Origin of the sequence: Sinisalibacter aestuarii, from assembly GCF_027923545.1 — a bacterium.
Taxonomy (GTDB): domain Bacteria; phylum Pseudomonadota; class Alphaproteobacteria; order Rhodobacterales; family Rhodobacteraceae; genus Sinisalibacter; species Sinisalibacter aestuarii.
On the sequence record NZ_BROH01000002.1, the window covers coordinates 167653 to 222741 of the forward strand.

Below are 55089 nucleotides of genomic sequence, written 5' to 3' on the forward strand. Positions count from 1 at the left end.
AGCCCCGATGTCACGCTCACCGATTTCGCCCTCGCGCTCGTCGCGGCAGGGTTTGCGCTGGCGCTGCTGGGCGGCGGCGGGCTTTCCGGCCTCTACGCGCTGCTCTTCGCCGCCCTCGCCGTTGCCGCGCTGGCGGGTGGTATCTGGCACGGCTGGTTTGCCGGGCAGCAGACCGGGCCGGGTGGCGCGCTTTGGCTGACGGTGATGCTCTCGGTCGGCCTGGCCAACCTTGCGCTCTGGCGGCTCACCGGAGCGCTTTTGCAAACGCCGCTGCCGGGCTGGATCGGCTGGGGCCAACTGGTGCTGTTCGCGGCGCTGGCGCTGTTCGTCTCGCGTAGCTTCCTGCTCACCTCCGCCTTCACCCTGCCGCCCACGCTCGCCCTGCTCTGGGCCTTCGCCGCCGATCTCGCCGCTCCCGGCCACATGCCTGGCGCGGCCGGGCTGGCGGTGGCGCTGGCCGGGGCGGGGCTGCAGGCCGCCCGGATCGGGCTGCCGGCGCTGCGGCTGAGCCATAACGGGCTTTACCACATCGTTCAGGCGATCGCCTTCACGCTGGTCTTTCTCGGCGCCAACGCCAACCCGGTTTCTTTCTAAGAAACCGGGGCGAAATCTTTGAAAGATTTCGCCTCACCGGCAGGCCAGCGCCGCGTCGATATCAGCCAGGCTGTCCAGCGGCCCCAAAGTCTTGCGCTCAAGCCTGCCTTCGGTGAGCCGCACCGCCACCACCTCGCGCCAGTCGCCCGAGGCCAGCACCATCTCCGGCCCCTGCCCGCAATCGCGCTGCCCGCCTGCAATGAAGTCCCAGCCGATCTTGTGATTGCTCACCCCCTCCAGCGCCGCCACTTCGGTGAGCCTGCCATCGGCAAGCCGCCAGACGCGCAGGGTCTTCGCCAGATGCGGGCGGTCGACATAGGCCAGTTCCACCGCCCCGTCGCCATCGAGATCGCCTGCGGCGACGGGCGCGAGCCAGCGGTGAGGCTGGCCGATGAAGGGCGTGGCGGCATACAGCCCCTGCGGCCCGTACAGCGCCAGCCGCGCCCCGCGCGACAGATCGCTTTCCACAACCATGGCAAGGGTTTGCCCCCGGTCGCCGCGGATGAGACGGGGGGAGATATCCTCGAACACGCGGGTTTCGGGCAGGCGGATCACCCGGCGCTCGCCCGTATCAAGGGTGAAGGCCAGCGCCCCCCATTCCACCGCGTCGCCAAGAATGCCGTGATCGTAGCGCGCGGTGGGTTCGGCGAAGGCGGCGCCGGTCAGCCCGGCGAGCGGGTGCCCGTCATAGGATTGCGCATGAGCCGGCAGGAGGCCGGCGCACAGGATGAGAAGGGTCAGAATGTACCGCATGGCCTGCCGGTTCCGGTCGGAGCAGCCTACCGCCCCGGCGCGGCCCCGATGCACACAAGCGCGTGAGGTCAGATCTGCTTTTCGGGCATGGTGACGACGAGCCCGTCAAGCGCGTCCGTCACCTTGAGCTGGCAGGTCAGCCGCGAGCGCACCGGATCGGGGTCCCAGGCAAAATCGAGCATGTCGGCTTCCATCGCCTCGCGCGGCGGCAGCTTTTCGATCCACTCTTCGGCAACGTAGACATGGCAGGTCGAGCAGGCGCAGGCACCGCCGCAATCGGCCTCGATCCCCGGGATGCCGTTATCGCGCGCACCTTCCATGACCGTGAGCCCGTTGGGCACGTCCACCACATGTTCGGTCCCGTCGTACTCGATATAGGTGATCCTGGCCATGCCCCGTCTCCTGTCTGCGTTCGGGTGGGTTTCTAGCGAAGGCAGGTAAGCGCCGCCACCCCGTTTTTCCACCCGAAATGTCGCAGCGTTGCGCCCTGCCGCCGAGCCGTGCGGCGGCCTCTAGGCGGCGCGGGCGAATTCGGCTATGGTCAGGTCAACGCGGTCAAAAAGAACCGAACGAGCAGATGAACACGCATTTCGCATTTCGCCACGGCCTGAGCGCCGGGCTGTTGCTTGCGGCCGGGATCGGCCTTGCGGGCTGCATGTCGGCGCCCGGCGCCGAGACCACCCGCGCCGATCCGGGCGGCGAAGTGGTGATCACCGATTTCACCCTCGGCCCGCCCGGCGCCCGCCCGGGTGCCTGCTACGGCAAGGACGTGACCCCGGCGGTGATCGAGCAGGTGACCGAGCAAATCCTCGTCACACCGCCCGAGATCGGCCCTGAAGGCAACGTGATCACGCCGGCGAAATATGAAGAAAAGGTCAGCCACCAGGTGGTGACGGGCCGCGAGGAAATCTATTTCGAAACCCCCTGCCCGCCGCGCTGGACGCCCGATTTCATCGCCTCGGTGCAACGCGCGCTGAAAACGCGCGGCCTTTTTCCCGGCCCAGTGACCGGCAATCTCGACGACGGCACGCGCCAGGCGATCCGCAGCTACCAACTGCGCAAGGGGCTGAATTCGGCGATCCTGTCGACGGAAAGCGCCCGCGAGCTTGGGCTGGTCGAGATCGACCTCGACGGCTGAGCCGCACGGCACGCCACAGAAACACGAAGCCGTCCGGCATCCGCTATCCCGGAATGCCGAACGGCCAGGTGAAACCTTGCGCCGAGACCGCTCAGAACATCATAGTGATCTGGGTAGCGATCCAATGAGTGACGGGGTCAGCCTGCATGATCCAGGCGCCCATCCGCTCGAATACCGTGCCCTCTTCGAGCGCGCCAACGCGGCTCGCATAGGTGCCCGGACCGAGATAGAAAAGAAGAAATCCCTTAAAAACAAGAAACATCGCGAGAATGATCGCCACGCCGCGCGGGTTGAACCGCCGCCGCATCGGCTTTGCATCCACGGGAACGAGCAAACCGTCCCGCTCGACAAGCCGCACATAACCCACCGAAAGGCGCTTATGCCGCTGGTCAATCTCTCGCAGACGTCGCTGAAAGTCCTGAAAATTGGCCTCAGACATCGTACCGGCTCCAACTTGCGCCCACCCAGTTGTGACAAGATTGGGCCCAATTGTGGCAAAATCGTGGCAAACCCTTGGAAACAAACTGTTTCTGCCACATTTCACCCGGCAGGGCCGGCCTGTTTGCGGTCCAGCACCAGCGTCGTCCACTCGCCGTATTCGCTGCGCGAGGCAAGCGCGAAGCCACATTCGGCATAGCGTTTGATCACCTCGTCGGCCTGCGGATTGAGGATGCCCGACAGGATCGCCTGCCCGCCCGGCGCGATATGGCTTGCCATATCCGGCGCCAGCGCCAGAAGCGGCCCCTTGAGGATATTGGCAAAGACCAGATCGAAGGGCGCGGCGGCGTGCAGCGCCTCGTGATCGAACCCGGCCGCCTCGATGACATGGACGCTGCCCGAAAGCCCGTTGGCCTCGACATTGGCGCGCGCCACATCCACCGCCACTTCGTCGATATCCGACGCCAGAACCGGCGCGGGCCAGACCTTGGCCGCCGCCATCGCCAGCACTGCCGTGCCGCAGCCGATATCGGCCACGTTCCTTTTGACCATGCCCCGGTTCAGCATCTCATCCAGCGCCGTAAGGCAGCCCAGCGTGGTGCCGTGATGGCCGGTGCCGAAGGCCATCGCCGCTTCGATCTTCAGCGCCACCTTGCCCGGCGGCACCTTGTCGGCGTCATGCGCGCCGTGAACGAAGAAGCGGCCCGCCTCGACCGGCGCAAGCTCGCGCTTCACATGAGCGACCCAGTCGACCTCGGGCAGCTCCGACACGCTGAAATCCTTCGCGCCATGCGCCTTGGCCAGCAGCGCCAGCACGATCTCGTCGGGCGCTTCGGTGAAATAGCCGCCCACTTCCCACAGGCCCGAGCCGTCTTCGAGCTCGAACACGCCCACGCCGGTCGGTTCCGGCGCCATCGCCTCCAGCGCATCGCCCAGCGCCTGCGCGGCGGCCTGACCTTCAAGGGTGGTAAGCGCGGTGAATGTGGGCATGGGCATCTCCTTGGTGATGCTCCGGCCTAGCCGTGCAGGATCGGCCGGTCAAGGAAGCTGGGGCAGCCCCCGGCTCAGGCCCCGGTCCCGATCGGGCAGGACAGGCCGGTGCCGCCAAGGCCGCAATAGCCGTTCGGGTTCTTCGACAGATATTGCTGGTGGTAGTCTTCGGCCCAATAGAACGGCCCCGCCTCGGCGATCTCGGTGGTGATCGCCCCGTAACCCGCCGCCCGCAGCCGGGGCGCGAAGGCATCGCGCGAGGCAAGCGCCGCGTCGCGCTGCGCGGGTGTCGTCCAGTAGATCGCCGAGCGGTATTGCGTGCCCCGGTCATTGCCCTGCCGCATCCCCTGCGTCGGGTCATGGCCCTCCCAGAACGCCTGCAGGAGCGCGTCATAGGACATGACCTTGGGATCGAAGGCGAGCCAGACCACCTCGGTATGGCCGGTGCGCCCGGTGCAGACCTCCTCGTAGGTCGGGTGCGGGGTGTATCCGCCGGCATAGCCCGCCAGCGTCATCCACACGCCCGGAAGCTGCCAGAACAGACGCTCGACGCCCCAGAAGCAGCCCATCGCAAACACCGCCGCCTCGTGGCCCGGCGGCACATCAAGGCTCAGGGGCCGGCCATAGACGTGATGGGTGCCGGCGGTGGGAATGGGCGTGTTGCGCCCCGGCAATGCCTCGCCGGGCGCGACCATCTCGATGGGTTTGGACATACCGAACATAGGCGTCTCCTCCGGACCGAATATAAGGCGGCCCTACTCGGCCGGCGAGGGCGCGTAGCCCGCGAACACCGTTTCGTTACCCTTCTCGGGGTGGCGCGGGATCATCAGCGCCAGCATCAGCGACCCCAGCGCAAGCAGCGAGGCAAGGCCGAAGACCGCGCCGGGCGAGGTCACCCAGAGATAGCCCAGCAGCGCGGGCAGGAAGACCGCGGCGATATGGTTGATGGTGAAGGCCACCGCCGCGGTCGGCGCGATATCGGGGATATCGGCGATCTTCTGGAAATAGGTCTTGATCGCGAAAGCGAGCGAAAAGAACAGATGGTCGACCACGTAAAGCGTCGCCGCCAGCGCCACACCCCAGCTGAAATAGTAGATCCCGCCATAGAGCAGAAACACGATGGTCAGCCCGACATATTCGAAGGCCAGCGCATTGCGCTCGCCCCATTTGCCCACGGCGCGGCCCATCAGCGGCGCGAAGATCATGTTGGCGAGGAAGTTGATGATGAACAGCGCCGTCACCTCATGCACCTCGAAGCCGAAGCGCTCGACCATCATGAAGGCAGCAAAAACGGTGAAGATCTGCCGCCGGGCGCCGGACATGAATTGCAGCGCATAGTAAAGCCAGTAGCGGCGGCGCAGCACGAAGGTTTTCAGCTGCGGCTCGGGGCTTTCGAAGCGCGGCCAGGCAAGCCAGGCGAAGACCGCCACCGCAAAGGTGAAGCCGCCCGAGGCGAGATAGACGAAATTGTAGGAGAGATCGAAGGTCTTCCAGGTGACCACCAGAAGCCCGTAGGCCACCAGCGATGCCCCGGAGCCGACGGCCACGAGCCAGCCCAGCACCTGCGGCGCGCGCCCGCGCTCGATCCATTGAAGCTGGAGCGACTGGTTGACCGTCTCGTAATAGTGAAAGCCGATCGACGAGAGCATGGTGATCGTCAGGATGCCGCCGAGCGAGGGAAACCACGCCGTCACCGCCGTTGCCGCGCCCAGAAGCGCGAGGTTGAACAGCAGCAGCCCCTGTTCGCGGAAGAACATGATCAGCAGGATCACTCCGATGGCGAGAAAGCCGGGAAATTCGCGCACCGAATGCAGCCAGCCGATCTCGACCCCGGTGAAGCCCGCAACCTCGATGACGAAATTGTTGAGCAGCGCCGACCAGGTCGAAAAGGCGATGGGCATCGCGGCGGCCACAACCATCAGCAGCACCACCGGCTGACGCCAGCGCGGGAGGGCTTTCGCCTCGTCGAGAGTGTAGGTCCTGTTCGCCATGGGCCATTCCATACGCCCGGCCCGCGCCCTTGGCGAGCGGAAACACGCCCGTGAGCGCAGAGAGGAACCGTGTTAGGATCGCTCCACCGCATGAGGAGGATCGCATGGCCAGTGACAAGATCGAGGTGGAAAACGTCAATTCACCGGGCAAGACAACGCGGGTCGACGCCGCCAAATACGCTGCGATGCGCGCGGCGATGCTCGCCGTCATGCCGACGGGCGCACCGGGCCTGACCGCCGCCGAGATCAAGGACCGGGCCAAACCCCGCCTGCCCGAAGATCTCTTCCCCGGCGGCGCGACCAGCGGCTGGTGGCTGAAATGCGTGCAGCTCGATCTTGAGGCCAAGGGCGTGATCCAGCGCCACGCCACCAAGCCACTGACATTCTCGCAGGTTCAGTAAAAGCTCTGCGGGTCGATATCGACGGAGAGCCGCGTGTCGCCCTTGGGGGTGAACTGGCCGACCCATTGGCGCAGCGCCGGTTGCAGCGCCACGGCGCGGTCGGCCTTGACCAGAAGGCGCACGCGGTGGCGGCCACGGATGCGGGCAATCGGTGCCGGCGCGGGACCATAAAGCTGCGCCCCGACCGCGCGCAGGGGCTGGTCGGCGCGCGCCAATGCATTGCCGAGATCGAAGGCGGCTTCGGCGGAAGAGGCGGAAATGACGATCCCCGCCATCCGGCCATAGGGCGGCACCCCGGCGGCCTGGCGCTCCGCCGCCTCGGCGCGCCAGAAGCCTTCCTCGTCGCCCGACAGGATCGCGCGGATCACCGGGTGGTCGGGCTGGAAGGTCTGCAAGAGCGCCAGCCCCGGCTTGTCGGCCCGCCCGGCCCGCCCTGCCACCTGACGGATGAGCTGAAAGGTCTTTTCCGCCGCGCGCAAATCGGAGCCTTGCAGGCCCAGATCAGCGTCGATCACCCCCACCAGCGTCAGCAGCGGAAAGTTGTGCCCCTTCGCCACCATCTGCGTGCCGATGATGATGTCGGCCCCGCCCTGCGCGATCAGCTCGATCTGCGCCTTGAGCGCGCGCGCCGAGCCGAACAGATCGGACGACAGCACCGCCACCCGCGCCTCGGGGAAGCGCTCGCCCACCTCCTCGGCCAGCCGCTCCACCCCCGGCCCCACCGGCGCCAGCTTGCCCTCGGCTTCGCAGGAGGGGCAGACCTCGGGCATCGGCTTGGTCTCGCCGCATTGGTGGCAGACGAGGCGCTTGAGGAAGCGGTGCTCGACCATGCGGGCATCGCAATGATCGCAGGCGATCTGGTGGCCGCAGGCGCGGCAGATGGTGACGGGCGCATAGCCGCGCCGGTTGAGGAACAGGAGCGATTGCTCGCCCTTCTCCATCCGGTCGCGGATATGGGCTTCGAGCGTGGGCGAGATCCAGCGGTTGCCCGGCAGGTCTTCGGCGCGCATGTCGATCGCACGCATCTCTGGCAGGACGGCCTCGCCGAAGCGCGAGGTGAGGTCGAGCCTTGCATATTTCCCGGCCTCGGCGTTGGCCCAGCTTTCCAGCGACGGCGTGGCGGAGGCGAGCACCACGCGGGCGGCATTCACCGAAGCGCGCATCACCGCCATGTCGCGCGCCGAGTAGAGCACGCCGTCTTCCTGCTTGTAGGACTGGTCGTGTTCCTCATCGACCACGATCAGCCCGAGATCGCGGAACGGCAAATAAAGCGCCGAGCGCGCCCCCACCACCAGCGGCGCCTCGCCCTCGCCTACCATGCGCCAGAGCCGGCGGCGCTCGGTCATGGTCACGCCGGAATGCCACTCGGCGGGGCGCGCGCCAAACCGCGCCTCGACGCGCTTGAGAAACTCCGCCGTCAGCGCGATCTCGGGCAAGAGCACCAGCGCCTGCCGGCCCTTGCGCAGCGTCTCGGCCACGGCTTCCATATAGACTTCCGTCTTGCCCGAGCCGGTGACGCCGCGCAGCAGCGTGGTGCCGTAATCGCCCGAGCGCACCCCCGCCACCAGCGCCTCGGCTGCCGCGCGCTGATCCTCGGTCAGCGGCTTGCCCGGCGCGTCCGGGTCGAGCCGGGGATAGGGCAGATCGCGCGGGCTTTCCTCCTCGCGCACAGCGCCGAGCTTGACGAGGCCCTTGACCACCGAGGTGGTCACCCCCGCCATCTCGGCCAGCTCGCCCAGCGTGAAGGCCAGCCCGCCATAATCGCGCAGCACCTCGATCACCCGGACGCGGGCTTCGGTCATCCGCTCCGCCTGGCCGGAGCCGAGCCGGTAGACCTTGCGCATCGAGGGCGGATCGGTCAGCCCCGGCGCGCGGGTGGCGAGGCGCAGCATCTGGTGCATCGGCGTGAGGGTGTAGTCGCCCACCCTGGCGAGAAACTCTGCCATCTCCGTGCGCATCGGCGCCACGTCGAGCACCCGCGAAACGGCGCGCAGCTTGGAGGCGTCGAACCCCGCCTCGCCCGGCCCCCAGACCACGCCCATCACCTTGCGCGGGCCCAGCGGCACCTCGACGAAAGCGCCCTGCCAGCAGCCGCCCTCGGGCGCGCGGTAGGTCAGCAGCCGGTCCAGCGGCTGGGTGGTGAGCACCGCCACGCGCTGGCCGGGGTCGAAGAATACGGGGCCGGTGCTCATGCCGCGGCCCCGCACGGTTCATTTCTAATGAACCGGACCGATTTCTTACCAAGACATCGGTTGCCGCCCGCCCGCACCTCACCCGATTTTGCCTTTCTGCCGCGCATCGCTTCCTGTAGGAAGCGGGCGACGATTGACCACAGCATTGCACGAGGACCCGCGATGAAATTCTTTGCCGATACCGCCGATGTGGACGCGATCCGCGAACTCAACGAGCTTGGGCTTGTCGACGGGGTGACCACCAACCCCTCGCTGGTCAAGAAGTCCGGCCGCGACATCATCGAAGTCACCAGGGAAATCTGCTCCTTCATCGACGGCCCGGTTTCGGCCGAAGTGATCGCCACCGAGGCCGAGGCGATGATCGCCGAGGGCCGCAAGCTGGCCGGGATCGCGCCGAACATCGCGGTGAAAGTGCCGCTCACCCTCGACGGGCTCAAGGCCTGCAAGGTGCTCACCGATGAAGGCAAGATGGTGAATGTCACGCTCTGCTTCTCCGCTAACCAGGCATTGCTCGCGGCGAAAGCCGGGGCCACCTTCATCTCGCCCTTCATCGGCCGGCTCGACGATATGGGCATCGACGGCATGGACCTTATCGCCGAGATTCGCCAGATCTACGACAATTACGGCTTTGAGACGCAAATCCTCGCCGCCTCGATCCGCAGCGTCAACCACGCCAAGGCCGCCGCCCTGATCGGCGCCGACGTGATGACCGCGCCGCCCTCGGTGATCACGGCCATGGCCGGCCACCCGCTGACCGACAAGGGCCTCGCCGCCTTCCTCAAGGATGCCGCCGAGGCGGGGCTGAAGATCCTCTGACCCGGCTCAGAAGGTCAGCGTGAAGGCATCGGTGACGATCGCATCAAGCGGCTGGTCGGTGGGCTCCAGCGGCAGCCCGTCGGCCTCCTGCGCGGCGTAAGCAAAGCCGATGGCCAGCGTCGGGCGCAAGGCGCGCAGCCGTTCCAGCGTCCGGTCATAGAAGCCGCCGCCATAGCCCAGCCGCCCGCCCGTGCGGTCGAAGGCCACCAGCGGCACGATCAGCACATCGGGCGCGATCTCCTCGCCCTCCACCGGCACAGCGGCACCGAAGGGGCCCGGCGCCATCCGGCAGCCGGGCCGCCAGCGGCGAAACAGGAGCGGCTGCGCCCTGGCCTCGATCACCGGCACGCAGACCGGACCATGCGCCGCCATTTCCGCCATCACCGGCAGCGGGTTGATCTCGGTGCGGATCGGCACGAAGCCCGAGATCGCCCGGCCCCGTTGCGGGGCCAGAAGCTCAAGCAGCCGCGCCTGCGCCGCGCCGTCGAGCCCGCGCCCATGCGCCTCGGCACGCCGGGCATAGGCGGCCTTGCGGGCCGCGGCTTTGACCTCGGCCAGATTCATATCAGCACCGCCGCCGCGAGACCGAGGAAAGCGAAAAAGCCCACCACATCGGTGACCGTCGTCACGAAGGCGCCGGAGGCCAGCGCCGGGTCGATCCCGAGCTTGTCGAGCAGCACCGGCACGGCGACGCCCGCAAGCCCCGCCACCACGAGGTTCACCACCATCGCGAGCGCGATCACCACGCCCAGCATCGGGGCCGAGAACCAGACCCAGCCGACCAGCCCCATCACCACGGCGAAGACCAGGCCATTGACCAGCCCCACCATCACCTCGCGCCGGACAACCCGCCAGACGTTGGCGGAGGTGAGGTCTTTGGTGGCCAGCGCGCGCACCGCGACGGTGAGCGTCTGGGTGCCGGCATTGCCGCCCATCGAGGCAACGATGGGCATCAGCACGGCCAGCGCCACCATGCCGGCAATCACGTTTTCGAACTGGGCGATCACCAGCGAGGCGAGAATGGCCGTCACCAGGTTCACCGCGAGCCACGGCACCCGGCGGCGGGTGGTTTCGATCACCCGGTCGGAGATCGCGCTTTCCTCGCCCACGCCGGCGAGGCGCAGGATGTCTTCCTCATGCTCCTCATCGAGAATCGCCATCGCGTCGTCGATGGTGATCACCCCCACCAGCCTGTCATCGGCATCCACCACCGGCGCCGAGATCAGGTGGTACTGGTTGAAGGCATAGGCCACATCGCCTTCGTCCTGCAGCACCGGGATGGTGCGAAAGCTGTCCTCGGTGATCTGCGCGAGCTTGACCGAGCGGGGCGACGACATGATCCGCCCGAGCGTGACATAGCCGGTGGGCCGCAGACGCGGGTCGATCAGGATGACGTGGTAGAACTGGTCCGGCAAACCGTCCTGCGCGCGCATGTAGTCGATCGCCTCGCCCACGTTCCAGTGTTCGGGGGCCACCACCATCTCGCGCTGCATCAGGCGGCCAGCGGTCTCTTCCGGATAGGTCAGCGATTGCTCGACGGCGACCCGGTCGACATCTTCCAGCACATCGAGGATCGCCGCCTGCTGATCCTCCTCCATGTCTTCGATCAGGTCGACGACATCGTCGGTATCCAGTTCGCGCACGGCGTCCGACAGCACCTCCGGGTGCAGCGCCGCGATCACCTCTTCGCGAATGCCCTCATCGAGTTCGGTGAGAATCTCGCCATCGAATTCCCGGCCATAGAGGCGGACGAGATCCACCCGGGTATCGTCATCGACCTGTTCGAGAAGGTCGGCGATATCGGCGGCGTGCAGGGGTTCGAGCAGCTCGGTCAGCCGCTCCGCGTCACCGTCGTCGAGCGCGGCGAGGACCGGGCGGATCATGTCCCGGTCAAGCTCGTAGTCGCCTTCCTCCGGCGCGCTGTCGACGATCTGGTCTTCGGCCATGCATGCTCCCCGTTTCGGGCCGGACCATAGGCGAAGTGCCCCCCGAGGAACAGGGGGGAATAGGCGTGGACGCGGGCCTTTTCCCATCCTAGTCTCAGGGGCTGCAACGGGGGAACGAGATGCATATCCTGCTCGGTCAGACACTCAGCTTCACCGCCGATCCGTTCAGGGTGCCGGTCGGGGAAGCTCTGCGCCACGAAAGCCGCGGCGCGGTGGCCATCGAGGCGGGCCGGATCGTGGCCGTTGGCCCGGCCGACGAGATCCGCGCCGCCCACCCGCAAGCGCCGGTCACCGATCATGGCCGGGCGCTGATCTCGCCCGGTTTCATCGACGCCCATGTGCATTACCCGCAAACGGCGATCATCGCCTCCTGGGGCAAGCGGCTGATCGACTGGCTGAACAGCTACACCTTCCCCGAAGAGGCGCGCTTTGGCGATCCAGCCCATGCCGCCGGGATCGCCGCGCTCTATTTCGACCTCACGCTCGCCAGCGGCACCACCACCACGGTGAGCTACGCCACGATCCACCCCGAAAGCGTGGACGCCTATTTTACCGAAGCGCAGCGGCGCGGGCTGCGGGCGCTGGCGGGCAAGACCTGCATGGACGAGAACGCCCCCGACAACCTGTCCGACACCGCGCAATCGGCCTATGACGATTCGAAGCGGCTGCTGGAAAAGTGGCATGGGGCCGACCGGCTTTCCTACGTCATCACCCCGCGCTTCGCCCCCACCTCCTCGCGCGAGCAACTCGCCGCGCTCGGCAGCCTCTGGGGCGAACATCCCGACGTGCTGATGCAGACCCATCTGAGCGAGCAGCACGAGGAAATCGCCTGGGTGCACGAGCTGTTTCCCGAGGCGCAGGATTACGTCGACGTCTACGACCGGTTCGGCCTGCTGCGCGAGGGCGCGCTGATGGGGCATGCCATCCACCTCTCGCCGCGAGAGCGGGCGCGGCTCAGGGAGGCGGGCGCGAGCCTGATCCATTGCCCGACCTCGAACACCTTCATCGGCTCGGGGCTGTTCGACATGAACGGGCTGATGAACGAGGGCCAGCGCATCGGGCTGGCGACGGATACCGGCGGCGGCTCATCATTTTCGATGCTGCGCACGATGGCGGCGGCCTATGAGGTGGCGCAATTGCGCGGCACGCCGCTGCATCCGGCGCAACTGTGGTGGCTGGCCACGGCGGGCTCGGCCCATGCGCTGCATCTGGGCGACCGGATCGGCACGCTCGCGCCGGGCTACGAGGCCGACCTGGCGGTGATCGACCTTGCCTCTTCCCCGGCCATTACCCAGCGCGCGGCCCGCGCCGAAACGCTGTGGGAAGAGGTTTTCCCCACGATCATGATGGGCGACGACCGCGCGGTGGCGGCGACCTATGTGGCGGGCCGGCGGGTCTGAGCCGCCAGGGCCACATGCCGGCCTGCCCCTCACTTTCCACACCCGACTGCCTTTACCATTTGGCAAGACAGAACCGGCGCGGCCCGGCGAAGCCAAAGCCAAAGCCAATATGTTGAAATAACTTAGCTTTATCGCAACACCAGGATTCTAGAATCCTAGAATCCTGGTGTTTGAGTGCCGGCCTTAGCACCCCCGAAACCACCCGCCATCCACCGCTGCACGCATCGCTGTGAAGCGGCTGTCGCCATCATCGGGACCGGCCGGGCCTGCCGAGAGAGCCGGCGCCGGCCCGCGCCGGTCACCCCATCAGCGCCCGGGCCAGCCGGTTTTGCTGTTCGATCGCGCGCGGCAGGTCGATGGTGGCCATCCGGCCCTCGGCCACCACCCGGCGCCCCTCGACGAAGAGATCGCGCACCCGTGTCGGCCCGGCAAGCAGCAGCGCCGCCTTGTCCCAGCTTCCGGCGCTCTCCACGCCGGACACGTCCCACAGCGCGATATCCGCCCGCTTGCCCGGCGCGATCTGGCCCAGATCGTCGCGGCCCAGCACCTCGGCCCCACCGCGAGTGGCGATCCGGAGCGCCTCGCGCGCGCTCATCTTGTCGGCCCCGCCCGCGACGCGCTGGAGCAGCATCGCCTGGCGCGCTTCGGCCATGAGGTTGCCGGCATCGTTCGAGGCGGAGCCGTCCACCCCCAGCCCCACCTTCACGCCCGCATCGCGCATCTGGCGCACCGGAGCGATGCCCGAACCGAGACGGCAATTGGAACAGGGGCAATGGGCCACGCCGGTATGGCTGCGGGCGAAAAGGTCGATCTCGGCGGCGTCGAGCTTCACCGCATGGGCATGCCAGACATCGGGGCCGGTCCAGCCCAGCTCCTCGGCATATTGCCCCGGCCGCATGCCGAACTGCGCCTCGGAATAGGCGATATCCTCGTCGTTCTCGGCGAGGTGGGTGTGCAGCATCACGCCCTTGTCGCGCGCCAGTAGGGCCGAGTCGCGCATCAGCTCGCGGCTCACCGAGAAGGGTGAACACGGCGCCAGCCCGACGCGGACCATCGCGCCTTCGGACGGGTCGTGAAACGCATCCACCACCCGGATCGAATCCTTGAGAATATCGGCCTCGCGCTCCACCAGATTGTCGGGCGGCAGGCCGCCCGCGCTCTCGCCGATGCTCATCGAGCCGCGCGTCGGGTGAAAGCGCAGGCCCACCTCCGCCGCCGCGTCAATCGTATCGTCGAGCCGCGACCCGTTGGGGAAGAGGTAGAGGTGATCGGAGCTCATCGTGCAGCCCGACAGCGCCAGCTCGCTCAGCCCCACCAGCGCCGAGACGCGCATTTCCTCCGGGCCGAACCGCGCCCAGATCGGGTAGAGCGTTTGCAGCCATCCGAACAAGAGCGCATCCTGCCCGCCGGGCACGGCGCGGGTCAGCGTCTGGTAAAGGTGGTGGTGGGTGTTCACCAGGCCGGGGGTCACCACGCAACCGGCGGCGTTCAGCACCTCGCCGGTTGTGGCAAGCCCCTGCCCCACCGCCGCGATCACGCCATCGCGGATCAGCACGTCGGCACCAGACAGTTCGGTCATTGTGTCGTCCATCGTCAGGACGGTTTCGGCATTGCGGATCAGGGTTTCCATCGCGCGTCTCCTTCCGGCCCGTTTCGGAGACATGCTCGCCGGCTGCCAGAAAGGGCAAAGGACACAGCCGGCCCGGCCTGTCTAGCAAGGCGGGGCGTGCGGCGGCAAGCCTGTCCGATATCCCGGTTCCGCTCCGGCGCTTGCGTCGTGCGCCGCGCCTATTCCGCCCGCGAAAGCACCGCGAGGGCGGCGGCGTGGATCTGCGGGTTGGCCGCCGCCAGCACCCGCCCGCCATCCTTGGCCGGGCCGCCGCGCCAGTCGGTGACGATCCCGCCCGCCGCCTCGATCACCGCCATCGGCCCCTGAATGTCATAGGCCTGCAACCCGGCTTCGACCACGAGGTCCACCTGCCCGGCGGCAACCAGCGCATAGGCGTAGCAATCGAGCCCGTAACGGGTAAGCCGAACCCGGCCCGCGAGATCGTGGAAGGCGGCGCGCTCGGCGTCGCTGCCCACTTCCGGGAAGGTGGTGAACAGGATCGCCTCGTCAAGCCCGCGCGGGGGGCGCGTGGCGAGTGTGCTGCGCCCGCGCGGCCCCTCGCTCCAGGCCTCGCCAAAGCCGCCAACGAAGCGCTCGCCGATGAAGGGCTGGTCGATCACGCCGAGCACCGGCCCCTCTTCCCCGCCGACCGCGATCAGCACGCCCCAGGTGGGCGTGCCGGACAGGAAGGCGCGGGTGCCGTCCACCGGGTCGAGCACCCAGGTCAGACCGCTGCTGCCCGGCTGGTGGCCGTATTCTTCGCCAAGGATCGCGTCGTCTGGCCGCTGCGCGGCCAGCACCGCGCGCATGGCCTGCTCGGCTTCGCGGTCGGCGGCGGTGACCGGGTCGAAGCCCGCGGCATCCTTGTTGTCGGCCGCCAGCCCGTCGGCGCGGAAATGCGCAAGCGTCGGGCCCCGCGCGGCATCAGCCAGCGCGAGGGCGGTGTCGATCAGGTCAGACTTGGTTTGGAGGTCGATCTCGGTCATGGCACCGCCGGGGCTGCATCCCCCCGGCGGTAGCCCGTGGGCCTCAGCCCGTCAAGCCGCGTCGGACAGCACCCGGGCCAGTTCAAACAGCCGGCGGCGCTGGTTTTCGGGGATGGCATAGTAGGAGCGCACCAGTTCCAGCGCTTCCTTGTCGGCGAGGATATCGCTCGGCAGGGTGGTTTCGCTGGCCTCGGCGCCGCCGCCTTCAAGCCCCTCGAAAAAGAAGTCGATCGGCACCTGCAGCGCTTCGGAGATGTCCCACAGGCGAGACGCGCTCACCCGGTTCATGCCCGTTTCGTATTTCTGAATCTGCTGGAACTTGATCCCGACACGCTCGGCGAGTTGTTGCTGAGTCATCCCGACCATCCACCGGCGATGGCGAATTCGCTTGCCTACGTGAACATCCACAGGGTGTTTCATGCAGTACTCTCCTTACGCGATATTCCAATACAATCCAAAGACCACGGCGTGTGCCCACACCACAACCTGTCTTTTTGGTCAGAAATTGACGCGATTGGGCTGGTCTTACTTTTGTTATTTTATTTCAATTAGTTACTGGCAAATCTGCAGGGCAGAGTCAAAATCGTTACCGGATCAAGATACCCGCTAAACGTGTTTGATGCAAGGATTTGCAATTTGCAAAAATATCGACCATACGCAGCGGATTACAATTTATACGTGTATTTCATCAAAATATACGATTGGCGAATCCAACCCTGTCAACGGAAATTCCACCCTCGCCCCCCGTGCCGACCCCGGCTATGGTCGCGCGGAGGAGACCGAGATGAAAGCTTACCAGATCCGCGCAGAGGGCGCAGCACCCCGGTTGGACGAGGTCTATCCGCCCCGGCCCGGGCCGGGCGAGGTGCTGGTCGGGATCGCCGCGGCGGGGCTGAATTTCGCCGATCTGCTGATGGTCAAAGGGCAATACCAGAAAAAGCCCGCCCTGCCCTTCACGCTCGGGATGGAGGCCGCTGGCACCGTTATCGCGCTCGGGCCGGAGACCGAGGGGCCGCCCCCCGGCACGCGGGTGGTGGCCGTGGGCGGCCATGGCGGGCTGGCCGAAATGGGTGTGTTCCCCGCCGCAGGCTGCACGCCGATCCCCGATGCAATGCCCTTCGACCACGCCGCCGGCTTTCCCATCGCCTATGGCACCAGTCATATCGGCCTCGCCCGGCGGGCGCGGCTGAAACCGGGCGAAACCCTGCTCGTGCTCGGTGCGGCGGGCGGCGTCGGCCTGACCGCCGTCGAGATCGGCAAGCTCATGGGCGCGCGGGTGATCGCCTGCGCGCGCGGCGCCGACAAGCTCGCCATCTGCAAGGCCGCCGGCGCCGATCACCTGATCGACAGCGACAGCCAGGACATCCGCGAGGCGGTGAAGGCGCTCGGCGGGGCCGATGTGGTCTACGATCCGGTCGGCGGCGACCAGTTCACCGCCGCGATGCGGGCCACCAAACCGGAGGGGCGCATCCTGGTCGTCGGCTTCGCCTCGGGCGAGGTGCCGCAGATTCCCGCCAATCACCTGCTGGTCAAGAATATCGACGTGATCGGCTATTGGTGGGGCGGCTATACCGGCTTCAATCCCGCCGCGATCCGCGAGAGCATGGGCCAGCTCCTCGCCTGGTACGAGGCGGGCCAGCTCTCGCCGCATGTCAGCCACCGCCTGCCGCTGGAGCGCGCCGGCGAGGCTTACGACCTGCTGCGCTCGCGCGCATCGACCGGCAAGGTGGTGGTGACGATCGGCGCTCAGCCGGAATAGGCCTGCCGCAGCTTCGCCACCAAAGCCTGCTCGGCCTGCCCGCGCAACGTGTCGGCAACGTAGATATTGACCCCCATCGTGCCGAGATCGGGCAGCGCGCCGCCATGGTCGATCTGCTCCAGCGTGGCCGGCACCGTGCCCTCCAGCAGCGCGTGGACGGCAAGATCGGCGGCGCAGCTCACCTCGATGGTGCGGCTCATCTCCGAGGTCACCGCGACCTCCCATTCGATCGCCGACGCATCCAGCGCCGCCTCGACATCGCGCCGGAAGATGTTGCGGGTCTCGAAGGCCAGCCGCAACGGGCGCTGGCGCCAGGCCTGCCCGCCGGGCGCGCCGACCCAGACCAGCGGGCGCGAACTCAGCCTGCGCCCGCCCGCATCCACCTCGTTCTCGGTGGTCAGGATCACATCGCAATCGCCACGGGCGAACATCTCCTTGAGCCGCCGCGTGTAGGACGAGACCAGCGTGACCTTCATCCGCGGGAATTCGGCGTGGAACCGTTGCAGCACCGGCGGCAGCGCCGGATAGACCACATCGTTGGGCACCCCGAGCACAACCTCGCCTTCGAAGGCCGCAGAGGTGAAGCGATGCCAGACCTCGTCATTCAGCGCCAGCATCCGGCGGGCATAGCCGAGAAGCTGCTCGCCATCCGCCGTCAGCACCACGCCCCGCCCCGCGCGGTCGAACAGGGCGCGGCCCAGCGCCTCTTCCAGCCGCTTGATCTGCATCGACACCGCCGATTGCGTGAGGTGCAGAAGCCCGGCCGCACGGGTGACGCCCCCCACCTCGGCGACGGTGGCGAAGGCCCGCAGGGCTGTCAGATCAAGGTTGTGCGCCATATCAAGATTCGTGATGTGTTAGCTAATAATCATTCATTTTTATCATGGCGCATCTCTCCCTACATAGCAACCGGGAGGGGCGCCAACGCACACACCTCCAACCAATGAGGCCAGGAGTTCGCCATGCATACGATGACCGCCACGCATCACATCCGCCACCGCAATGCCCGCCGGTGGCTCAGCCCGCTCACCTGGATCAAGACGGCCGTCAAGACCCATCGGCAGCGCCTGCGCCTGGAAGATCTCGACGCGCATATGCTTGAAGACATCGGCATCGACCGCGCCACCGCCAGACGCGAGGCCCGCCGTCCGTTCTGGGATCTGCCGCGCTGACAGGCGTCCGGCGCCGTTCACACAAACGTGTCCACCGCAGGTTTCGCCAAGCAACGCCTTGAAATGAACACCTCTCTGGCCGATATTTGCATCTGAAACGGTGCCGCTTCCGGCCCGTTACGCAATTTGGCTTTCAGGAGGCTGACACAGATGGCTGATTTGAAGACGATGCGGACGGCCGCAGGCGCCCGCACCGCCCAGATCGACGAGGGGCTTCGCGCCCATATGAACAAGGTCTACGGCACCATGTCCGTGGGCCTGCTGATGACTGCGCTGGTGGCCTGGGCCTTCGGCTCGTCGCCGGCGCTGATGTCGATCCTCTACAACCTCGACACCGGCTCGCCGAACATCCTCGGCTGGATCGTCATGTTCCTGCCGCTGATCATGGTTTTCGCCTTCGGCGCAGCGATCAACCGGCTCTCCGCCGCCGGCGCGCAGCTTTATTTCTACGTCTACGCGGCCATCATGGGCCTGTCGCTGTCGTGGATTTTCATGGCCTTCACCGGCATTTCCATCGCCCAGACCTTCCTGGTCACCGCGATCGCCTTTGCCGGGCTGAGCCTTTACGGTTACACCACCAAGCGCGATATCTCGGGCTGGGGCGCGTTCCTGATCATGGGCCTGATCGGCATCATCGTCGCCTCGATCGTCAACATCTTCCTCGGCAGCCCGGCGCTGCACTTCGCGATCTCGGTGATCGGCGTGCTGATCTTCGCGGGCCTCACCGCCTATGACACGCAGAAGCTGAAGAACGACTATATCCAGCACGCCCATGCGATGGACGGCGAATGGCTGGCCAAGTCGGCGATCCTCGGCGCGCTGAACCTGTATCTGGATTTCGTGAACCTGTTCATGTTCCTGCTCCAGTTCCTCGGCAATCGCGAGTAACCGGGCGCGCAAACACGGTGCGGGGCCGGTCCTTTGGGCCGGCCCTTTTCGTATCATGGCCTTTGACACCGCCCTCAAGCTCGCTCTCGCCCCCCTGCTCGTTGCGCAGGGTGTTGGCGTGCGGCGGCGCGCGTTGGTGCTGCCCGAGCCCAGCGGCCCCCGCAGCGGCGAATTGGGCGACGGCCCGCCGTTGAGCCTGCTGATCCTCGGCGACAGCTCGGCCGCCGGTGTCGGTGCGCCAACGCAAGGCGAGGCGCTTGCCGGCCAGCTCACCGCCCGCCTTGCTTCCCATCACCGGGTGCGCTGGCGGCTGGTGGCACGCAGTGGCGACACCACTGCCAACGCCCTGGCCCGGCTGCAGAACATTCCTGCCGAACCCTTCGACCTCGCCGTCATTGCGCTTGGCGTGAATGACGTGACCCACAGCGTGCCGCTCGCCCGCTGGCTCGCCCGGCAGGCCGAGCTGCGCGCCCGCCTCACCGAGCGCTTCGCGGTGCGCCATATTATCCAGTCCGGCCTGCCGCCCATGGGCGCCTTCCCGGCCCTGCCGCAGCCGCTGCGCGCGGTGATGGGCCTCACCGCGAGGCGTTTCGATGCGGCGCTGGCGGGCACACTGGCAGACCTGCCCGACGCCGCGCATCTGCGCTTCAACCTGCCGCTGACCCGCGATCTGATGGCGCCGGACGGATTTCACCCTTCGCCCGCCGGTTATGCGCTCTGGGCCGAGACCCTCGCCCCCGCGCTCCGTGCCGCCGCCCTGGCCGGCTGACCGGCACCGTTGCGCCGTGGTTTTTTCCCCCACCTGCCCAGTTACCGCCGCATTCCCGCGCTAATCTACCTGAAGATGAACAACAGGAGTGCACATGCAACACGTGATCTCATCCCTCGTTGAACGCCCGATTCTCACGCTTGGGTTGGGCGCGTTCCTGTCCGGGGTGGCCCTGTTTTACCTTGTCATGCAGCGCACCCGGAAAAATCGGATCGAACGCGCCCGCCGCGGCGAAGCCTGAGCAGGCGGGAATCGCACACGCAAAAAGGCCGCGCCCGGGAGCGCGGCCTTTTTCAATCCGGTGATCCGGTCAGGCAGATTACTTGATCTTGCCTTCCTTGTACTCGACATGCTTGCGCGCAACCGGGTCGTACTTCCGCACAACCATTTTCTCGGTCATGGTGCGGGCATTCTTCTTGGTCACGTAGAAGTGGCCGGTATCCGCGGTCGAGTTCAGGCGGATCTTGATGGTGGTCGGCTTCGCCATGGTCTCAGCTCCTCATCGGGCATGGGGCGCCCGGTCATATCCTTGAAGCCCGCCTTTTACCGCCCCGGGGGCGCGAGTCAACCGCAAACTCGGGGTTTTGGGCTATACTGGCCCCGTCACGCGACAGGAAAGGATATCCCATGCATCTCGGCGCATTTTCCGTCAGCCTCGCCGTCTCCGACATCGCCGCATCGCGCACGTTTTACGAGGCGCTCGGCTTCACCGAGGCCGGCGGCGACCAGAGCCAGGGCTGGCTCGTGCTGCGCAGCGGCAACACCACGATCGGACTGTTCCAGGGCATGTTCGAGAAGAACCTGCTCACCTTCAATCCCGGCTGGGGCCCACAGGCCACGCCGCTGGAGGGCGGCTTCGAGGACGTGCGCGCCATACAGGCGAAGCTGAAGGACGCAGGCATTGCACTGATCGAAGAAACCGACCCTGAAGGCACAGGCCCCGGCTACATCACGCTGGAAGACCCGGACGGAAACCCGATCCTGATCGACCAGCATGTCTGAGGCGATATGCGCGGACGGCCTGTAAGCCGGATTCTGTCCCGGGGTTGCCCCCATGGATGGCCATTCCTCTGCGCGGCGGGTTGCCCCGACGCTCTAGCTGCCGACCCGGATCCCGGACCAAGGCGGCCCGCGCGGGATCCCTATTTGGCATTGCTCCCGGTGGGGCTTGCCGTGCCGGTGCTGTTGCCAGCCCCGCGGTGGGCTCTTACCCCACCGTTTCACCTTTACCCAGGCAGCGCTTGCGCGCGTTGGGCAGTTTGTTCTCTGTGGCGCTTTCCCTGGGGTTGCCCCCGCCGGGCGTTACCCGGCACCGTTGCCTTGTGGAGTCCGGACTTTCCTCGAAGCTCACGCTCCGCGGCCATCCGGCCATCCGCGCCCGGCTGATCTAGGTGGCGGGGCCGCTCCGGTCAAGCGCAAGACCGGCGGCGAGCGCCATATCGTCGGGATTGAGCGGGCCCTGCGCGAAGGGGCGAAAGCGCGCGCGTGCCGCTTCGAGCACCGGCGCAAGCCCGGCATCGGCGGGATAGCCGAAGGCGGAGAGATCGGCGAGAAAGCGCGATGGATCGGGCGGCGCGGGCGTGCCCGGATCGGGCCAGACCGAAAGATTGCCCAGCGCCAGCCGCCGCCAGTCGAAGCGGCGGCCCGGATCGCCCTTGCGCGCGGGGGCCATATCCTGATGCCCGATCACGCCTTCGGGTGGAATAGCCCAGCGCCGCAGAATGTTCGAAAGCAGCAATTCCAACCGGCGCATCTGCGGTTCGGAAAAGGGAAAAAGGCCGGAATTATCCAACTCGATCCCGATTGACTGCGAGTTCACATCGCCCTGCCCGGCCCAGCTTCCGGCCCCTGCATGCCAGGCGCGCATCTCCTCGTCGACAAGCTGCCAGAGCCGCCCGTCACGGCCGATGAGATAATGCGCCGAAACCTCGTGCTCCGGGGCGCAAAGCCGCTCCAGCGCCTCTTCGGCGCCCGGCATGGCGGTGTAATGGATCACCACCAGTTCGGGCGTCAGCCCATCGCGGCGCGGCCCGAAATTCGGGCTTGGGCAGGCGATGATCCCGTCCGTCATCAGCCTTCGCCGGGGGTCTCGATCACCTCGTAGGTGGTCACCTCTTCCGGCGCGCCTTCGCGCGCGGCGCGGAACGGGCGCGGATCCCAATAGCAGGCAAAGCCGTCGCCGTCCGGGTCCATCCCGTAGCGGTCGCGCTGCGGCCCGCCGGAATCGAGAAACACCTCCTGCGCCCTGTCGTCGCCGCCATATTTGGCGCAGGCGCTCTCGAAGCGCGACTGGGCGGCAAAGCCCGACCGGTCATAAAGCTGCTGGCCCGGCACGTTGGTGGTGGCCAGCGCATAGGCGACGACCGACACGCCGGTGCCATCGGGGCGCTCCGGCAGCTCGGTCGGCTCGATGACCACGTATTGCGCGCGGTTCTCCGCGATCCTGTCGGCATCGCTCTGGATCGTCTCGCGCGCGCTCACCGCGGCGAAGTTCTGTTCGTCGGATATTGCCTCGGCACTCGCCACCGCGCCTTCTTCGACGGCAACCTCCGGTTGGGCCGCCGCATTCGTCGCCGCATCCGAAGCCATCGCCGACATCGGCGCGCCATCCGCCGGCACCGCCAGCCCGAGCGCGGCGGTGGTTTCGGCGGCAATCGCGGCGCCTTCGGTGCCGCCGTCGAGCGGCTGCGCCGTCACCGCGCTGGCAGGCGGCAAGGAAGATGCGCCGCCCATCGCCGCCGCATTCGGCGCGGAATTCGGCATCTCGGCGCTACAGGCCGCGAGGGCCAGGACGGACAGGGTGGTGAAGGTCGCGAACCGCATGTGTAATCCCCGGTTTGACGCCTGTCAGGGCGTTGTCGCGGGGCTTTACCACCATTTCTCCGGCTTGGAAACAAACCCGGCGGCCCGCTCCAGCGCGTAGGCGGTATTCAGCAGATCGCCCTCTTCCCACGGTTTGCCGATCAGTTGAAGCCCCAGCGGCAGCCCCTTGGCGTCGAGCCCGGCGGGCACCGAGATGCCCGGCAGCCCCGCGAGGTTCACCGTCACCGTGAAGACATCGTTGAGATACATCTGCACCGGATCGGCATCCGCCATCTCGCCCAGCCCGAAGGCGGCGGAGGGGGTGGCGGGGGTGAGGATCGCATCCACGCCCTGATCGAAGGCCTCTTCGAAATCGCGCTTGATCAGGGCGCGCACCTTGCGGGCACGGTTGTAATAGGCATCGTAGAAGCCCGCCGAAAGCACATAGGTGCCCACCATCACCCGGCGCTGCACCTCGGCGCCGAAGCCCTCGGCGCGGGTCTTTTCATACATTTCGGTAATGCCGTCGCCCGCCGCCAGCTTCGCCCGGCGGCCATAGCGCACGCCATCGTAGCGCGCGAGGTTCGACGAGGCTTCCGCCGGCGCGATCACGTAATAGGCGGGCAGCGCGTATTTGGTATGCGGCAGGGTGATGTCGATCACCTTGGCGCCCGCATCGGCGAGCATCGCCTTGCCGTCTTCCCAGAGCTTCTCGATCTCGGCGGGCATCCCGTCGAGCCGGTATTCCTTCGGGATGCCGATCACCTTGCCCTTGATATCGCCGGTCAGCGCGGCCTCGAAATCCGGCACGGCGAGATCGCGCGAGGTCGAGTCTTTCGGGTCATGCCCGGCCATGGCGGTGAGCATGATCGCGGCGTCGCGCACATCCTTCGTCATCGGCCCGGCCTGATCGAGCGACGAGGCGAAGGCAACGATGCCCCAGCGCGACACCCGGCCATAGGTGGGCTTCAGCCCGGTGATGCCGGTGAAGGCGGCGGGCTGGCGGATCGAGCCGCCGGTATCGGTGCCGGTGGCGGCAAGGCAAAGATCGGCGGAGACAGCGCTGGCCGAGCCGCCCGAGGAGCCGCCCGGCGTCAGCGCGGTGTCTTCATTGCCGCGCCGCCACGGGTTCACCGCATTGCCATAGACGGAGGTTTCGTTCGAGCTTCCCATGGCGAATTCGTCCATGTTGAGCTTGCCGAGCATGATCGCCCCGGCATCGAACAGGTTTTGCGTGACGGTCGATTCATATTCCGGCCTGAAGCCTTCGAGAATCCGGCTCGCGGCCTGGCTCGGCACGCCCCTGGTGCAGAACAGATCCTTGATGCCGAGCGGAATGCCCGTCATCGCCGCCGCCTCGCCCGCCTTGATCCGCGCATCGGCGGCCCTGGCCTGCTCCAGCGCGATTTCGGGCGTCTTGTGCACGAAGGCGCCAAGCGCATCGGCCGCCTCGATCTCGGTCAGGCAGGCTTCGGTGATCTCCACCGCCGTGGTTTCGCCCCTGGCCAGCGCATCGCGGGCCGCGCCGATGGTCAGCTTGTTGAGGTCAGACATCGCTCACTCCACCACTTTCGGCACGGCAAAGAAGCCCTCGCGGGCATCCGGCGCGTTGGACAGGATCTTGTCCTGATAATTGCCGTCGGTCACCACATCCTCGCGGCGCTTGAGGCGCATCGGCGTCACCGAGGTCATCGGCTCGACATCGTCGACATTCACCTCGTTGAGCTGCTCGATGAAGTCGAGAATATTGGAAAACTCGGCGGCCAGCGCCGGCAGACGGTCTTCCTCGACCTTGATCCGGGCCAGATGCGCCACTTTGCGCGCGGTTTCGATGTCGATCGACATGGGGGCCTCCCATTGCGGGTTTCCCCGCCCGTTTAGCGCCGCCCGCCCGCGCTCGCAAGCACCCCCGGCGCCGGACCTGCCACCGCCGCCGCGCGCAGGCAGCCCCGGACGGCAGCCCGGTATGACAATCGCGCCATAGTTCGGCCGCCTGCGACCATCGCAGCCAAAATTATTGCAGAAATCCGATCTTTGCTCTGCTAGACTGCCCGAAAAGCAAAACAAAACACGAGGCAGAGATGACGAGCACCGCTCCAATCACAGATGAATTGCGCGAAAAGATCATCGCCCAGCCCGAGGTGATCCTCGACGATCAGGACGTGATGCGCGCGCTCGTCGCCGCCAATGAACGCGCGCTCGGCAGCAATATCGTCGATCTGCGCGGCATTGCGATGGAGCGGCTGGAAAGCCGGCTCGACCGGCTGGAAGATACCCACCGCTCGGTGATCGCCGCGGCTTACGAGAACCTCGCGGGGATGAACATCATCCACCGCGCCGTGCTGCGGATGCTCGACCCGGCCGATTTCGAGGTGTTCATGAAGGATCTGGCCGGCGAAGTGGCCGAGATCCTGCGTGTCGACTGTGTGCGCCTCGTGCTGGAAACGGCGATGGAAGACCGCAGCGCGGCGGTCGACAAGCTGGGCAAGGTGCTGGTGGTGGCCGAGCCGGGCTTTATCGACACCTATCTCGGCCAGAGCCGCGAAGGCACCGCCCGGCCGGTGACGCTGCGCCAGATACATGAGCAGGACGAACGGCTATACGGCGAAAGCGGCTTCTGGGTCCGCTCCGAAGCCTGTATCCGCCTCGATCTCGGCAAGGGCCGCCTGCCCGGGATGCTGGTGATGGGCGCGGAAGACCCGCACCAGTTCAAGCCCGGCCAGGGCACCGACCTGCTCGCCTTCTTCGGCGGCGTCTTCGAACGGTCGATGCGGCGCTGGCTCTCCTAGGCATCTCAGGGCCGATGGCCGACACGCTCGCCATATCTCCCGGCACCCGCGATGCGCTTTCGGGCTGGCTCGACCATATCCGCGCGCTCGACGGGGCCGCGGAGAAGACGGTGGCCGCCTACCGCGACGACGTGACCCGCTTTCTCGCCTTCATCGGCGTCCATCAAGGTGGGGCGCAGGGGCGCGCGGGGCTGGCCCGCGTGGGGCTGAGCGACATGCGCGCCTGGATGGCGCATGAGCGCGGGCGCGGGCTTGGCCCCCGCTCGCTCGCCCGCGCGCTGTCGGCGGTGAAAAGCTTCTACCGCTGGCTGTCGGACCGCGATGGCTTCGACGCCAGCGCCGTGCTCTCCACCCGCAGCCCGAAATTCACCAAAAAGCTGCCCCGGCCGATCAGCGCCGAAGCGGCGGGCGAGGTGATCGCCACCGCCGAATTGCAGGCCCGCGACGGCTGGATCGGCGCGCGCGACGCGGCGGTGATCACCCTGCTCTATGGCTGCGGGCTGCGGATATCGGAGGCGCTCGGGCTGAAAGGCAAAGACGCGCCGCTGGCGGAGGTGCTGCGGATCACCGGCAAGGGCGGCAAGGAGCGGCTGGTGCCGGTGCTGCCCGCCGCGCGCGCGGCTGTCGAGACCTACCTCGCCCTTTGTCCGCATCCGCATGAAAACGATGCGCCGCTGTTTCGCGGGGCACGCGGCGGCGCGCTCAACCCGCGCCTCGTGCAGCAGGCGATGGAGCGCGCACGGCTCCAGCTCGGCCTGCCCGCCACCGCCACGCCGCACGCGATGCGCCACAGCTTCGCCACCCATCTGCTGAACGCGGGCGGCGATCTTCGCGCGATCCAGGAGCTGCTGGGCCATGCCTCGCTCTCGACCACGCAGGCTTATACCGCCGTCGACACGGCACGGCTGATGGATGTTTACGAAGCCAGCCACCCGCGTGCACGAGGCTGACAATTTGCCTCAAATTGCCCGTATCGGGTAACGCGATCTTCATCTCCCTGTCCGATTCTGGGCGCCGGATCAGACCCGACCCGCTTGACCAGAAAGGACGAGCCATGACCTCGCTGTCTCCCCTCTCCGTCGTGAGCGCGCTTTCGCCCGCGGCCAATATGCTGGGCACCCTCGCAGGCGAGGTTGCCGAGGCTGCACGCGGCAAGGATGGCCTTGCCGGCGCATTTTCCGATGCCTTCGCCGGCCTCGACGCCAATGATGACGGGCGGCTCAGCGCGGGCGATGCCGTTGGCCATGTCGCCAAGCTGCGCAACGCCGTGCTCGGCGGGATTGTCGATGTCTTCGGCGTGGACAAGGACGAGCCGGATCAGCGCCCAACCGCAGGCGTGCGGGCCGGGGGGCTGGCGGGGCCAACCCCGTTGAGCGCCGCCGCCACACCCGCCCTGCCCTCCGCGCCGGCGGCGCAGGCGGTGGAAAACCTGCCCGGCCTGGCCGAGATTCGCGCCACCTACGCAACCCTGCGCCTGATGCATTAGCCCCGCCCTGCCCGGGCCGCGCCTGCGCCGCCGCCATGAAGGCCGTTGATCGGGCGCGCCGTTTCCGTCATGAACACGGGCATGACTCGCGCGGCCAAAGCCTATTTCGTCCACCTCTTCACCGCGCTCGGCGCGGTGCTCGCCATGCTCGCCATGCTCGCGGCGGTCGAGGAAAACTGGCGCGTGATGCTTCTCTGGCTCGTGGCCGCCTTTGCCGTCGACGGGTTCGACGGGCCGCTGGCGCGCCGCTATGACGTGAAGAAGAACGCACCGCAGATCGACGGCGTGCTGCTCGATCTGATCATCGACTATCTCACCTATGTCTTCATTCCGGCTTACGCCCTGTTCAAGTCGGGCCTTCTGCCGGGCTGGACCGGCTGGGTGGCGATCATCCTCATCACCTATGCTTCCGCCGTCTACTTCGCCGATACGCGAATGAAAACGAAGGATAATTCCTTTTCCGGTTTCCCCGGCTGCTGGAACATGGTGGTGATCGCGCTCTTCGCCGTGCAGCCGAATTTCTGGGTTACGCTCGGCCTCGTGGTGGCGCTGGCCGTCGCCATGTTCTCGCCGCTGAAATTCATCCACCCGGTGCGCACCGAGCGCTGGCGCAGCGTCTCGCTGCCGGTCGCCATCGCCTGGACGGGTTTTGCCGGCTGGGCGGCCTGGGTCGATTTCCACCCGGCGAGCTGGGCGCATCTGGGCCTGGCATCCACCTCGTTCTACCTGCTCTTCGCCGGCATCGCGCAGCAGATCGTACCGCAGCGCCGGGCCGGGGCCTGACCCCTGCCCGACCGATCCGCCGTCAATCGGCGTGGAAGGTGGTGAAGGGGATCTTCACCGCGCCATGCAGCGTGACGGGTTGCGCCCCGCCCAGCGAATACCATTTGCCGACGCCGCCGCTGAGGGTGAAGCTGTCGCTCACCTTGTAGTCCAGCTCGGCCTTGGCGCCATAGATCAGCCCGCCGGAGGTGTTGATCCCGCCACCCGCCGCGGCCCCGCCAAACACTTCGCCCGCGACCGATACCCGGTCGCCCAGCGGAAATTCGAGGCCAATGCCCACCGTGCCCATCGCAAAGCCACCGGAATTGCCATCGACCACGGTATAGCCGCCGCCATTCACGTAAAACCGGTCGCCAAAAAACAGATCGGCCCCGGTTTCCACCAGCACCGGATCGCTGCCGGTGAATTTGTGGCCGGGCGCGCGGAAGCCGGGATGCGAGAACTGGTAGCTCAGCCCCGTCGAAAAGCGCCAGTGATGCGCCGGGCCGCCATCGACGCCGGTGACATTCGAGGCCGGATCGTCGAACCGGAAGGCGCCCCGCACGAAGGCCGAGGCCGCGCGGAAATCGCCCGTCGGCGCACCGATCCCCATCACCCCGGTCTCCACATGAAGGCCGCGAAACAGCGACACATCCACCCCCGCGCTGGCCGCCACCATCAGGCCGCCGCCGGTATCCACATCGCCGCCGCCGGCAAAGCCGGCGCCGACATCGGCAAAACCGCGCACCCGGCCGCCGAGGAAGGGGTTGGTATAATAGCGCGGCCCCGCGAGCCATTCGGCATAGCCGCTGCCATCGCCGTAGCCCGCGCCCATCGCCGAGAAGAAGAACTCCCAATGATCCATCGAAAGATCGCGGAAGGTGAACTCGGCCCCGACAAGATACATCGGGTTCATCACACCGGCCCCGTTCCGCCGGCTGCTGGACATCGGGTAATAATATCGCCCCATGCCGCTGACCGAGGCGATCACCACCCCGGCGGCGGGCCGGGCATTGCTGTGGCCGATATCGAGCGCGGTGCCGATGCGGCGCGAGACCGCGAAGGTGAGCGAGGGCGTGTCGATCGGCGAGCCGGTCACCCGCGTCCAGCCGACGCCGAGATGCGCCATGAAGCCCGAGGCGAAGGCCTGGTTGATCGTCACCTGCGGCTTGGTCATCAGCCCGTCGCCGACCACCACGATGGCCCCGCCGCCGCCGCCGACAAACCCGCCCACGTCAATCGAGGTCGTGTCGGTGATCTGGAACCGCTTGAAGGCGTCGAAGCCGCCAATGAACAGCCCGCCCGCATCGCCCCAGGCCGCCGAATAGACCGACTGACCGATATGGAACCCATCGCCGATATCCTTGGTGACGGTCGAATACTGGAAGGCGGTCACCGTGCTCTGGCGGCGCAGCAGGTAATCCACCCCCACCCGCACATCGAGATCTTCGGCCATGGCGGTGCCGGCCGCCGTCACGCCAAGGGCCAGCAGCCCCGCCCGCATCGCCGCCCTGATCGCTCCTGTTCGCATGGCTGTCCCCCGGTTGGTTGTTACCTTCCTGTCTCCGGGATCGCGGCGGCGAATTCAACTCCGCCTCTCTCCGGCCCCGCACTTCGCTCGGAAGTGTGGCCTCAGATCAGCAGCCCCGCCGCCCCCTCATGGCGCAGAAGCGCCACCTTGGTCTCGATCCCGCCGCTGCCGGAATAGCCGCCAAGGCCGCTTGCCCCGAGCACCCGGTGGCAGGGGATGATGAGCGGGATCGGGTTGCCGCCGCAGGCCTGCCCCACCGCCTGCGCCGGTGCGCCGAGATCGCGGGCGAGATCGCCATAGGTGCGGGTCTCGCCGAAGGGGATCGCCAGCATCGCCGCGCAGACCGCGCGCTGGAAGTCGGAGCCTTCCACCCGCAGCGGCAGGTCAAAAGTGTCGCGCTCGCCGGCGAAATAGTCCGCGATCTGGGTGCGGGCTTCGGCGAGCAGCGGGGTTTCCACACCCTCCGCGGCCCCGCCCCAGCCCAGCGCGGTGATCGCGCCACCTTCCTCGGTGACGCTGAGCCGGCCCACGGGGCTGTCGAGCAGGATGGTTGCCATCCGCAGAGCTTGCGCTTGCGCGCGGGCGGGGGCAAGGCGTTTCGAACCGCCTTGCACACGGCTTTCGAAAGCCGTTTTCCCTATCCCAGCGCGTCGTCGCAGCGCGCGCAGGTGCCTTCATGCGGGTGCGAGCCGACATCGGGCAGGATTTTCCAGCAGCGCTGGCATTTCTCGCCCTCGGCGCGTTCGAACACCACGCCGACGCCTTCGATCTCGGGCAGCCGGAACGCTTCGTTCGGCATCGGGTCGGAGGTGATTTCAACGTCCGAGGTGATGCAGATATCGGCGAAATCGACCGTGTGCAGCGCCTCCGCCAGAGCCTTGTCACGCACATGCACCACCGGGGCGGCTTCGAGCGACGCGCCAATCACCTTGTCGCGGCGCTGCACTTCCAGCGCTGCGGTGACCACCCGGCGCGCGGCGCGGATGCCCGACCATTTTTCGGCCAGAGCCGCGTCGCGCCAGCTTGCCGGGGTTTCGGGGATGTCGACCAGATGCACCGAGCTGTCCTCGCCCGGGAACCGCTCCAGCCAGACCTCTTCCATCGTGAAGACGAGGATCGGCGCGAGCCAAGTGGTGAGGCGGTGGAACAGGATATCGAGCACGGTGCGCGCCGATTTCAGCGTATTCGCGCCCGGCGCATCGCAATAGAGCGCGTCCTTGCGGATATCGAAATAGAACGACGAGAGATCGACCGTGGCGAAGTTGAACACCGCCTGAAACGCGCCCTGAAAATCGTAGGCGTTGAAGCCGTCGCGCACCACCTCATCCAGTTCCGCGAGGCGATGCAGCACCCAGCGTTCCAGCTCCGGCATATCCGCCGGGTCGACCGCCTCGGCCGGGTCGTAGCCCGCGAGGTTGCCGAGGATGAAGCGCATCGTGTTGCGCAGCCGGCGGTAGCTGTCGGCGGTGCCTTTGAGGATTTCCGGGCCGATCCGCTGGTCGTTGGTGAAGTCGGTCTGGGCCACCCAGAGGCGCAGGATATCAGCGCCGTATTGTTTGGTGACTTCCTCGGGCACGATGGTGTTGCCCAGCGACTTCGACATCTTCATGCCCTTTTCGTCGAGCGTGAAGCCGTGGGTCAGCACGCCGCGATAGGGGGCGCGGCCCTTGGTGCCGGAGGCCTGCAACAGCGAGGAATGGAACCAGCCGCGGTGCTGGTCGGTGCCTTCGAGGTAGAGATCGGCGATGCCGTCGGGCGTGCCGTCGGCGCGGTCGCGCAGCACGAAATTATGGGTCGAGCCGCTATCGAACCACACGTCGAGCACGTCGAAGACCTGTTCGTAATCGGCGGCGTTGTAATCGTTGCCGAGGAAGCGCTCCTTCGCGCCCTCCTCATACCAGCAATCCGCCCCTTCGGTCTCGAACGCGTCCTTGATGCGGGCATTCACCGTGTCGTCGCGCAGCAGGAAATCCGCATCGGTCGGCAGCGCGCCGACCTTGGTGAAGCAGGTCAGCGGCACGCCCCAGGCGCGCTGGCGCGAGAGCACCCAGTCGGGCCGGGCCTCGATCATCGAGCGCAGGCGGTTCTTGCCCTTTTCGGGGGTGAAGGTCACGAGCTCGTCGATGGACGTCAGCGCACGTTCACGGATCGTCTTGCCATAGGTGTCCATCCCGTCGCCCAGCTCGCGGTCGATGGCGACGAACCATTGCGGGGTGTTGCGGTAGATCACCGGGGCTTTCGAGCGCCAGGAATGCGGGTAGGAGTGCTTGATCCGCCCGCGCGCCAGCAGCCCGCCCACCTCGATGAGCTTGGCGATGACCGCGGCATTGGCGTCGCCCTCCCAATCGCCCTTCTTGGCCTTCTCGCGCAGGATGCGCTTGCCGCCGAAAAACGGCAGGTCTTCGCGGAAAGCGCCATCGTCGAGCACGTTGTAGGTGAGCATCTGGTCGAGCATCCCGAGATCGCGGTAGAGCTCGAATTCCTCCATCCCGTGCGACGGCGCGCAATGAACGAAGCCGGTGCCTTCCTCGTCGGTGACGAAGGGGGCGGCGCGGAAATCGCGCGCATCGTCCCATTCGCCATTGCCGCCCTCGGCACCGGCCAGCGGGTGGTTCAGCGAAAGGCCCGCCAGTTCCGCGGTAGGCACATCGCGCACCCGCGTCCACATCGCATCGTCGAGCCGGGCGCGCATCATCACGTCGCCGGCGAGCTTGTCGGCGAGGATGAAACGGTCGCCGACATTGGCCCAGCATTCGTCGGGCGTGCCGGTGACTTCGTAAAGCCCGTAGGCGAAATCTTCACCGAAGGTCACGGCCTTGTTCGACGGGATCGTCCAGGGTGTGGTGGTCCAGATCACCACAAAGGCGTTTTCAAGCTCACCCGGGGTGGTGACGCGGAATTTCACCCAGATCGTGTGGCTTTCCTTGTCGTGATACTCCACCTCGGCCTCGGCCAGCGCCGTCTTTTCCACCGGCGACCACATCACCGGCTTCGAGCCCTGATAGAGCGTGCCGTTCATCAGGAACTTCATGAAATCCTCGGCGATCACCGCCTCGGCGTGGAAGTCCATCGTCAGGTAGGGATCGTCCCAGTTGCCATAGACGCCGAGGCGTTTGAATTCCTCGCGTTGGATATCCACCCAGCCCTCGGCGAAGCGGCGGCATTCCTGGCGGAAGTCGACCACGTTCACCGCGTCCTTGTCCTGCCCCTTGGCGCGGTATTGCTCCTCGATCTTCCATTCGATCGGCAGGCCGTGGCAATCCCAGCCCGGCACGTAGCGGGAATCGCGGCCCATCATCTGCTGGCTGCGCACGATCATATCCTTGAGGATCTTGTTCAGCGCGTGGCCGATATGGAGGTGGCCGTTGGCGTAGGGGGGGCCATCGTGGAGGATGAAGGGTTCGCGGCCGGGCTTTTCCCGCAGCCGGTCATAGACGCCGATCTTCGCCCAGCGGTCGAGCCAGCCGGGCTCGCGGTTCGGCAGCCCCGCGCGCATCGGAAAGTCGGTTTCGGGCAGGTTCAGCGTGTCTTTATAGTCAGGCGTGTCGGCGCACATGTCCTGTGTCCTTTGGAAGTCATCTTGGGCGTTTTAGGAGAAGGGCGGCGCGGGGTCCATACGCCTTTGCCCGGCGGCTCGTGCTCAGAGCGCCGGGTTTGTAATTCGAATGATCAGAGCCATGCGATACATCATGGCGGCGGTATAGCGCCGTGCGGGCGGAGGGTAAAGGGCGACGGGATGCCGGGGGGCGCCCGACCCTGGGAGGGCGTTTGCCGCGTTCGAGCATCGTGTGCGGCCATCACGCGCCTGCCATTGGTTCGCAGCACACGGCACCCATGCGCCCTCCCGGGGGGAGGGTCGGGCGCCGCCCGGCCAATGGCCGGACGAGGACGGCTCAATCGCCGGTCTCCTCCCCCTCCTCCATCCGGCTCGCCGCCCAGCGGTTGAGGAAGGCGAGGCCCGCCAGCGCGAGGCCGAGCGCGAGGAAGGAAAACACCCTGAGCAACCCCACCAGCCCGGAAATGTCGACGAGGAAGACCTTGGCAACGGTCAGCCCGATCACCGCCATCGCCGCCTTGCGCAGCAGGTCCGAGCGGCGGGCAATGGCCTGGTAGAGCAGCCCCGCTCCGGCGATGAGCAGCACCATCGTATAGGTGTAGAGTTCGGGCTGGCTGAAGCCTGCCATATCCATCTCCGCCCCACGCCAGAAATGGCGGATGGCGAGGACCAGCCAGACCACCGCGAGCGCAAGGCCCCCGCCCGTGAGCGCCAGCCGGAACTTGCGCGGCAGGAAGGTGAAGCGCAGGCCCACCGCCAGCAGCACCAGCGCGGGCAGGAGGTAGCCGAGGATCAGCGTGTTCAGGAGCGGCCAGCCATGCACGGCAGTGTCGGTAGAATAGTCGACGGCGGGGTTCAGGAAGGTCAGCCCCACGGCCAGCACGAACAGCCCGATTACACCATAGACCGAGGCGAGCGCCCAGCGCAGCTTCGCCAGCCAGCCGCCAAGCCGGACGCGCCAGAGCTGGTTGGCGGCGGCGGCGAACCAGATCACCGCGAGCAGCCCGGTGAACCAGTGGCTCTCGGTGCCGGTGCCCGGGGTGAAATCGTCGACCAGCCGGATCGTGACCACCGAGGCGAAGACGGCGGCGATGGTCCAGCCCGCGCTCTCGGCCACGGCGGTGGCCGCCGGGCGGGTGAGCGGGCGGTAGAGCCAGAGGGCTGCGAAGGTGGCGGCGAGCGGCCCGGCGAAAGCCAGCAGCATCTCCCACCACGGCGCGTCGAAAGCCCAGCCGAGCCCGGGGTCGATCAGCAGCCGGTAGGTGAGCCCGATCGCCCCCACCTGCACCGCCACCGAAAGCGGGCGCAGGGTGAAGCGCCGGTCGAGCGCGGCGGCGGCGACGGCGAGCACGGCGAAAGAGAGGGTGAGCGCGGTCTTGGTAAAGACCACCGCCAGCGCCAGCGCGATCAGTGCAAGGGCTGCAAGCGCGAAGCCCGCCACGCGCGGGCGGCTCTCGCCGTCATCGCGTGCGAAGGCCAGCGCCAGCGCCACCATCGCCGCCGCCACGCCGATCACCGCCAGCGCCCAGCCATAGGCGCCGAGCAGGTCCGCCGGCTGCCAGCCGAACTCGATCCCGCCCGCCACCAGCGGCGCCACCAGTGCGGCCCCCGCCCCCCAGGCCACCGGCCAGCGCGCGCCGCGGCGCGAGCGCCAGGCGGCCATCAGGCTGACGGCAAGGGCGAAGGCAAGGATGAGGTAGGGCGTGGCCGGCACCGGCGTGCCTTCCTCGGCGCCGCGCACGAGGTCGAAGGCGCGGTAGGGGTCGACCCAGGCCGCCGCGACGACCACGGGCAGCGCGGTCAGGGCAAGGCCGGGCAGGATGGCGAGGTCTTCCAGCGCCTGCGCCCTGTCGGCCCAGACGGCGATGGCGAAGAACAGCGCGGTGAGCGCGATCAGCGCCAGCCAGAATTCGCCCGCGCCCGACAGGCCGAGCACGAACAGCCCGGCCACCGAAGCGGCCATGCTGCCGGCGACGAGCCGGGTCGGAAACTCGGGCCAGCCGCGCGGGCGGCCCTTGAAGACGCTTTCGACCAAAGCCGCGCCGCCCTGCGCAGGCGCGAGGGTGAAGGTGGGGATCGCCATCGCCGCCAGCACCAGGCCGGTGAGCACGAGGGCATAGAGCTCGGGCCAGTCCGCCCCGAGCCAGAGCAGGGTTACCGCCGGATAGGCCCCCGCCAGCGCCAGCAGCGAGACCCAGCCCCAGCGCCGCCCGGCGTCGATGGCGAGGCCGGTGACGGCGACAAGGGCGAAATAGCCATAGAACAGCTCGGGGTGATTGCTTTCGCCGCCGGTGAGGAACGGCGCGCCATAGGCCCCGGCAATGCCCAGCGCGGCCAGCAACGGCCCGGAATACCAGCCCAGCCCGACGGCGAGCGCCGCCACCGCCACCAGCCCGGCAAAGCCCATCCCCGGCCCGACCAGCCCGTAGAGATGCAGCGCCGCCAGCACGCCGCCGAAGAGCGTGACGATCCCCGCACCGGAAAAAACCGAGGGCAGATAGGCCGTCACAGCCTCGTCACGGTCGCCCCAGCGGCGGCGGATATATTCGCCCCCCGCCACCAGCGCCGCGCCGAAGAGCAGCGCCACCGCCACGCGGGCAGCCGGGGTGAGCAGCCCGGTCTCGATCCCGTATTGCACGAGGAACAGCCCGGCAAAGGCGAGCGAAACGGCGGAGACGGCGTAGATCCAGTTGGCCTTGAGCCAGTCGCCCAGCGCGGCGAGCTTGTCGGCGCGCAAAACGACGGCCCTGGGTGGCATTGCCGCCGTCTCGGAGCTGTTTTGCGGCGGCGTCGGCTGCGGCGCGACCGGCTTGGCCCCCACCCATGGCCCGGCCTGCGCCTCGGGTTCGACCTCGGCGCTGGTCGTGGTGGCGGGCGGTGCAATGGCCGCCGCCTGTGCGGCCGGTGGCGCTGGCTCCGGGCTTGGCGCGGGCACATGCCCGATCCGGGCGACGAGGCCCTCCAGATCGCGCACACGCCGCGAGAGCTGCATCGTCCAGACCATGAAAACGATCAGCAGAACCGGCGCGGCGAGCGCGGCAATCGCGAGCAAAACCAGCAAACCTTCCATCACCCACGCCCTCCGCCTTCTTCCGGCCGGTTGACCGAACCTGACCTATTCGGCTGCCCCCGTCCAGTCACCGCAGCCACGGCAAGGCGATGTCGGGCCGCGCCAGCATCAGCCAGAGGATGCCGAGAACGGCGAAGAAGGCGGGAAATCCGAAGGCGAACCAGATGCGGTAGAGCCGGTCGAACCGCGCGGGCAAGGGTGCGCCCGCCATGGCGCTCGCACGCGCCATATCGCGCAGCCGCACCTGGATCCAGACCACCGGCAGCCAGAACGCGCCGGTCACCACGTAAAGCGCCAGCGCCACGATAATCCAGCCCTCCGTCAGCGGCCAGCCAAGCGCCAGCGCGAGCAGAATGCCGGTAACCGGCTGCGCCACCACGGCGGTGGCGGTAAACAGCATATCGGCCAGCACCACGCTGCCCGCCACATGGGCGACCAGCGCCGCATCGCGCGTGCGCACCGCCATCACCATGAAAAACGCGATCCCGGCGCCGGTGCCGAACAGCGCCGCCGCCCCGATCACATGCAGCCAGCGCAGGATCAGGAGCCAGTCCATCCGCCAGCCTCAGCGCGTGTCCATCATCACCCGCGTGGCGAGCGCGGCGACGATGACGAGCAACAAGTTCGCCCCTGCGCCGAACGGATCGCCCCACATATAGGGCGCCAGCAGCGTCAGCGCCGCGCCATAGAAGATCGCGACGAAGACCATCACCACCAGCACCCGCACCGCCCAGCGCCGCACGAAGAGCGACAGGCCAAGCACGATGGACATCGCCGAGATCGCCCCGACGACGATCCGCCCGGTAAACACGGGCATCCCGTGCGCCGCGAGCGTTTCCGCCATCCGGTCGATCGCGCCGAGGCCCGCCGCGCCACGCCAGACCCAGCTCAGCGCGAGGGCAAAAATAAGCAGGGGCGTCAAAAGCTGGACCCGCGCAAACAGCCGGTCTTCGACCGCCGCCGGCATGTCCTGAAACGTTTCTTCCAGCGTCAGCGCCGGGCGGCCCAGCGCCTTGCGCGTTTCGGCGGGATTGCCCGTCACCCCCATCTCGATGGCGGCAAGGGCGGTGCTGCGCATCGGCGAACGCCAGCCGAGCTTGCCGAGCCCGTCGGCGATACGCCCGATCAGCCGCACCATGCCCAGCGGGATCGCTAGCGTCACCCGCGCCGGCGCGAAGCCGAGCCAGCGGCGGGTGCCTGAAATGATGTCGACCAGCGGGCGCGGTTCGGCCTCGACAAGATCGGCCTCGGTGCCCGGCGGCGTGCGCCGCTCCACCGCCCGCACCACAGCACGCGAAACGTCTTGCACCGAAACGGTCTGCACCGGCGCGGCGGGCAAGGCGACAGGCTGGATGATCGGCACGCCCGCCAGCATCCGGATCAGCGTGGTGCCGCCGTAGGAGGAGGGCGCGATCACCAGACCGGGGCGGAAAATCCACCAATCGGTCTGCGCCTCGCGGATCAGCGCATCGCCATCGGCCTTGGTGCGGAAAAACGGCAGGGGCGCATCGGGCCGGGCGCCGCTGGCCGAGATCTGCACCAGCCCCACCCCCGCCTTCTCGCAGGCCAGCACCAGCGCGCCGATGGCGTGCAGGTGCACCAGTTCCAGATTGTCCTGCGCATTGTCCTGCAAGGCGCCGGCGCAGTTCACCACCATATCCACCCCGTCGATCAGCGGCTTCCAGTCGTCGGGATGGATGAGGGCGCGCATATCGCGCAGCAGCCACGGAAAGTCCGGCAAGACCCGATGCGCCGCCGCCTTGTCGCGCCCGAAGGCCAGCACGTCGTGGCCTCGGTCGGCCAGTGCGCGCGCCACATTCGCCCCGATCAGCCCATAGGCGCCGAGGACGAGAACGCGGGAGGGCTCATCGGTCGTCATGCCTGACTGTCTCCCCGGCCCTTGCCGGTGTCAAACACTCCCGCAAGCGCCCGGCTGAGGATCGCCGTCACGCTGGGGCGGGATCTGGCGACAAAGGGCAAGGGGCGGCACACTTCCATCGCCGCGACGCCGACGCGGGCGGTGAGCGCGCCGTTGACCACGCCCTCGCCAAAGCGGCGGCTGAGCTTGGACAGCACCGAGCCGCCGGCGAGCGAGCCGATCAGGTCATCGCCCACCGCAACCGCCCCGGTGGCGACCAGATGGGTCAGCACCGCGCGGGTCAGCCGCCAGCTGCCGAGCGCGCCGGAGCGCCCGCCATAGACCTCGGCGATACGGCGGATCATGCGGATATTGGCGGTGAGGGCGGTGGCGAGATCGGCCAGCGCGATGGGCACGATGGCCGTCACCGTCGCCACCTGCCGGGCGGCGGCCTCGATCTCGCGCGTGGCCAGCAGATCGAGCGGCGCGATCAGCTCGGCCTCGGTCAACGCCAGCAATCCATCGGCATCGAACAGCTCGCCTTCGCGCGCCGCCAGCCGGTCCAGCCCCCATGCCAGTTCGTCGCGGCCCCGGTAGAGCCGCTTCAGGCTCGCCACCACGCCACGCGCGCCCTCCAGATCGTCGCGCGCGGCGGCGGCCTCCGCCGCGGATTGCAGCCGGTCGACCCGGCGCAGGCGGGCAAAGGCCGCCAGTTCGCGCAGCGCGATGATGGCCAGAACGATGAGAAAGGCCGCCACCAGCACCGTGGCGATAAGGCCCAGCACCGGGTTTTGCGCAAGCAGGGTGGTGACGAAGTTCCACGCCGCAATCGAGGCGACGAAGCTCACCAGCGCACCCGCCAGGCCCCAGAACCAGCGCCCCAGCCGCGAGGGCCTGCGCGCGGCGAGCCGGGCGGCGATCTGCATCGCGGCAGGCTCCGGCAAGGCCGGATCGGGTTCGGGCACCGGCGGCGCGGTCGCCGGGCTTTCGGCGGGCGTGTCGAGCTCGATCAGCACCGGGCCGTTCTTCGCGTCGCTCATCGCCGTTTCTCCCACAGATACTTGATATCGGGCAGTTTTTCGTCATTGCGCGCGCCGCCGGTGCGGGCCACCTCGATAAAGCCATGGCCCTCGTAGAAACTGCGCGCGGCGTGGTTGAACTGGAAGGTCCACAATTCCAGCCGCGCCGCCCGCCTCTGCGCCCTCTCGATCAGCCGCCGGCCCACGCCCTGCCCGCGTGCGCCCCGGGCGACGTAGAGCGCGACCACCTCATGCCCGTCGCGGGCGAGAAACCCCTGCACCGCGCCGCCGCGCCGCGCCACGCTCACCCAGCCGCGCCGGACAAGCTCGGCGGCAAAGCCCTGCTCCTCGTCGCGCCGGTGGATGCGCGGCATCCAGTCGGTCTCGTCGATCCAGTCCGACAGGATATCGCCGATGGCCGGGGCCTCGTCGGGCCGGGCCGGGCCGACAGAGAGCCGCCCGGCGGGCCGGAGCCTGTCGCGCAGCACCTTCACAGCCGATCCCCGATCAGAAAATCCGCCGCCCGGTCGAGCCGGATATGCGGCGGCCCCTCGCCCGGCTTCAGCCGCAACTCGGCCGGGGCGAAGCGCATCACCGCATAATCGGCGTCAAGCCACTTGTCCGCCCCGTCCCGTGCCGGGCCGATCAGGCGCATCGGGTCTTCGGGCAGCGCACCGGGATAGAAGGCGGCGGATCTGCCACTGTCTTCCAGCGTGCCACGCACGCAATCGAGCTTGCGCCCGGCATGGTCGATCGTGTCTTCCGTGGTGGTGCGCAGCGCGGCGATCGACATCGCGGCGGTATCCGCCCCGGCAAAATCCGCCCGGTCGCGCGCCTCGCGCATCATCGCCGCCATGATCTCCGTAAGCTGGCGGTGCTGGCTGTGATGCAGGTGATCGGCCTTGGTGGCGGCGAACAGGATGCGCTCCACCCGGTGCATTCCCAGCAATTGCTTGAGAAAGGCGTTGCGGCCCGGATTGAACGCCTTGAGGATCTCGGCCATCGCCCGGCGCAGATCGTCGAACTGGGCTGGCCCGGCATTGATCGCGCCCAGCACATCGACCAGCACCACCTGCCGGTCAATCCGGCGGAAATGCTTGTGAAAGAAGGGTTTAACCACTTTGGCCTTGTAGGCTTCGAAGCGCCGCTCCATCTCGCGCCAGAGCGATTTGCGCGCCGCGCCGTCGGGCCTCGGCAGCGGCGCGAAGGTGAGCGCCGGGCTGCCCTCCATCTCGCCCGGCAGCAAAAAGCGGCCCGGCGTGCAATCGGAATAGCCCGCCTCGCGCGCGCCGTGGAGATAGCGGGTGAAGGCGGCGGCGAGCGCCTTGGCGTCGGCCTCGGCGAAATCGCCCGCGCCATCGGCCTTGTCGGCGGCCGACAGGAATTCCGAGGCCATCGGCCGGGCGGCGATCCGCCCCAGCACCTCGCGCGACCAGTCGTCATAGCCCTTGTCGAGCAATTCCAGATCGAGCAGCCATTCGCCGGGGTAATCGACGATATCGAGATGCACCGTGCGCGGGCTGCGCAGGCCCGAGAGCAGCCCGCCCGGCTTCACCCGGAAGCTCAGCCGAAGCTGCGACACCGCCCGCGTGCCCTCCGGCCAATGCGGCCGCGGCCCGGTCAGCGCGGCCAGATGCGCCTCATAGTCGAAGCGCGGCACGGTGTCGTCGGGTTGCGGCTGCAGGAAGGCGGTGAGGATACGCCCCTCGGCGGCGGGCACGAGCTGCGCCATCCGCGCCCGGTCGAGCAGGTTCGCCACCAGCGAGGTGATGAACACCGTCTTGCCCGCCCGGCTGAGGCCGGTGACGCCGAGCCGGATCACCGGCTCGAACAGCGCTTCGTTCACCCCCTCGCCGACCGCTTCCACCTGTCGGACGATTCCGTCTGCGATATCACCCAGCCCCAATGGCCGATCTCCTCGTGTTTCCTTCTAGATAGGGGTTTCGCGCCGGCTGCGCCAGCGCGACCGGGCGGGGGGGGCGCTGCCCCCCGGACCTGTAGGTCCGCGCTCCAGCGCGGGCCAGAACCCGGCAGGCGTGTTTGCTTGCAAATACGCCGAGAGGGCCCGGGGAGTATTTCCGCAAGGGTGAAGGGGATTGCCGGGGGTCGCGGGGCGGGTTATCCCGCGCTCATGCCCCGCTATGCGCTCAAGATCGAATATGACGGCGGGCCGTTTGCCGGCTGGCAGCGGCAGGCCGACCAGCCCTCGGTTCAGGGCGCGGTGGAAGCGGCGCTGGCGAAGCTGGAGGCGGACATGCCGTCGATCGCGGCGGCGGGGCGGACCGATGCGGGGGTTCATGCGTTTGGGCAAGTGGCGCATTGCGACATGGCGAAGGATTGGGACCCGTTCCGGCTGATGGAGGCGGTGAATTACCATCTGAAGCCCGCGCCGGTGGCAGTGGTCGCCTGCGCTGCGGTGGACGAGGAGTTTCACGCCCGGTTCTCGGCGGTCGAGCGGCGCTATCTGTTCCGGCTGGTGAGCCGCCGCGCGCCGCTGGTGCATGACAGGGGCCGGGCCTGGCGGGTGGGCCATCCGCTCGACGCGGACGCGATGCAGGCGGGGGCCGAGAGGCTGGTGGGGCGGCACGATTTCACCACTTTCCGCTCGGTGCAATGCCAGGCCGACAGCCCGGTGAAAACGCTCGACGAGCTGAGGGTGGAGGAGCTGCCCTATCCCGGCGGCGTGGAGTTTCGCTTCCACGTGCGCGCCCGGAGTTTCCTGCACAATCAGGTGCGCAGCTTCGTCGGCACGCTGGAGCGGGTGGGTGCGGGGGCGTGGAACCCGGATGACGTGACGGCGGCGCTGGCGGCGCGCGACCGGGCGGCCTGCGGGCCGGTCTGCCCGCCGGAGGGGCTGTATCTGGCCGGGGTGGGTTACCCGGAAGATCCGTTCGGCGACATCGGTCCTTGAAAAGATGTGCAGTTGAATGTATATTCAAATGCATATTCAGGAGCATAAACGATGACCCGTCTTCTCACCCGCAATATCTGCACGATGACCGAGCTGCGCGAGCCGCAGAAGGTGCTCGACCGCGCCAATGGCGAACCGGTGGCGGTGCTGAAAAACTCCAAGGTGGTGGCCTATCTGGTGCCGGAACAAAGCATGGCGCTGGAGGAGCACCGGCCGCTGAGCCGGGACGATCTGGACGACATCCTGACCCGCACCCGCCAACGCAGCCAGCCCGTGCTCGATTACCTCAAAGACAAGTAACCGATGTTCACCCTCACCGCCGAACTGGTCGAGGCGATCCATGACGAGGTGCTGAACCCCGGCGAGCTGGCCGGGCGGGCGATGCACAAGTCGCTCGAAGGGGCGCTTGCGCGGGTCGATACCCGGCTTGCCTATGGGATGGTGGGCGACGTTTACGACCTCTCGGCGCTTTATGCTGTGGTCATCGCCACCGGGCATTGCTTCAACGACGCCAACAAGCGCACGGCATTCCGGTCGATGGAGGTCTGCCTCGAAGCGAACGGCGTGTCACCGACATGGGACGTGCAGGAAATCGGCGACATCATCATCCGGGTCGCGCAGGGGCTGATCGACGAGGCGGCGCTGGCCGATTGGCTGCGGGGGCGGGGCTGACCACAACATATTGCCCCGGCCCTGCCCAGATGGTCTAATAGCGCCCAATCAAGAGCAGGAACCTCCAGTATGGCCAACGATCTCCTATCCGGGAACGCCGACATCTATGACGCCTCATCCATCGAGGTGCTGGAGGGGCTCGAGCCCGTGCGCCAGCGCCCCGGCATGTATATCGGCGGCACCGATGAGCGCGCGCTGCATCACATGGTGGCCGAGATCCTCGACAACTCGATGGACGAGGCCGTGGCGGGGCACGCCAACCGGATCGAAGTGGAGCTGCACGAGGATTATTCCCTCACCGTGCGCGATAACGGGCGCGGCATGCCCTTCGACCCGCACCCGAAATTTCCCGGCAAATCGGCGCTGGAAGTGATCCTCTGCACCCTGCATGCGGGCGGCAAGTTCTCCGGCAAAGCCTATCAGACCTCCGGCGGCCTGCATGGCGTCGGCGCCTCCGTCGTCAACGCGCTGTCGGATTCGATGGTCGTTCAGGTCGCCCGCGACAAGCGCCTGGTCGAACAACGCTTCTCGCGCGGCATCCCGCTCGGCCCGGTGGAAGAGATCGGCGCCGCCCCCAACCGGCGCGGCACCACCACCACGTTCCACGCCGATGAGCAGATTTTTGGACATCACCGGTTCAAACCGAAGCGGCTCTTCACCATGGTCCGCTCCAAGGCCTATCTGTTTTCCGGCGTGGAGATCCGCTGGAAATCGGCGATCGACGATGGCGAGACGCCGCGCGAGGCCAGCTTTCACTTCCCCGGCGGGCTGGCCGACTACCTCAAGGAAAGCCTCGAAGGCGCGAGCACCTATTCCGATGGCGGCTTCCACGGCAAGGTGGAGTTCCGCGAGAAGTTCAACGAGCCGGGCTATGTGGAATGGGCGATCAACTGGACGCCGGCGCGCGACGGCTTCATCCAGTCCTACTGCAACACCGTGCCGACCCCCGAGGGCGGCACCCATGTGGCGGGGTTCTGGGCCGCGATCCTGAAGGGGATCAAGGCCTATGGCGAGCTGGTGGGCAACAAGAAGGCCGCCAGCATCACCCGCGACGATCTGATCACCGGCGGCTGCGCGCTGGTCTCGACCTTCATCGCCGACCCGGCCTTTGTCGGCCAGACCAAGGACCGGCTTTCGACCGAAAGTGCCGCGAAGATGGTGGAAGGCGCGGTGCGCGACCATTTCGACAACTGGCTGGCGGCCGACACCAAGAGCGCGGGGGCGATCCTCGACTTTCTCGTGCTGCGCGCCGAGGAACGGCTGCGCCGGCGGCAGGAGAAGGAAACCCAGCGCAAATCGGCCACCAAGAAGCTGCGCCTGCCCGGCAAGCTGGTGGATTGCGCCAGCACCGACCGGTCGGGCACCGAGCTGTTCATTGTCGAGGGCGACTCGGCGGGCGGCTCGGCCAAGATGGCGCGCGACCGGAAAACGCAGGCGCTCCTGCCGCTGCGCGGCAAGATCCTCAACGTGCTGGGCGCGGCAAGCTCGAAGCTCGGCCAGAACCAGGAGATCAACGATCTCTGCCAGGCGCTTGGCGTGGGCATGGGCACGAAGTTCCGCGTCGACGATCTGCGCTATGACAAGATCATCATCATGACCGACGCCGATGTCGACGGGGCGCATATCGCCTCGCTGCTGATGACGTTTTTCTTCACCCAGATGCGGCCTTTGATCGACCACGGGCATCTCTACCTGGCCTGCCCGCCGCTCTACCGGCTGACGCAGGGGGCGCAACGGCTCTATGTGGCCGACGATGCGGAGAAGGATCTGTGGATGGAGAAGGGCCTCGGCGGCAAGGGCAAGATCGACGTACAGCGCTTCAAGGGGCTTGGCGAGATGGACGCCAAGGATCTGAAAGACACGACGATGAACCCGGCGACGCGCAAGCTGATCCGGGTGACGATCGACGAGGACGAGCCGGGGGAGACCGGCGATCTGGTGGAACGGCTGATGGGCAAGAAGCCGGAACTCAGGTTCCAGTATATTCAGGAGAATGCGCGGTTTGTTGAGGAGCTGGATGTTTGAGGGGCGAGCTCGCACAGGCAGGTAGAATATTGATATCGCTTATGTTAGCGGAAACATTCTTTGCAGAAAGGGTGAGGCACGCATGAATGCGCACCCTACGGCATCCGCTCAACGCGGCATGTGAAAAACTCATGTGTTACAAGGTCAGAACAATCTCTGATTTCATCATGCATATCTTTCGCTCATGGCGACGGTCCGTGCCCTCACGATAGGCGACCGTAGGGTGGGCTTTCAGCCCACCGATCTGCCCCACCCTACCCCCCAGCCACAGGTCATCGCATGGGCGCGGCTGCTCCGGCTCGGTGCGCCGCTCGATCCGGCAAATGCCCCCACCCCCCTTCCCCCGCCCGGCCTTGCTCGGCTAGGCTCTGCCCGTCTGCTATTTTATCCGGAGCATTTCGATGAAGCGTCTGCTGGCCGTTCTTGCCTGTCTCACCCTCCCCTCCGCCGCGGCGGCGCAGGATCCCAACCATTGGGCCTATATCGGCTGGTGGGATGTGGATTACCTGCCCGGTCTGCGGGGCTGCGCCGCCACGGTCGAGTTCGATGAAGGCATCAACTTTCTGATCGGGATCGACACATCGTCGGGCGAGGCCGAGCTGGCCATCGCGGTGATGCACCGGGCATGGGACACGATTTCGGAAGGCTCCAGCTACGATCTCACCGTTCAGTTCGACAGCCGCAACCCCTGGGAGGTGGACGCCACCGGGCTGCGGCTCGACAGTCTCTACGGCCTGCTGATCTCGGAGCGGGTGGACAGCGGCAATGCCGCGCCCTTCGCCAACGAGTTCCAGCGCTCCTATTCGATGACATGGCGCTACCGGGGCGACAATCTGGGCAAGCTCTCGCTGAAAGACAGCCGCCGCGCGCTCGACAGTGCGATCGAATGCACGCAGGCCTATCTGCGCTGACCGGCGGGTCGTTGCATCCGCAAAATATTCAACGTTATGAATTGATTGGGATCATCGCGCGCGGCGCCCATCCATGATCAAGTCCGACTCGAATCTTTACGCGCGTCAGAAATCGGGTGCCCAAGCGGCAGGAGGCGGATAATGATCTGTAGGACGTCATGAGCGGGGCCGCTGCCAAAGCAGGCCCCGTTGTCATTGATGCGGGCGGGTTCGATGCGTTGATCGCCGCGCTGGCCGCTGAGGGGCGCGAGGTGCTCGGGCCGGTGAAACGCGATGGCGCGATCGTTTATGACGCGATTTCCGGGCAGGGCGATCTGCCGAAGGGCTGGGTCGACGAGCAATCCGGCGGCCATTACCGGCTGAGCCGGGAGGGCGAGGCCTATTTCGGCGCCACGCTCGGGCCGCAGGGCTGGAAGCGGGTGCTGCACCCGCCGCAGCAGCGGCTCTGGCGCACCGAAGGCACCGGCGAGAACACCGGGATCATCGCCGAGCCGCTCGACACCGCCAAACGCGCCTTCATCGGCGTGCGCGCCTGCGATCTCGCCGCCATCGCGGTGCAGGACAAGGTGCTGACGGAGGGGCTCTACAAGGATCCCCATTACGCCGCCCGGCGCGAAAACCTGTTCATCGTCGCGGTGAATTGCACCCGCTCGGCGGCCACCTGTTTCTGCACCTCGATGGGCACCGGCCCGAAGGCGGACAAGGGCTATGACATCGCGCTGACCGAGCTGGAGGGCGGGCGCTTCCTGGCCGAAGCGGGCAGCGCGGCGGGCGAGGCGCGGCTTGCCGCCCTGCCCTCTGCCCCGGCGACGGACGCGCAGGCCCGGGAGGCCGAAGCCGGCATCGCCCAGGCCGCCGCGCAGCAGCGCCGGATCGACACTGACGGGCTGCCGGAACTGCTCAAGGAGCGGCCCGACCATCCGCGCTGGTCGGAAGTGGCCCAGCGCTGCCTCAACTGCGCCAATTGCACCCTCGTCTGCCCCACCTGCTTCTGCACCACGACCGACGAGGTGACCGCGCTGGACGGGCCGGAGACCGAGCGGGTGAACCGCTGGGGCTCCTGCTTCACCATGGATTTCTCTCACGTCCATGGCGGCGCGGTGCGCAAGGGGGCGAAATCGCGCTACCGGCAATGGATGACGCATAAACTCGGCACCTGGGTCGACCAGTTCGGCGAAATGGGCTGCGTCGGCTGCGGGCGCTGCATCAGCTGGTGCCCGGTGGGGATCGACATCACCGAAGAGGCCGCGGCGCTCCGCGGCTCGGGAGGCTGAGATGGCCATTCATGGATTGGAAGCGCTGCTGCGCGATCATCCGCGCTTCAGGGGAATGCCGGAGGAGTTCATCAGGGCCGTCGCCGGCTGCGGCAAGAACGTGGTGTTTCACAAGGGCGATTACCTGTTCCACGAGGGCGAGGATGCCAACGACATCTTCATGATCCGCGAAGGTCTGGTGTCGATGGAAATGGACGCCCCCGGCGCCGGGCCGCAGACCTTTCTGACCGAGACGGCGGGCGGGATGCTCGGGCTGAGCTGGCTGATCCCGCCTTACACCTGGACCTTCGACGCCCGCGCGCGCACCGATATCCGCGCCCTGGCCTTCGACGCGACCTGCCTGCGCGACAAGTGCGATGCCGACCCGGCACTTGGCTACGCGGTGATGAAACAATTCATGCCCGTGATCGTGGAGCGGCTTCACGATACGCGGGTGCAGATGCTGGATCTCTACCGTGCTCGCTCCTGACCTCCACACAGACCCGATGGTGCCGGTGCTGGCGCGCGTCACGCGCCGCATTCACGAGCTGTCCGATATCGTCACCTTCGAGATGGAGGTGGACGGATGGCAGGGCTTCGCGCCGGGCCAGTTCAACATGCTCTCCGTCTTCGGCGTGGGCGAGGTGCCGATCTCGATCTCCGGGCCGCTTTCGGACAGATCGAAGATCATCCACACGATCCGCGATGTGGGGCCGGTGAGCCATGCGCTCTGCGCTCTGCGCAAGGGCGCGGTGCTGGGCCTGCGCGGCCCCTATGGCGCGCCCTGGCCGGTCGAGGCGGCGCGCGGACGCGACGTGGTGGTGGTGGCGGGTGGCCTCGGCCTCGCGCCGGTGCGGCCGATCCTCTACGAGTTGATCGAGAACCGCGACAGATACGGCAAGGTCACGCTGCTTTACGGTGCGCGCAGCCCCCGCGAGATATTGTTTGCCGAAGAGCTGGGCCAGTGGCGTTCACGGCTCGATCTCGGCGTGGAAGTGAGTGTGGACCGGGGCGACGAACACTGGCACGGCCATGTCGGCGTGGTGACCGGGCTGTTGCGTGCCGCCGATTTCGACCCCGCGAACACCACCGCCTTCGTCTGCGGCCCGGAAATCATGATGCGCTTCGCCGCGAACGGGCTGGTGGAAGCCGGCATGGCCGCCACCGACATTCACCTGTCGATGGAGCGCAACATGCAGTGCGGGATCGGGCTGTGCGGCCATTGCCAGCTCGGGCCGGTCTTCGTCTGCAAGGATGGCCCGGTCTTCGACTGGGCCTTCCTCAAGCCGCTGATGGCGGTGAAGGAGTTGTGACATGAGAAAACCGAGACTTGGGGTCTGGAAATTCTCGTCCTGCGACGGCTGCCAGCTTTCGCTGCTCGACTGCGAGGACGAGCTGCTCGCCGTCGCCGGCGCGATCGACATCGCCTATTTCCCCGAAGCCACCCGCAAGGACGACGATGGCGGGCGCTACGATATCGCCTTCGTCGAGGGCAGCGTGACCACGCCACACGAGGCGGAGCTGATCCGCGACGTGCGCCAGCGGGCAGACACGCTGATCACGCTCGGGGCCTGCGCCACCTCGGGCGGCATCCAGGCGCTGAAGAACGGCGCGGATGTGACGGATTTCATCGCTGCCGTCTACGCCCATCCGGACTTCATCGACACGCTGGACACCGCCACGCCGATCTCGGACCACGTGAAGGTGGATTTCGAGCTGCGCGGCTGCCCGATCTCGAAACCCCACCTGATCGAGCTGGTCGCCGCCACGCTGGCGGGCCGCGCGCCGCAAACGCCGGCGCATTCGGTCTGCTATGAGTGCAAGCTTGCGGGCCATGTCTGCGTGATGGTGGCGGAGGGCAAGCCCTGCCTCGGCCCGGTCACCCATGCCGGCTGCGGCGCGCTCTGCCCGGGCTATGCGCGCGGCTGCTATGGCTGTTTCGGCCCGAAAGAGACACCCAACACCGCCGCGCTCGCCGCCCGGCTGGCCGGGAACGGCGCCGACAAGCGCCAGATCCACCGGCTGTTTTCCACCTTCAACACCAATGCGCCCGAGTTCCGCGAGGAGGCGAAAGCCCATGAGTGACGTGACCAAGCGTGACAAGACGATCAAGGTCGACATGCTCGCCCGCGTCGAGGGCGAAGGGGCGTTCAAGGTCGAGGTGAAGGACAACAAGGTGGTGCATACCGAGTTCCGCATCTTCGAGCCGCCGCGCTTTTTCGAGGCCTTCCTGCAAGGGCGCGACCACAGCGAGGCGCCCGACATCACCGCGCGGATCTGCGGCATCTGCCCGGTGGCCTACCAGATGAGCTCGGTGCAGGCGATGGAGATGGCGCTCGGCATCGAGGTGAGCCAGCCGATCAAGGACCTGCGCCGGCTCTTGTATTGCGGCGAGTGGATCGAAAGCCATGTGCTGCACGCCGCAATGCTGCATGCGCCCGACTTTCTCGGCTATGCCAGCGCGCTCGACATGGCGAAGGATCACCCGGATGTGGTGAAACTGGCGCTGGAGTATAAGAAAATCGGCAATTCCATCGTGTCGGCGGTGGGGGGCCGCGAGATTCACCCGATCAACGTCAAGGTCGGCGGCTGGTGGAAAGCGCCACCGAAGGCGAAGCTGCGCGAGGTGCAGGAAAACCTCAAACGCGCGCTCGACATGGCGGAAGCCTTCGTCGATTTCACCGCCTCGCTCGATTTCCCCGACAAGGAACGCGACTATCACATGGTCTGCATCGAAGAGCCGAACGGGCTTTACCCGATGTACGAGGGCACGCGGCTGATCTCGAACCGGGGGCTGGATATTCCGGTGACGGAGTTCAACGACACGTTCGACGAACACCACGTGAAGCAGTCGAACGCGCTTCAGGGCCGCACCAGGGATGGCGGGGCCTACCTGACCGGCCCGCTGCCGCGCTGGAACCTTGCCTATGACAAGCTGTCGGACCGGGCGAAGGCGGCGGCGGAACGGGTCGGGCTGGGGCGCGAGGTGAAAAACCCCTACCGCTCGATCACCGTGCGCGCGGTCGAAAGCCTCTATGCGGTCGAAGAAGCGATCCGGCTGATCGAGGATTACGAGGAGTTCGATCCGGCCTCGATGCCCGTCACGCCCCGCGCCGGCACCGGCATGGGGGCTTCGGAAGCGCCGCGCGGGATGCTGTTTCATCAATATACGCTGGAGCCGGATGGCGCGATCGCCAAGGCGCAGATCGTGCCGCCGACGGCGCAGAACCAGCCCTCGATCGAGGAAGACCTGGCCGAATATATCGCCGATATCCTCGACCGGCCCGATGACGAGATCCAGTGGCTGTGCGAACAGACCATTCGCAATTACGACCCCTGCATTTCCTGCGCGACGCATTTTCTCGATCTGACGATTGAGCGGGGTTAGATGAGGACAGGCCGGGGGGCGCTGCCCCCCGGACCCCCCGGGATATTTTGGGCAAGATGAAAGGGCAGCGGGTTTGAAACCGCTCGTGATCGGTGTGGGCAACGATTTTGCCGGGGACGATGCCGCCGGGCGGCTGGTGGCGCGTGCGCTGGCGGGGGCGGCAGGTTTCGACGTGGCCGAGACCCATGGCGCGGCGGCGGATATCGTCACGCTGATGGAGGGGCGCGACCGGGTTCTGATCGTGGATGCCTGCGCTTCGGGCGCGGCGGCAGGCAGGTTGCACCGGCTCGACGCAGGCGCGGACGATCTGCCGAGCTGGCTGCGCTCGGTTTCGTCGCACGGGATCGGCGTGGCCGAGGCGGTGGCGCTGGCGCGGGTGCTCGGCATCTTGCCGCCACGGGTGGAAATCTGGGCCATCGAGGGGGTGGCGTTCTGCACCGGCGACGCGGTGAGCCCGCAAGTGCAGGCCACGATCCGTGAGGTGGCCGGGGCGATCCCCGCTTATCTGGCCTAGAGCATCGGCGCGCCAAGGCGGAAGGTGGCCTCGGCCAGACGGCGCGGCAGGCGGGCGGGCCGGGTGCCGGTTTCGCAGGCAGGCGCCTGGGCTTCGAACCAGTCCGACACCGCATCGACGCTTTTCGCGTCGTAGAGGGCCAGAGCGGTTTCGAAGTTCAGGAGCATCGAGCGGATGTCGAAATTCGCCGAGCCGACGATGGCCACCCCGTCGATCACCATCGCCTTGGCGTGGATCATCCGCGGCGTATACCGCAGGATGGTGCACCCGACCTCTTCGAGATGGCGCAGATAGGCGCCCCGGGCGAAATCGGCGACCTTCTGGTTCGATGCGGCGGGCACCATGATCCGCACATCGCGCCCGAGCCGGGCGGCGGTGACCAGCGCGTGAAGGAGCTGGTCGGTGGGCAGGAAATAGGGCGTGGCGATCCAGATGCGCCGTTTGGCGGCGTGGATCTGGTGGACCAGCGCATCGTGCAGCCCGTCATGATCGAAATCCGGCCCCGACGGGATGAGCTGCGCCTCGGTGCTGCCCGGGCCGGTGGCCGGGGCGGTGACGGGCCGGGGCAGATCGCGGATCTCCTTGGCCCAGTCGGCCTCGAACACCTCGCGGTAGCGCGACACGACCGGGCCTTCGAGGGTGAAGCTCACATCGTTCCATGTCTCGGCCTTGTCGGGGGGCCCAAGGTAGAACGCGCCGACATTGCGCCCCCCGCCCCAGAGCCGCTGGCCATCGACCACCACCATCTTGCGGTGATTGCGCAGGTTCAGCCGGCCCGTCGCGGCGAGGCGCGGGAAGGGCGAGAACATCTGCAATTGCCCGCCCGCTTCGGTGAACCGCCTGAGCGCCCGGCGCGGGCGCCTCAGCGTGCCGATCTGGTCGAGGATCATCCGCACCTCGACGCCGCGCCCGGCGGCGGCGGTCAGCGCCGCGACGAATTCCCGGGAATAAGGGTCGGGGTCGAGCCGGTAGAGCATCACCTCGATCTGCGATTGCGCCGTGGCGATGAGACGGTCCAGCGTCTTGCGCGCCTCGGCGGCATCGCGGTCGAAGATCAGCCGGTTGCCATGGGTGACCGGCGGCACGCCGAAGCGGCGCAGCTGATCGTCGAGCGGATGAACGGGCTTCGGAGCGGCCCGTTCGGTAAAGGTGATCGGCTCGTAGCGGGTGCCGCGCTTGCGCACGCCGAAGGCGAAGAACAGCGGCACGCCGGCATAGGGCAATGTGACGATGAACAGGATCCATGCCAGCGCCGATTGCGGGCTGCGGCGCTGCTGCAGCACCCAGATGATCGCCGTGCCCGTCGCGAGCACGCCGATCACGATCATCGCATGGGTAAAGATAACGCTCATCGGCCTCGCTCCTGCGCCGCGCGGGCGGGTCTTGTTACAGATAGGCGGCGGGGGCGGGGGCGTAAAGATTTGCGGCACGGTTACGCCGGTGCCGATTTTGCGGGCGTGGCGCCCGATTTTCGGGCAGATCGCCGCCAATCCCGCCGCCCGGGGCCGCGCACGGTTCCGGCCCGCGATGCGGGCGGCTAGGCTGTCATCATGACACAGCACGCGCCGGGCACTCCCCGCCTCGTCGTCTTCACCGACCTCGATGGCACCCTGCTGGACCACGGCACCTATGCCCACGATGCCGCCGGGCCTGCCCTGGCGGCGCTCGCCGCGCGCGGGGCGCCGCTGGTGCTGGCCTCGTCGAAGACCGCCGCCGAGATCGCCCCGCTGCACAGGGCGCTGCGGCTTGGGCGGATACCGGCCATCGTCGAGAACGGCGCGGCGGTGTATCGGCCCGGCGAGCCGGGGCGCGGAGCGGCAGGCTATGCGCGCCTGCGCCGCGTGCTGGACGATCTGCCGGTGGATTTGCGGCGCGGTTTCAAAGGCTTCGGCGAGATGAGCGCGGCAGAGGTGGCGCGTGAGACCGGGCTGGCCCCGGCCGATGCGGCGCGGGCGAAACGCCGGGCCCATTCCGAGCCGGGGCTTTGGACCGGCAGCGCCGGGGGCCGTGCCGCCTTTATCGCCGCGCTTGCCGCGCAGGGGGTGACGGTGCGGCAGGGCGGACGGTTTCTCACCCTGTCCTTCGGCGGCACCAAGGCTGACCGGATGACCGGGATCGCGGCTGAACTCGGCGCGGACCTGACGCTGGCGCTCGGCGATGCGCCGAACGATGTGGAGATGCTGGAGGCCGCCGATTTCGGCGTGATCATCCGCAACGACCACGGCCCCGGCATCGGCCCGCTGCCCGGCGAGGCCACGGGCCGGATCACCCGCAGCGCCCGGCCCGGCCCGGAAGGCTGGAACGACGCGGTGCTCGGCTTTCTCGCAACCCACCCCGCGCGGGAGGCGCAGCGGACCCATGGCTGACTTCCATCAGAACGGCAATATCGCCCAGTTTCACAATCTGCGCGCCCGGCCGATCGAAGAGCTGGTCTATGAGCTCGAAGCCTTCGCCCAGACCCGCAAGATCACCCTGATCCTGCCCTCGCTCTATTCCGAACTGGAGGGCGAGGCGCTGCCGAACATCCTGCGTGAACTGGCGCATGTGCCCTATCTGCACCGGATCGTCATCGGGCTCGACCGGGCCGACGAGGCGCAATACCGCCATGCCCGCAGCTTCTTCGCCCGGCTGCCGCAGGAGCATGTGGTGCTGTGGAACGACAGCCCGCGGATGAAGGCCATCGGCGCACGGCTCGACGCGCTGGGGCTGGCCCCCCAGGAGCCGGGCAAGGGCAAGAATGTCTGGACGGCAATCGGCTATCTCATCGCCTGCGCCGACAGCGCGGTGATGGCGATCCATGATTGCGACATCCTCACCTATGACCGCGAGATGCTGGCGCGGCTGGTCTACCCGGTGGCGCATCCGGGATTTTCCTACCAATTGTCAAAGGGATACTACCCCCGGGTCGGCGGCGGAAAGCTGAATGGGCGGGTCACGCGGCTCCTGGTCAGTCCGCTGCTCATCGCGCTCAAGAAGGTGATCGGCGACCGCGACTATATCGAATATCTGCGCGCCTTTCGCTATCCGCTCTCGGGCGAGTTTGCCATGCGCACCGCCACCCTGCCCGATCTGCGCATCCCCTCGGATTGGGGGCTGGAGATCGGCGTGCTCTCGGAGGCCTGGCGCAATATGGGGCCGCATGCGGTTTGCCAGGTGGAGATCGCCGACCGCTACGACCACAAGCATCAGGAGATGAGCCGGGAGGACAGCCGCAAGGGGCTGAACCGGATGTCTGTCGACATTGCCAAGGCGATCTTTCGCAAGCTCGCCGCCGATGGCACGGTGTTTACCAACAACACCTTCCGCACCCTGCGCGCCACCTATTACCGCACCGCGCTCGACCTGCTGGAAGCCTATGCCAACGATGCGCGGATGAACGGCCTCACGCTCGACCGGCATGGCGAGGAGCGGGCCATCGAGCTGTTTGCCGAAAACATCGTGCGGGCGGGGAAAGCCTTTCTCGACAACCCGCATGAGACGCCGTTCATCCCGAACTGGAACCGGGTGAACGCGGCGGACCCGACGATCCTTGCCGATCTGCGCGCGGCGGCGGCGGCGGACGAGGCTGAGTTTGCCCCGGCGGAGTGAGCGGCGTGCGCGACGCGAGGGGACGGCGTCTTAACCATGGATGACCTGGCGAGCGGGCACGATCCCGGGGCCTTTTGGTATCAATGTGTTCGACGCCGTTCCGGAATCCGGAAATCCGGATTTGCGGATATTCCGGCATCCGGTTCAGCGGCCCGGGCATGGCGCAATGCCGCCCGCCTTCGGCCCTGATCGACCCGGGATGCCTCCCGGTCGGGAGAGGGCGTTCACCACGGGCGCGGCGTATTAACGGCAGGTTAATCGCCCGGGGCAACGGCGACGATCGTCGCGTCATTTCAATGGATTACGCCTCCCCAGCGACTCCAGAAATCCGGATTTCTGGAGCTACCGGCGCCTGGCTTGCTGCCCCGCGCGCCGCATCCCGACCAGTCGTGCATATGCCCCGGGTGCCCCGGGCTCGTCCCGGGTCCGGACAGGCCCCACCCCGCGCCCGGCGGGCCGGCCCCGGTCGGTTCACACGAAATTCGCGATCCAGCGGCACTGATAGGGCGCGAGGGTAATCGCGCCCTCGCCGGGGCGCACCGGCTCGCCGGTGAGCAGATCGGCCCAGGCTTCGTCTTCGATCAGGTTGAGCGCCGTTGCCGGCAGCTCCACCTCCTGATCCGAGACGTTGTGCAGCGCGAAGATCGACTGGGTGCGGTCCAGCGATTGCCGCCAGATGCCAAACACCCGGTCATCCAGCGAAAGCGTGAACTGGGTCGCGTTCGGGTGGAAGGCGGGCTGGCGCGCGCGCAGCTTCAGCCGCTCCGACAGCGCCGACAGCACACGGGCCTGATCCGATGTCCGGTCGGCCAGCTTCTCGCGCAGGCTCGGGTAATCCCAGCGGTGCCGGTTGATCGCCCGGTTCATGCCGCGCCGCTCCACCGCGTCGAGATCGTTGGGCGTGGCCAGCATGGCGTGGATGTAGAAGGCGGGAATGCCTTCGAGCGACATCACGATCGTCTGCGAGCACAGGAACCGCTCGGTCTTCAGATCGTCCTCACCGGCGAAGGTCTGCGTCATCGCATCGAAATAGGAGGTGTTGAGCTCATAGACCGCCTCGCCACCGCCCGGCAGCGCCCGCATCGAGGCCAGCCCGCCGCCGGCCTTCACCG

The 55089-nt window shown here is 67.3% G+C and carries 57 protein-coding genes and 1 other RNA gene (2 of these 58 cut by a window edge); 28 read left to right on the plus strand and 30 right to left on the minus strand.

Annotated features, from left to right (window positions below; translation table 11 throughout):
- A protein-coding gene (locus QMG28_RS05705) for a DUF6962 family protein (protein WP_281841250.1) crosses the window boundary here: on the plus strand, positions 1-594 show its 3' portion. 6 nt of this gene lie to the left of the window's left edge; 594 of the gene's 600 nt are visible here — the last part of the coding sequence; its start codon lies beyond the left edge, outside the window; its stop codon occupies positions 592-594.
- Positions 595-627: 33 nt separating this feature from the next.
- Here QMG28_RS05705 and QMG28_RS05710 read toward each other — a convergent pair whose 3' ends face one another.
- Together QMG28_RS05710 and QMG28_RS05715 are read right to left on the minus strand one after the other, a co-directional pair.
- Complete coding sequence (locus tag QMG28_RS05710; RefSeq protein WP_281841251.1) at positions 628-1347, minus strand: VCBS repeat-containing protein; 720 nt, start codon at positions 1345-1347, stop codon at positions 628-630.
- 68 nt (positions 1348-1415) lie between these two features.
- Positions 1416-1739, minus strand: a complete 324-nt coding sequence (locus tag QMG28_RS05715; RefSeq protein ID WP_281841252.1) for a 2Fe-2S iron-sulfur cluster-binding protein — start codon at positions 1737-1739, stop codon at positions 1416-1418.
- A 185-nt stretch (positions 1740-1924) separates the two neighbouring features.
- Here QMG28_RS05715 and QMG28_RS05720 point away from each other — a divergent pair, with 185 nt between their 5' ends.
- Positions 1925-2485, plus strand: a complete 561-nt coding sequence (locus tag QMG28_RS05720) for a peptidoglycan-binding domain-containing protein (protein WP_281841253.1) — start codon at positions 1925-1927, stop codon at positions 2483-2485.
- 91 nt (positions 2486-2576) lie between these two features.
- Here the strand turns inward: QMG28_RS05720 and QMG28_RS05725 are convergent, their stop codons facing one another.
- The 4 genes from QMG28_RS05725 to QMG28_RS05740 all read right to left on the minus strand — a co-directional run bounded on the left by QMG28_RS05725 (position 2577) and on the right by QMG28_RS05740 (position 5904).
- On the minus strand, positions 2577-2924 hold the full coding sequence (locus QMG28_RS05725; RefSeq protein ID WP_281841254.1) for a hypothetical protein: 348 nt from the start codon (positions 2922-2924) through the stop codon (positions 2577-2579).
- A gap of 101 nt (positions 2925-3025) precedes the next feature.
- Positions 3026-3913 (minus strand): 50S ribosomal protein L11 methyltransferase, encoded by an 888-nt coding sequence (locus QMG28_RS05730; RefSeq protein ID WP_281841255.1) that lies wholly within the window; start codon positions 3911-3913, stop codon positions 3026-3028.
- A gap of 74 nt (positions 3914-3987) precedes the next feature.
- Positions 3988-4635, minus strand: coding sequence for a peptide-methionine (S)-S-oxide reductase MsrA (gene msrA / locus QMG28_RS05735; RefSeq protein WP_281841256.1), 648 nt, complete (start codon positions 4633-4635; stop codon positions 3988-3990).
- A 33-nt stretch (positions 4636-4668) separates the two neighbouring features.
- Entirely contained in the window at positions 4669-5904 is a 1236-nt protein-coding gene (locus QMG28_RS05740; RefSeq protein ID WP_281841257.1) for an MFS transporter, read from the minus strand.
- A 104-nt stretch (positions 5905-6008) separates the two neighbouring features.
- Here QMG28_RS05740 and QMG28_RS05745 point away from each other — a divergent pair, with 104 nt between their 5' ends.
- Complete coding sequence (locus QMG28_RS05745) at positions 6009-6305, plus strand: DUF6958 family protein (RefSeq protein WP_281841258.1); 297 nt, start codon at positions 6009-6011, stop codon at positions 6303-6305.
- Here the strand turns inward: QMG28_RS05745 and QMG28_RS05750 are convergent.
- On the minus strand, positions 6299-8497 hold the full coding sequence (locus QMG28_RS05750; RefSeq protein WP_281841259.1) for a primosomal protein N': 2199 nt from the start codon (positions 8495-8497) through the stop codon (positions 6299-6301). The genes QMG28_RS05745 and QMG28_RS05750 overlap by 7 nt on opposite strands.
- 162 nt (positions 8498-8659) lie before the next feature.
- Here QMG28_RS05750 and fsa point away from each other — a divergent pair, with 162 nt between their 5' ends.
- Positions 8660-9313, plus strand: coding sequence for a fructose-6-phosphate aldolase (gene fsa, locus QMG28_RS05755; protein ID WP_281841260.1), 654 nt, complete (start codon positions 8660-8662; stop codon positions 9311-9313).
- 6 nt (positions 9314-9319) lie between these two features.
- Here fsa and QMG28_RS05760 read toward each other — a convergent pair whose 3' ends face one another.
- Both QMG28_RS05760 and mgtE read right to left on the minus strand, forming a co-directional pair.
- A complete protein-coding gene (locus tag QMG28_RS05760; RefSeq protein ID WP_281841261.1) occupies positions 9320-9877 on the minus strand; it encodes a 5-formyltetrahydrofolate cyclo-ligase in 558 nt (185 codons plus the stop codon).
- Positions 9874-11259: a magnesium transporter gene (mgtE, locus tag QMG28_RS05765; protein WP_281841262.1), complete on the minus strand. Its 1386-nt coding sequence runs from the start codon at positions 11257-11259 to the stop codon at positions 9874-9876. Before mgtE ends, QMG28_RS05760 begins: the two co-directional genes overlap by 4 nt.
- A gap of 119 nt (positions 11260-11378) precedes the next feature.
- On the opposite strand from mgtE, the gene guaD reads away from it, so the two are divergent.
- A complete protein-coding gene (gene guaD, locus QMG28_RS05770; protein WP_281841263.1) occupies positions 11379-12659 on the plus strand; it encodes a guanine deaminase in 1281 nt (426 codons plus the stop codon).
- A 298-nt stretch (positions 12660-12957) separates the two neighbouring features.
- Here the strand turns inward: guaD and QMG28_RS05775 are convergent, their stop codons facing one another.
- From QMG28_RS05775 to QMG28_RS05785, 3 genes are all read right to left on the minus strand, one after another.
- Positions 12958-14289: an 8-oxoguanine deaminase gene (locus tag QMG28_RS05775; RefSeq protein ID WP_281841264.1), complete on the minus strand. Its 1332-nt coding sequence runs from the start codon at positions 14287-14289 to the stop codon at positions 12958-12960.
- 158 nt (positions 14290-14447) lie between these two features.
- The gene (locus QMG28_RS05780) at positions 14448-15254 is read right to left on the minus strand and encodes an inositol monophosphatase family protein (protein ID WP_281841265.1); all 807 of its coding nucleotides are present in this window, start codon (positions 15252-15254) and stop codon (positions 14448-14450) included.
- A 51-nt stretch (positions 15255-15305) separates the two neighbouring features.
- Positions 15306-15674, minus strand: coding sequence for a helix-turn-helix domain-containing protein (locus tag QMG28_RS05785; protein ID WP_281841266.1), 369 nt, complete (start codon positions 15672-15674; stop codon positions 15306-15308).
- A 364-nt stretch (positions 15675-16038) separates the two neighbouring features.
- Between QMG28_RS05785 and QMG28_RS05790 the strand changes: the two genes are divergently transcribed.
- Positions 16039-17013, plus strand: coding sequence for an NADPH:quinone oxidoreductase family protein (locus tag QMG28_RS05790; protein WP_281841267.1), 975 nt, complete (start codon positions 16039-16041; stop codon positions 17011-17013).
- On the opposite strand, the gene QMG28_RS05795 is transcribed toward QMG28_RS05790, so the two are convergent.
- Positions 17001-17852, minus strand: coding sequence for a LysR family transcriptional regulator (locus QMG28_RS05795; protein ID WP_281841268.1), 852 nt, complete (start codon positions 17850-17852; stop codon positions 17001-17003). The two genes, QMG28_RS05790 and QMG28_RS05795, sit on opposite strands and share 13 nt — an antisense overlap.
- 123 nt (positions 17853-17975) lie before the next feature.
- Between QMG28_RS05795 and QMG28_RS05800 the strand changes: the two genes are divergently transcribed.
- The 4 genes from QMG28_RS05800 (at position 17976) to QMG28_RS05815 (ending at position 20083) form a co-directional block, all read left to right on the plus strand.
- Entirely contained in the window at positions 17976-18185 is a 210-nt protein-coding gene (locus tag QMG28_RS05800; RefSeq protein WP_281841269.1) for a DUF1127 domain-containing protein, read from the plus strand.
- A 150-nt stretch (positions 18186-18335) separates the two neighbouring features.
- Complete coding sequence (locus QMG28_RS05805; RefSeq protein ID WP_281841270.1) at positions 18336-19073, plus strand: Bax inhibitor-1/YccA family protein; 738 nt, start codon at positions 18336-18338, stop codon at positions 19071-19073.
- Between the two features lie 55 nt (positions 19074-19128).
- Positions 19129-19842, plus strand: a complete 714-nt coding sequence (locus QMG28_RS05810; RefSeq protein WP_281841271.1) for an SGNH/GDSL hydrolase family protein — start codon at positions 19129-19131, stop codon at positions 19840-19842.
- Positions 19843-19936: 94 nt separating this feature from the next.
- The gene (locus QMG28_RS05815; protein WP_281841272.1) at positions 19937-20083 is read left to right on the plus strand and encodes a hypothetical protein; all 147 of its coding nucleotides are present in this window, start codon (positions 19937-19939) and stop codon (positions 20081-20083) included.
- 78 nt (positions 20084-20161) lie between these two features.
- Here the strand turns inward: QMG28_RS05815 and rpmG are convergent, their stop codons facing one another.
- The gene (rpmG, locus tag QMG28_RS05820; RefSeq protein WP_012179442.1) at positions 20162-20329 is read right to left on the minus strand and encodes a 50S ribosomal protein L33; all 168 of its coding nucleotides are present in this window, start codon (positions 20327-20329) and stop codon (positions 20162-20164) included.
- A 140-nt stretch (positions 20330-20469) separates the two neighbouring features.
- Between rpmG and QMG28_RS05825 the strand changes: the two genes are divergently transcribed.
- Positions 20470-20844 (plus strand): VOC family protein, encoded by a 375-nt coding sequence (locus QMG28_RS05825; protein WP_281841273.1) that lies wholly within the window; start codon positions 20470-20472, stop codon positions 20842-20844.
- A 6-nt stretch (positions 20845-20850) separates the two neighbouring features.
- On the opposite strand, the gene rnpB is transcribed toward QMG28_RS05825, so the two are convergent.
- The 5 genes from rnpB to gatC form a co-directional block, all read right to left on the minus strand.
- An RNA gene (gene rnpB, locus QMG28_RS05830) (RNase P RNA component class A) lies at positions 20851-21218 on the minus strand.
- Between the two features lie 11 nt (positions 21219-21229).
- The gene (locus tag QMG28_RS05835) at positions 21230-21913 is read right to left on the minus strand and encodes an N-acetylmuramoyl-L-alanine amidase (protein WP_281841274.1); all 684 of its coding nucleotides are present in this window, start codon (positions 21911-21913) and stop codon (positions 21230-21232) included.
- Positions 21913-22665 (minus strand): hypothetical protein, encoded by a 753-nt coding sequence (locus tag QMG28_RS05840; protein ID WP_281841275.1) that lies wholly within the window; start codon positions 22663-22665, stop codon positions 21913-21915. Before QMG28_RS05840 ends, QMG28_RS05835 begins: the two co-directional genes overlap by 1 nt.
- A 45-nt stretch (positions 22666-22710) precedes the next feature.
- On the minus strand, positions 22711-24198 hold the full coding sequence (gene gatA / locus QMG28_RS05845; protein ID WP_281841276.1) for an Asp-tRNA(Asn)/Glu-tRNA(Gln) amidotransferase subunit GatA: 1488 nt from the start codon (positions 24196-24198) through the stop codon (positions 22711-22713).
- Positions 24199-24201: 3 nt separating this feature from the next.
- On the minus strand, positions 24202-24489 hold the full coding sequence (gene gatC / locus QMG28_RS05850; protein WP_281841277.1) for an Asp-tRNA(Asn)/Glu-tRNA(Gln) amidotransferase subunit GatC: 288 nt from the start codon (positions 24487-24489) through the stop codon (positions 24202-24204).
- 236 nt (positions 24490-24725) lie between these two features.
- Here gatC and QMG28_RS05855 point away from each other — a divergent pair, with 236 nt between their 5' ends.
- The 4 genes from QMG28_RS05855 to QMG28_RS05870 all read left to right on the plus strand — a co-directional run bounded on the left by QMG28_RS05855 (position 24726) and on the right by QMG28_RS05870 (position 27702).
- Positions 24726-25433 carry a DUF484 family protein gene (locus QMG28_RS05855; protein ID WP_281841278.1) on the plus strand — a complete coding sequence of 236 codons (708 nt, stop codon included), beginning with the start codon at positions 24726-24728 and terminating at the stop codon, positions 25431-25433.
- A gap of 14 nt (positions 25434-25447) precedes the next feature.
- A complete protein-coding gene (locus QMG28_RS05860; protein WP_281841279.1) occupies positions 25448-26383 on the plus strand; it encodes a tyrosine recombinase XerC in 936 nt (311 codons plus the stop codon).
- 104 nt (positions 26384-26487) lie between these two features.
- Positions 26488-26919 (plus strand): hypothetical protein, encoded by a 432-nt coding sequence (locus QMG28_RS05865; RefSeq protein ID WP_281841280.1) that lies wholly within the window; start codon positions 26488-26490, stop codon positions 26917-26919.
- Positions 26920-27000: 81 nt separating this feature from the next.
- The gene (locus tag QMG28_RS05870) at positions 27001-27702 is read left to right on the plus strand and encodes a CDP-alcohol phosphatidyltransferase family protein (RefSeq protein WP_281841281.1); all 702 of its coding nucleotides are present in this window, start codon (positions 27001-27003) and stop codon (positions 27700-27702) included.
- A 22-nt stretch (positions 27703-27724) separates the two neighbouring features.
- Here the strand turns inward: QMG28_RS05870 and QMG28_RS05875 are convergent, their stop codons facing one another.
- The 9 genes from QMG28_RS05875 to QMG28_RS05915 form a co-directional block, all read right to left on the minus strand.
- Complete coding sequence (locus tag QMG28_RS05875; RefSeq protein ID WP_281841282.1) at positions 27725-29212, minus strand: hypothetical protein; 1488 nt, start codon at positions 29210-29212, stop codon at positions 27725-27727.
- Between the two features lie 101 nt (positions 29213-29313).
- On the minus strand, positions 29314-29769 hold the full coding sequence (locus QMG28_RS05880; protein WP_281841283.1) for a methylated-DNA--[protein]-cysteine S-methyltransferase: 456 nt from the start codon (positions 29767-29769) through the stop codon (positions 29314-29316).
- 80 nt (positions 29770-29849) lie between these two features.
- Complete coding sequence (gene ileS, locus QMG28_RS05885; protein ID WP_281841284.1) at positions 29850-32768, minus strand: isoleucine--tRNA ligase; 2919 nt, start codon at positions 32766-32768, stop codon at positions 29850-29852.
- Between the two features lie 337 nt (positions 32769-33105).
- On the minus strand, positions 33106-35838 hold the full coding sequence (locus QMG28_RS05890) for a DUF2339 domain-containing protein (protein WP_281841285.1): 2733 nt from the start codon (positions 35836-35838) through the stop codon (positions 33106-33108).
- Positions 35839-35905: 67 nt separating this feature from the next.
- Positions 35906-36394, minus strand: a complete 489-nt coding sequence (locus QMG28_RS05895; protein WP_281841286.1) for a DUF2269 family protein — start codon at positions 36392-36394, stop codon at positions 35906-35908.
- Positions 36395-36403: 9 nt separating this feature from the next.
- Positions 36404-37717 (minus strand): NAD(P)H-binding protein, encoded by a 1314-nt coding sequence (locus tag QMG28_RS05900; protein ID WP_281841287.1) that lies wholly within the window; start codon positions 37715-37717, stop codon positions 36404-36406.
- Positions 37714-38736, minus strand: coding sequence for a YcjF family protein (locus tag QMG28_RS05905; RefSeq protein WP_281841288.1), 1023 nt, complete (start codon positions 38734-38736; stop codon positions 37714-37716). Before QMG28_RS05905 ends, QMG28_RS05900 begins: the two co-directional genes overlap by 4 nt.
- Positions 38733-39209: a GNAT family N-acetyltransferase gene (locus tag QMG28_RS05910; RefSeq protein ID WP_281841289.1), complete on the minus strand. Its 477-nt coding sequence runs from the start codon at positions 39207-39209 to the stop codon at positions 38733-38735. The genes QMG28_RS05905 and QMG28_RS05910 overlap by 4 nt, the downstream gene beginning before the upstream one ends.
- On the minus strand, positions 39206-40621 hold the full coding sequence (locus QMG28_RS05915; protein WP_281841290.1) for a YcjX family GTP-binding protein: 1416 nt from the start codon (positions 40619-40621) through the stop codon (positions 39206-39208). The genes QMG28_RS05910 and QMG28_RS05915 overlap by 4 nt, the downstream gene beginning before the upstream one ends.
- Before the next feature lie 225 nt (positions 40622-40846).
- On the opposite strand from QMG28_RS05915, the gene truA reads away from it, so the two are divergent.
- From truA to QMG28_RS05970, 11 genes are all read left to right on the plus strand, one after another.
- A complete protein-coding gene (gene truA, locus QMG28_RS05920; protein WP_281841291.1) occupies positions 40847-41626 on the plus strand; it encodes a tRNA pseudouridine(38-40) synthase TruA in 780 nt (259 codons plus the stop codon).
- A 51-nt stretch (positions 41627-41677) separates the two neighbouring features.
- On the plus strand, positions 41678-41926 hold the full coding sequence (locus QMG28_RS05925) for a hypothetical protein (RefSeq protein ID WP_281841292.1): 249 nt from the start codon (positions 41678-41680) through the stop codon (positions 41924-41926).
- A gap of 3 nt (positions 41927-41929) precedes the next feature.
- Positions 41930-42298 carry a type II toxin-antitoxin system death-on-curing family toxin gene (locus QMG28_RS05930; RefSeq protein ID WP_281841293.1) on the plus strand — a complete coding sequence of 123 codons (369 nt, stop codon included), beginning with the start codon at positions 41930-41932 and terminating at the stop codon, positions 42296-42298.
- 69 nt (positions 42299-42367) lie between these two features.
- Complete coding sequence (gene parE / locus QMG28_RS05935) at positions 42368-44323, plus strand: DNA topoisomerase IV subunit B (protein ID WP_281841294.1); 1956 nt, start codon at positions 42368-42370, stop codon at positions 44321-44323.
- 401 nt (positions 44324-44724) lie between these two features.
- A complete protein-coding gene (locus QMG28_RS05940; RefSeq protein WP_281841295.1) occupies positions 44725-45234 on the plus strand; it encodes a hypothetical protein in 510 nt (169 codons plus the stop codon).
- A 158-nt stretch (positions 45235-45392) separates the two neighbouring features.
- Positions 45393-46508, plus strand: a complete 1116-nt coding sequence (locus QMG28_RS05945) for a 4Fe-4S dicluster domain-containing protein (protein WP_281841296.1) — start codon at positions 45393-45395, stop codon at positions 46506-46508.
- 1 nt (position 46509) lies between these two features.
- On the plus strand, positions 46510-46977 hold the full coding sequence (locus QMG28_RS05950) for a cyclic nucleotide-binding domain-containing protein (protein WP_281841297.1): 468 nt from the start codon (positions 46510-46512) through the stop codon (positions 46975-46977).
- Positions 46964-47800, plus strand: a complete 837-nt coding sequence (locus QMG28_RS05955; protein WP_281841298.1) for an FAD/NAD(P)-binding protein — start codon at positions 46964-46966, stop codon at positions 47798-47800. The genes QMG28_RS05950 and QMG28_RS05955 overlap by 14 nt, the downstream gene beginning before the upstream one ends.
- Position 47801: 1 nt before the next feature.
- The gene (locus QMG28_RS05960) at positions 47802-48572 is read left to right on the plus strand and encodes an NADH-quinone oxidoreductase subunit B family protein (RefSeq protein WP_281841299.1); all 771 of its coding nucleotides are present in this window, start codon (positions 47802-47804) and stop codon (positions 48570-48572) included.
- On the plus strand, positions 48565-49875 hold the full coding sequence (locus tag QMG28_RS05965; protein ID WP_281841300.1) for a Ni/Fe hydrogenase subunit alpha: 1311 nt from the start codon (positions 48565-48567) through the stop codon (positions 49873-49875). The genes QMG28_RS05960 and QMG28_RS05965 overlap by 8 nt, the downstream gene beginning before the upstream one ends.
- Before the next feature lie 73 nt (positions 49876-49948).
- Complete coding sequence (locus QMG28_RS05970; protein WP_281841301.1) at positions 49949-50389, plus strand: hydrogenase maturation protease; 441 nt, start codon at positions 49949-49951, stop codon at positions 50387-50389.
- Here QMG28_RS05970 and QMG28_RS05975 read toward each other — a convergent pair.
- Complete coding sequence (locus tag QMG28_RS05975) at positions 50386-51741, minus strand: phospholipase D-like domain-containing protein (RefSeq protein ID WP_281841302.1); 1356 nt, start codon at positions 51739-51741, stop codon at positions 50386-50388. The genes QMG28_RS05970 and QMG28_RS05975 overlap by 4 nt on opposite strands.
- Before the next feature lie 198 nt (positions 51742-51939).
- Between QMG28_RS05975 and QMG28_RS05980 the strand changes: the two genes are divergently transcribed.
- Positions 51940-52755 carry an HAD-IIB family hydrolase gene (locus QMG28_RS05980; RefSeq protein WP_281841303.1) on the plus strand — a complete coding sequence of 272 codons (816 nt, stop codon included), beginning with the start codon at positions 51940-51942 and terminating at the stop codon, positions 52753-52755.
- Positions 52748-53977 (plus strand): glycosyltransferase family protein, encoded by a 1230-nt coding sequence (locus QMG28_RS05985; RefSeq protein WP_281841304.1) that lies wholly within the window; start codon positions 52748-52750, stop codon positions 53975-53977. Before QMG28_RS05980 ends, QMG28_RS05985 begins: the two co-directional genes overlap by 8 nt.
- A 471-nt stretch (positions 53978-54448) precedes the next feature.
- On the opposite strand, the gene QMG28_RS05990 is transcribed toward QMG28_RS05985, so the two are convergent.
- A protein-coding gene (locus QMG28_RS05990; RefSeq protein WP_281841305.1) for an alpha-amylase family glycosyl hydrolase crosses the window boundary here: on the minus strand, positions 54449-55089 show its end. Its footprint extends 1108 nt past the window's final position; 641 of the gene's 1749 nt are visible here — the last part of the coding sequence; the start codon falls outside the window, past its right edge; the stop codon is at positions 54449-54451.

What these genes read in the sequence shown, in the direction of transcription:
- QMG28_RS05855 (WP_281841278.1), top strand. Translation starts at nt 24,726, where the DNA reads ATGACGAGCACCGCTCCAATCACAGATGAATTGCGCGAAAAGATCATC.
- QMG28_RS05740 (WP_281841257.1), bottom strand. Translation starts at nt 5,904, where the DNA reads ATGGCGAACAGGACCTACACTCTCGACGAGGCGAAAGCCCTCCCGCGC.
- QMG28_RS05710 (WP_281841251.1), bottom strand. Translation starts at nt 1,347, where the DNA reads ATGCGGTACATTCTGACCCTTCTCATCCTGTGCGCCGGCCTCCTGCCG.
- QMG28_RS05720 (WP_281841253.1), top strand. Translation starts at nt 1,925, where the DNA reads ATGAACACGCATTTCGCATTTCGCCACGGCCTGAGCGCCGGGCTGTTG.
- QMG28_RS05800 (WP_281841269.1), top strand. Translation starts at nt 17,976, where the DNA reads ATGCATACGATGACCGCCACGCATCACATCCGCCACCGCAATGCCCGC.
- gatA (WP_281841276.1), bottom strand. Translation starts at nt 24,198, where the DNA reads ATGTCTGACCTCAACAAGCTGACCATCGGCGCGGCCCGCGATGCGCTG.
- QMG28_RS05880 (WP_281841283.1), bottom strand. Translation starts at nt 29,769, where the DNA reads ATGGCAACCATCCTGCTCGACAGCCCCGTGGGCCGGCTCAGCGTCACC.
- QMG28_RS05780 (WP_281841265.1), bottom strand. Translation starts at nt 15,254, where the DNA reads ATGACCGAGATCGACCTCCAAACCAAGTCTGACCTGATCGACACCGCC.
- QMG28_RS05750 (WP_281841259.1), bottom strand. Translation starts at nt 8,497, where the DNA reads ATGAGCACCGGCCCCGTATTCTTCGACCCCGGCCAGCGCGTGGCGGTG.
- QMG28_RS05945 (WP_281841296.1), top strand. Translation starts at nt 45,393, where the DNA reads ATGAGCGGGGCCGCTGCCAAAGCAGGCCCCGTTGTCATTGATGCGGGC.
- QMG28_RS05715 (WP_281841252.1), bottom strand. Translation starts at nt 1,739, where the DNA reads ATGGCCAGGATCACCTATATCGAGTACGACGGGACCGAACATGTGGTG.
- QMG28_RS05745 (WP_281841258.1), top strand. Translation starts at nt 6,009, where the DNA reads ATGGCCAGTGACAAGATCGAGGTGGAAAACGTCAATTCACCGGGCAAG.
- QMG28_RS05825 (WP_281841273.1), top strand. Translation starts at nt 20,470, where the DNA reads ATGCATCTCGGCGCATTTTCCGTCAGCCTCGCCGTCTCCGACATCGCC.
- ileS (WP_281841284.1), bottom strand. Translation starts at nt 32,768, where the DNA reads ATGTGCGCCGACACGCCTGACTATAAAGACACGCTGAACCTGCCCGAA.
- QMG28_RS05960 (WP_281841299.1), top strand. Translation starts at nt 47,802, where the DNA reads ATGAGAAAACCGAGACTTGGGGTCTGGAAATTCTCGTCCTGCGACGGC.
- QMG28_RS05760 (WP_281841261.1), bottom strand. Translation starts at nt 9,877, where the DNA reads ATGAATCTGGCCGAGGTCAAAGCCGCGGCCCGCAAGGCCGCCTATGCC.
- QMG28_RS05785 (WP_281841266.1), bottom strand. Translation starts at nt 15,674, where the DNA reads ATGAAACACCCTGTGGATGTTCACGTAGGCAAGCGAATTCGCCATCGC.
- QMG28_RS05895 (WP_281841286.1), bottom strand. Translation starts at nt 36,394, where the DNA reads ATGGACTGGCTCCTGATCCTGCGCTGGCTGCATGTGATCGGGGCGGCG.
- msrA (WP_281841256.1), bottom strand. Translation starts at nt 4,635, where the DNA reads ATGTTCGGTATGTCCAAACCCATCGAGATGGTCGCGCCCGGCGAGGCA.
- QMG28_RS05940 (WP_281841295.1), top strand. Translation starts at nt 44,725, where the DNA reads ATGAAGCGTCTGCTGGCCGTTCTTGCCTGTCTCACCCTCCCCTCCGCC.
- QMG28_RS05860 (WP_281841279.1), top strand. Translation starts at nt 25,448, where the DNA reads ATGGCCGACACGCTCGCCATATCTCCCGGCACCCGCGATGCGCTTTCG.
- QMG28_RS05870 (WP_281841281.1), top strand. Translation starts at nt 27,001, where the DNA reads ATGACTCGCGCGGCCAAAGCCTATTTCGTCCACCTCTTCACCGCGCTC.
- gatC (WP_281841277.1), bottom strand. Translation starts at nt 24,489, where the DNA reads ATGTCGATCGACATCGAAACCGCGCGCAAAGTGGCGCATCTGGCCCGG.
- QMG28_RS05815 (WP_281841272.1), top strand. Translation starts at nt 19,937, where the DNA reads ATGCAACACGTGATCTCATCCCTCGTTGAACGCCCGATTCTCACGCTT.
- QMG28_RS05790 (WP_281841267.1), top strand. Translation starts at nt 16,039, where the DNA reads ATGAAAGCTTACCAGATCCGCGCAGAGGGCGCAGCACCCCGGTTGGAC.
- QMG28_RS05950 (WP_281841297.1), top strand. Translation starts at nt 46,510, where the DNA reads ATGGCCATTCATGGATTGGAAGCGCTGCTGCGCGATCATCCGCGCTTC.
- QMG28_RS05975 (WP_281841302.1), bottom strand. Translation starts at nt 51,741, where the DNA reads ATGAGCGTTATCTTTACCCATGCGATGATCGTGATCGGCGTGCTCGCG.
- rpmG (WP_012179442.1), bottom strand. Translation starts at nt 20,329, where the DNA reads ATGGCGAAGCCGACCACCATCAAGATCCGCCTGAACTCGACCGCGGAT.
- QMG28_RS05810 (WP_281841271.1), top strand. Translation starts at nt 19,129, where the DNA reads ATGGCCTTTGACACCGCCCTCAAGCTCGCTCTCGCCCCCCTGCTCGTT.
- QMG28_RS05925 (WP_281841292.1), top strand. Translation starts at nt 41,678, where the DNA reads ATGACCCGTCTTCTCACCCGCAATATCTGCACGATGACCGAGCTGCGC.
- QMG28_RS05965 (WP_281841300.1), top strand. Translation starts at nt 48,565, where the DNA reads ATGAGTGACGTGACCAAGCGTGACAAGACGATCAAGGTCGACATGCTC.
- mgtE (WP_281841262.1), bottom strand. Translation starts at nt 11,259, where the DNA reads ATGGCCGAAGACCAGATCGTCGACAGCGCGCCGGAGGAAGGCGACTAC.
- QMG28_RS05985 (WP_281841304.1), top strand. Translation starts at nt 52,748, where the DNA reads ATGGCTGACTTCCATCAGAACGGCAATATCGCCCAGTTTCACAATCTG.
- guaD (WP_281841263.1), top strand. Translation starts at nt 11,379, where the DNA reads ATGCATATCCTGCTCGGTCAGACACTCAGCTTCACCGCCGATCCGTTC.
- QMG28_RS05900 (WP_281841287.1), bottom strand. Translation starts at nt 37,717, where the DNA reads ATGACGACCGATGAGCCCTCCCGCGTTCTCGTCCTCGGCGCCTATGGG.
- QMG28_RS05905 (WP_281841288.1), bottom strand. Translation starts at nt 38,736, where the DNA reads ATGAGCGACGCGAAGAACGGCCCGGTGCTGATCGAGCTCGACACGCCC.
- fsa (WP_281841260.1), top strand. Translation starts at nt 8,660, where the DNA reads ATGAAATTCTTTGCCGATACCGCCGATGTGGACGCGATCCGCGAACTC.
- QMG28_RS05890 (WP_281841285.1), bottom strand. Translation starts at nt 35,838, where the DNA reads ATGGAAGGTTTGCTGGTTTTGCTCGCGATTGCCGCGCTCGCCGCGCCG.
- QMG28_RS05930 (WP_281841293.1), top strand. Translation starts at nt 41,930, where the DNA reads ATGTTCACCCTCACCGCCGAACTGGTCGAGGCGATCCATGACGAGGTG.
- QMG28_RS05865 (WP_281841280.1), top strand. Translation starts at nt 26,488, where the DNA reads ATGACCTCGCTGTCTCCCCTCTCCGTCGTGAGCGCGCTTTCGCCCGCG.
- QMG28_RS05840 (WP_281841275.1), bottom strand. Translation starts at nt 22,665, where the DNA reads ATGCGGTTCGCGACCTTCACCACCCTGTCCGTCCTGGCCCTCGCGGCC.
- QMG28_RS05835 (WP_281841274.1), bottom strand. Translation starts at nt 21,913, where the DNA reads ATGACGGACGGGATCATCGCCTGCCCAAGCCCGAATTTCGGGCCGCGC.
- QMG28_RS05980 (WP_281841303.1), top strand. Translation starts at nt 51,940, where the DNA reads ATGACACAGCACGCGCCGGGCACTCCCCGCCTCGTCGTCTTCACCGAC.
- QMG28_RS05730 (WP_281841255.1), bottom strand. Translation starts at nt 3,913, where the DNA reads ATGCCCACATTCACCGCGCTTACCACCCTTGAAGGTCAGGCCGCCGCG.
- QMG28_RS05775 (WP_281841264.1), bottom strand. Translation starts at nt 14,289, where the DNA reads ATGGAAACCCTGATCCGCAATGCCGAAACCGTCCTGACGATGGACGAC.
- QMG28_RS05805 (WP_281841270.1), top strand. Translation starts at nt 18,336, where the DNA reads ATGGCTGATTTGAAGACGATGCGGACGGCCGCAGGCGCCCGCACCGCC.
- QMG28_RS05795 (WP_281841268.1), bottom strand. Translation starts at nt 17,852, where the DNA reads ATGGCGCACAACCTTGATCTGACAGCCCTGCGGGCCTTCGCCACCGTC.
- truA (WP_281841291.1), top strand. Translation starts at nt 40,847, where the DNA reads ATGCCCCGCTATGCGCTCAAGATCGAATATGACGGCGGGCCGTTTGCC.
- QMG28_RS05875 (WP_281841282.1), bottom strand. Translation starts at nt 29,212, where the DNA reads ATGCGAACAGGAGCGATCAGGGCGGCGATGCGGGCGGGGCTGCTGGCC.
- parE (WP_281841294.1), top strand. Translation starts at nt 42,368, where the DNA reads ATGGCCAACGATCTCCTATCCGGGAACGCCGACATCTATGACGCCTCA.
- QMG28_RS05725 (WP_281841254.1), bottom strand. Translation starts at nt 2,924, where the DNA reads ATGTCTGAGGCCAATTTTCAGGACTTTCAGCGACGTCTGCGAGAGATT.